We start from the raw sequence: 56,105 nt of genomic DNA on the forward strand, positions 1-56,105 counted from the left end.
CTTCTGGAGCCCATTGGAAATATTCCGCCAGCCGAAGCCGAGGAGCGATATTACGCCATGCTGGACGAACCAGCCATGGCCGCATAACTTAAACCAAACAGCCTCCGGCAGACCCGGTGCGGTTCATGACGAACCAGAAGGCGAAACGTTTCGAGGCGGGTGGTTTGGGCAAGCGCCGAGAGCGCACTGATGGCTGATGTGTTTTCCATATATCCAGAATAATGGATATTGTGTACTTGTCAATGATCTTGCTGACTGCGGTTTTGCCAGTTGAGCTTTGCCACTTGCAACGCCACGCCCAATCCTGGGGACGATTGAAAGGACGCCCATGGATTACTTACCTCACCCCGCACGCACCATGTTTATCACGGCAGCCGCATACGAACGCTCAGCTCAAGCGAAAGTAGCCATCGAGAAGAACATCGCCATTACCGATCCCGGGTTGGACCGCCAACGCGAAGCTATAGGTCAGTGGGTCGATTCTTTTGAGCAGTCGGGAGCAACCGACGACCAGATTGTAGACATGGAAGCTCGTGTGAGGGTTCTAAGGATGATCGCCGAGCCGGTATTGCACGGTGAGCAGTGTTCGATCTTCGACGTATCCGCGTTGATCCCGAAGTTGCCGAAGAACGACATCTCGGACTTTAGCCTGCGCAATCTGGCGCTGCCTGGTGATGAAACCATCTACATCCACTTTGGTCGCCAAGACGCGCTTTTCGTTGACCGGGCCCAGGACCTCTATTTTGAGGGCGCTTATGTTACGCAAGTTGACGATGAGATAGGTGACGACGAAGTCAGCACATTCCAGATAGCGCTCGTATTCAGCGATCCGGAATTCGGAGCACTGGCTTTCGACCGTCCAGTCGGTCAGACGCTTAAAAGGAACTCGGACTTCGTTCGGTTCGAGATCAAACATACCAACAGCATCCAACAAAGCTTTGCCAGCATGGCCCAAAACGGGTTGGTAGAAGAGAGCCAGATTTTAACTGCCCCGTTGAACGTCTATCGCGGAGCGTATGATCTTCTCGTTAGATCGATGATCTACCTCGGCGTTGAAGGGCAAGACTTAGAACTCGGCTTCTTCGAAGGGGCTCCGGACGACCAGGTGCAGCAGGCCTTCAAGGGCGATGAAAACGCCGAACAGTACCTTTTAGAAAACGGCTTTCCTGCGGTGCAGTTTTTCGGCCGAAACGTCGGACTGGTTCCGGACCTTTCGGAACCCGATTGGGGCGCTGAGCCAGTTGGCTTTCGGATTTAGGGGAATGTGTGCGTCAAGCCATAAAGCGGCCAGGGAAAGTTCTTAAGGGGCATCCGCCCCCTAAGAGGGTTTCTGGGGAAATTCGTTAGGGGCCGCACCAATTGGTGAAATCCGGGAAAATCAACCCAATTTCTAGGTAATGGTACCCCAAGCCGGGATCGAACCAGCACTCCTTTCGGAACCGCATTTTGAGTGCGGCGCGTCTACCAATTCCGCCATTGGGGCAACGGTGGTAATGCCACGGCGTCTATCATGCTCAAGGCCATGCGTGCAACCCCAAAGCTGACTTATCCTTTTGAATTGCGCGTGTTTGCGCGCGCGGTTTTCCGTCTTCGCCGGGCCGCCGATCCAAATGGTGCGGAGGGCTGCTGTGCCGGATCGCGACACCTGCAGTTGCGGCATTAGGGTAATATTAGGCACCTCTAATAAATTAGAATATACGCAATTACTAATTGAATTATGATGTCAGGGTGGAGTTTCCACGCGGGGCGGGAATGGCCAAACTCATAGGGAGGAAATTATGAGGGCTTTTTCTCGCAATTTGTTACTGTCTGCCTGTCTGATCCTGCCGATCAACGCCCATGCGCTGGATATCGGGATCGGTGGCGAGAATGGGGTTAACGCCAGTGTTGGCGACAATGGCAGCGGCGGGCTCGGGGTCGATGCCTCCGTTGGCGGCAGCAGTGGCGTTAACGCCAGTGCGGATGTCGGCGGCAGGAGCGGCGGCGGGCTGGGTGCGGATGTCAACGCATCGGTCGGCGGCAGCAATGGGGTTAATGCGGATGTCAATGCATCCGTCGGCGGTTCCAGCGGCGTCAATGCGGGTGTGAACGCTTCCGTTGGCGGTTCGGACGGCATCAATGCCAATGTCGGGGCCAATGTGGGCGGCTCGAGTGGTGTCGGTCTCGGCGTCGGCGTCGGTATCGGCGGCTCCGGTTCGACCGGAACGCCGGGAAATCCGGGCGGCAGCACCACCAATCCCGGCGGCTCGGGCACGGTGTCTCCCGGCGCGATGCGCAATGCCCTGCAAGCCTATAACGATATGTCGCGGACCGAGCAGATCAAGCTCGCCCGCCGTTGTGTCGATATTCTGGGCGGCGGATACGATGCGGCGCTGACGCAACTGTGCAAGATGATCCGGACGGCTTCGCGCTGAAGCAGGCTTTGTCCGTGTCGGAAATTTCGAAGGGCGCCGCTGGCGCCCTTCGGATCAATTGCCCTTGCGGCCGAAGGACAGAATCTTCTGCCGCAGGCTGCGAGCGAGGTTGCGGGTGTTGCGGTACATGTCCACCTGCGTGGAAACCTGCCGCACGTCCCGGTCGCTGTTCTGGGCAAGCCCGACGACCAGCGTGCCCATTTCCTGACGCTCCTGCCAGAAGCGGCTCATGATCGGATGATCGGGCACGGCGCAGCTGTCGCTGCGCAGAATATTGGCGTCATCCAGATGCCAGTCGGTGAGTTTCTGCACCAGCAGCTTGCCGGGAGAAAATTGCGCATAGCTCTCGTCGAAAGCGGTCTTCCACGTGTAGGCCTCGCCCGCCGTGATGAAGACGACCATGGAGGCGATGGCGCTGCCATTGAGATCGATGGTGTGGATACGCACCGCATCCGCTTCGGCCAGATTGGTGATCGCCTCGCGGGCGAAGGCGGCGCGATAACGGTCGTTGACCAGCGCGGTGCGTTTGCGGCCTTTCCAGCCGCTCGCCTCCAGCGCCAGAAACTCCTCCATGCGGTAACGCACGTCCGCTGGCTGCCGGGTAACGGTATAGGAGAGGGGCCCAAGTTTTTCGAGCTGACGCCACTGCCTGTTCATTTCGCGCAAATGGTGCGGCGCAAGGGCGTTTCGCAGATAGGCCTTGCCATCGAGAAGGCTTTCCAGCATCGGCCGGTAATAATTGCCCGTCGTCGTCACCGGCAGGTTGCGGCTGAGCGCGATGGCTTTGAACATGCGGGCAAACGGCCCTTCCAGCCGGACATCCGGCAGAACCAGAACATTCGGCAGACGCATGTTGCTATCGGAAAGCGCATCGAAAAGATTGTCGAGGGTTTCGGCAGCGCCTTCCGTGTCGACCAGCGGCGTGCCGAGCGGCCCGAATGGATTGGCCCAGACGCGAATGATGGAGGGACCGATGGAAAAGCCCGGCTTTTCCACGGTAAAGGGCATCAGGAAGCGCATGCGGCTTCTGGCGCCATTCTCATCGCGAATGAGGGCGAAGCGCACGGACTTGTCGTCGATGCGCGGCATGGCGGGCGCGAGAAGCCTTCCGGTGAAGAAGACATTCGCCTCCATGACGCGGTTGGACAGAAAGTCGAGTTCTTCCTGCATGTCATAACCGAGCTGACCCGGATAGATGCAGAATTCCCGGCCATCGCGGCCCACGCGTCGGCTGCTGTCGGCCACGGGACGGTCACGCTCCGCAGACGCCATCAGTGCCGCGATGCGCGGGTCCTGAAAATCCGGATTCTTTGGATCGCTGGACATGCTTATCGTTACACCGCCTTCCCAGTGTTTTGACCCGCCCGGGGATCGTTGAAGGCAAAAAGGACGATCCCGAGTGTGCGGCGAATGGCAATATGCAATAGCACAGCTTCTATGCCCATGGCTATCGCCACTGCTGCCGCGGCCCCTGCCAGACCATAGACCGGAATGAGCGCCATGTTGAGTGCAATGTTGCAACCGAAGATAATAATATAAAGGACGACGCACAATTTTTGTTTGCCGGCCATGTTCAGCAATGTTTCCCCCGGGCCGATCAGCGCTTTGGCGAGGAAACCGGCGAAAAGGAAGAACATCAGCTCATAGCCCTGAACGAAGCCGGGACCGAACAGCGACAGCAGGAACGGACCGGCCAGAAGCACCACGCTGCCGACGCCGAGCGACGGCCAGAAGGCCCAGCGCGCGGCCTGGCTGGCGAAACCGGCGAGCCCCTGCCTGTCATTGGCCGACATCAGGGCGGCCAGTCGCGGGGCGGCGGCCGCCTGCACCGAGAAAAACACGAATTGCATCAGCACGATGGTCTTTGCCGCGGCAAAATAGATGCCCACCTGATCCGGCGGCAGGTAAAGCCCGACAATCACCACATCGGAATTGGTCATCAAAAAACCGATGCCGTCGATCAGGAACATCGGGAAGGCGAACCTTATCCAGTGGCGGAAATGCACCCTGCGGGCCGTGCTGCGGAAATGCCGGTTGAGCCTGCGGTTCATGAAGGCGAAATGGAAAAGCGTGGTGACATAGGTGGCAAGAAGGGCCGTGAGCATTGCCGTAGTTGCGGTTTTTTCCGCACCGAGACCGATTGCCACCAGCATGAACAGCAGGATCAGCACCGGGCGAACGATATAGGTGGGGCTGAGTGCTGAGACTGCCCAGCCATTGGCGCGCGCGGTGCCGTTCAGCACATCGCCCAGCGCCACCATCGGCAGGGTGAAAAGCGCCAGTGAAACGGGAATGAGATAATAGGAGGCGATGCTTTCGCCGAAGAAATACAGGAAAACGAAACCGAAAATCGCAAGCGCGCTGGCCGAAAGCATGGCGAAGACACGCGCTGTCGAGGTCAGCCCCATGATCTTGTCATGGGCATCCTCCAGACGATAGCCGGGTAAAAAGCGAATGACGGTGGTGTGAAAACCGAGACAGGAAAGATTGCCGAACAGGATCACCAGAACCCAGACGAAAGCGAACAGGCCATATTCGAATTCACCCATCAGGCGGGCAAGGATGATCTGGGAAATGAAGGCGATACCGGCGCTGACGATACGCACCGCAAACGCAACCAGCGCCATGCGCTGCGCGCGGGAGACCTCATCTCCGCCGGAAAGAACGACGGCGACTTTCGCTACCAGCGGCGAAAGCGTCGCGCGCAGGCCTGCGGGTAAGGCTTTTTCCGCCGTGTTGAGGATAGCCATGATCCACACGCCATCATTTCCAGTTGAATAGGCAGGCCGATCATACGCGCTTCATCCTTAACGAAGGGTTTGGGACGCGCCGGCCTGTGTGCCAATATCGTCCGCCTTGCGTGGCTTGCGAATGCCGTTGAACAGGAAAAGGGCGAGCGGGCTGAGGCGTATCGCCTGATGCAGCAGATAGGCGACTGCCGTGGTGGCCGCGACGATGATGGTAAATTCCAGTATGGGCGGCAGCGCAATGAGGATGAACAGCGTTCCGAAGGCGTAGATCAGCGGATGGTGAAACAGGTAGATGGTGAAGGACGCATCCGTCATGCGTCTGGCAAGCCGGTTCGGCCTGTCGAAATAGCGGCAGGCGAGGTCTATCAACAGACGGCTTGCCGCCACCGCCGCAATTGCCGACACCAGCACCAGCAGGGCCGAATTCGAAAAGGGATATTGCAGGCGCAGGATCACCGCCGTCGCGATGGCGCCCGCCGCGATGACGCCGGTGAGAAGACCCGTCTGGCGAAAGCGGTGAAACAGGGCGCGGTCACGGTGCAGCAGCGCGCCGATGAGGAAGAATGGCAGGTAGCGCGCATAGGGGTCGGAAGCGCGTTCATAGAGAAGAAAAAGGCCGCTTCCGCTCTTTGCCGCAAGCAGGCCGGATCCGTAGATCATCAATTCCCACACAACGGGTACGAGGCAGAGTGCTGCGAAAAACAGGGTGGTATGCCGCTGCCGCAGGCTGCCGAACCAGTCTCTCACATAGGCCAGTGGCGGACGTTCCGCGAGAAACAGCAGGCCGGCAAGCAGGATCGAATAGAAGATGAGGGCCGGCAGGAACCATAGATGCATGATCCACTGTTCGCTCGGGCGCAGCAGGCCGGGCAGGCTCGCAAGCAGCCGGTCGGCCGGGATATCGCCTTTGGCGACGCCGGCCAGTTGCAGCAGGAAAAGCTGCAACGGCCCGAGCAGAAGAATGGCGACGATGAAGGGCACGCCGAGGCGCAGGAAACGCTGCCTCAGCCAGCGCATCTTGCCCTTCTTGCCGATGACCATGGTGGAGAAATAGCCGGCCACCAGAAAGAATGCCGGCATGCGGAAGGTGGAAAGCGCAGCACCTAGCGCGCTCAGAAGCGGGCTGGTGTCGAAATCCTTGATGTCCCATGGCAAAACATGGCTGTAGAGCAGGGAGGCGTGATAGGGAATGCCAAGCAGCATGAGAAGCGCCCTTAGCGGGTCCCAATAATGCTCGTAGTCAGATTTGCCCGGTTGCATTTTTCCCTCGCGCCGCAAGCGCGATCCCGTGTAATCAGCAATGACCAGCACGACTATTGGTGGAAAACGCTAATAAACCCTTCACGCCCCGGAGGGTGTGGGCGGAGCCTTTTTCCGGGGCAGGAGATCGAGGACCAGCGCACAGCCCAGAATGATGATCCCGGCGCCGAGGAGTTGGGGAAGTGAAAGCGGCTCATCCAGCACCAGCGCGCCGATGAGCACTGCCACGACGGTCACGGCAAATTCCACGCTGATCGTCCTCGTCGCACCGATGACCGAAACGAGACGGAAATAAGTGATGTAGGTGAGCCCGCTCATCACCACTGCCTGCACCAGAAGATATCCATAGTCGATGAGGCGGGGCGTTCCGGGCAGGGGCACGGCCAGAAGAAGCGGCAATGTCATCAGGCCGCCCGTCAGGAACGAGCCGATGGTGATCTCCCAGGAACCCACGCCCTTGAGATAACGGCTGGCATAATTGCTGCCATAGGCGGCGCAGATGCAGGCGGCAAGGGCGGCGGCACAGCCGATGATGAAGCCGGTCGTGACGGGCACAGCGGGGAAGCCGACAAGCAGCAAGATGCCGCCAAAGCCGATGACGAGACCCGCAAAGCCCTGTTTCGTCAGGCGTTCAAGTCCCCAGACCTGCGAGATGAGCATGGAAAAAAGCGGGATGGTGGCCACCAGAATGGCCGCCATGGCGGTGCCCACCAGCGGCGTCGCATAGGAAAGGCCGATCAACTGTCCCGCAACCGTTGTGGCGCCGACCACGGCAAAGGCACGCCAGCTGGCGGAAAATGCAAGCTTTCGGCGCGCCGCAATCGCGATCAGAAACAGGGTGATGGCGGTGACGAGAGAGCGGAGCGTGACCGCACCGATCCAGCCAAAGGCCTCGACGACATGCAAAAGCAGCAGGAAGGACATTCCCCACGCCAGTGCGAGAAAAACATAAGCGGCAAAGTCGCGAGGGGCCATGAAAGCGTTTTCCGGAAGACGATCAGGCTCCCATATTGGAAAGTGCCGATATCCGTCAACAGCGATCGAGGGGTGTAACGAAAATCGCCCGCAACCGAAGGTGCGGGCGATGTCGTTTGTCTGTCCGGAACTGCCTCAGGCCTGTTCGTAAACGCCGTGGCAGTGCTTGTATTTCTTGCCGGAGCCGCAGGGGCACATTTCGTTGCGGCCGATGCGACCCCAGGTGGCGGGGTTTTCCGGATCGCGATCCTCGGCCGGCACGAAGGCGGCGGGCGCGGCCTGCTGGCCCAGCGCCATTTCGTCTTCGCCCGTATTGGGGTCGAGATGATGCGCCGTCATTTCAGGCAGTTCCGGCTGCTGCGGTTCCTGCTGCACCAGTTCCACGCGCATCAGCTGGGCGGTAACGGCCTCGCGCAGATTGGCGAGCAGCGCCTGGAACAGTTCGAAGGCTTCCGCCTTGTATTCCTGCAGCGGGTCGCGCTGGGCATAACCGCGGAAACCGACGACCGAGCGGAGATGGTCGAGGTTGACGATATGTTCGCGCCACAGATGGTCGATCGTCTGGAGAATGACCGAGCGTTCCACATAGGTCATGATCTCGGGGCCGAAACGATCAGCGCGCTCGGCGGCGTATTTGTCGGCGGCCTCGGTGACGCGCTGGAGAATATCGTCCTCGGCGATGCCTTCTTCCTTGGCCCATTCCTCAACCGGCAGGTCGAGGTTGAGGAACTGGGCGATGCCGGCCTTCAGGCCTGCAATATCCCACTGTTCGGCATAGGCATTTTCCGGAATATGCTTGGTGACGAGCGTTTCGATCACTTCATGGCGCATATCGGCTGCGGTTTCGCCGATATTGTCGGCTTCCATCAGCTCGAGACGCTGTTCGAAGATCACCTTGCGCTGGTCGTTCAGCACGTCGTCATATTTCAGAAGGTTCTTGCGGGTCTCGAAGTTGCGGGCTTCGACCTTCTTCTGGGCGCGCTCCAGCGCCTTGTTGATCCACGGATGGACGATTGCCTCGCCTTCCTTCAGGCCGAGCTTCTGCAGCATCGAGTCCATGCGCTCGGAACCGAAGATGCGCATCAGGTCATCCTGAAGCGACAGGTAGAATTTCGAACGGCCCGGGTCGCCCTGACGGCCGGAACGGCCGCGCAGCTGGTTGTCGATGCGTCGGCTTTCGTGGCGTTCGGTGGCGATGACGTAAAGACCGCCGGCGGCAAGTGCCTTTTCCTTCAGCACCCTGATCTCGGCGCGGATGGCTTCTTCCTTCGCATCGAACTCGGGGCCAGGCTCCATGCCTTCCAGCTCGCGCTCAAGCCGCATGTCGACGTTGCCGCCGAGCTGGATGTCGGTACCGCGGCCAGCCATGTTGGTGGCGATGGTAACCGCACCCGGAACGCCGGCCTGCGAGACGATATAGGCTTCCTGCTCGTGGTAACGGGCGTTCAGGACCTGGAAATCGGAGAAACCGGACTGACGCAGGAGATGCGCCAGAAGCTCGGATTTTTCGATGGAGGTCGTGCCCACCAGAACCGGCTGGCCGCGTTCATGCGCCGCCTTGATCTCGGTGATGATCGCCTGGAACTTCTCCTCGCCGGTGCGATAAACCTCGTCGTCCTCGTCGATACGCTGGATCGGCAGGTTGGTCGGCACTTCGATGACGTCGAGGCCGTAGATATTGCCGAATTCTTCCGCTTCCGTTGCAGCCGTACCGGTCATACCGGCCAGCTTTTCGTACATGCGGAAATAATTCTGGAAGGTAACGGAGGAAAGCGTCTGGTTTTCCGGCTGGATCTGCACCTTTTCCTTGGCTTCGAGAGCCTGATGCTGACCTTCGGAATAACGGCGGCCCGGCATCATGCGGCCGGTGAATTCGTCGATGATGACGATTTCGTCGTTACGGACGATATAGTCCTTGTCGCGGGTGAAGAGCTTGTGGGCCTTCAGCGCATTGTTGATGTGGTGAACGATGGCGACGTTTTCGACGTCGTAAAGCGATTCGCCCTTCAGGAGGCCCGCCTGCCGCAGCAGGTTCTCGAGCTTTTCTGTGCCGTCTTCGGAGAAGTTGGCCGAGCGCTGCTTTTCATCGATTTCGTAATCTTCCGGCGTCAGCAGCGGAATGAAGGCGTCGATGGTGTTGTAAAGGTCGGAACGGTCGTCCAGCGGGCCGGAAATGATGAGCGGCGTGCGCGCCTCGTCGACCAGGATCGAGTCGACTTCGTCGACGATCGCGTAGTTGTGGCCGCGCTGAACCATCTGGGCGCGGTCGTATTTCATGTTGTCGCGCAGATAGTCGAAGCCGAGTTCGTTATTCGTGGCGTAGGTGATGTCGCAGGCATAGGCCTCGCGGCGCTGGTCGTCGTCCAGCCCGTGGACGATCACGCCGGTCGTCAGGCCGAGGAAGCCATAGAGCCTGCTCATCGTGGCCGCGTCGCGCTTGGCGAGATAGTCGTTGACGGTGACGACATGCACGCCCTTGCCGGCAAGGGCGTTGAGGTAGACCGCAAGGGTCGCCACCAGCGTCTTGCCTTCACCGGTCTTCATTTCGGCGATGGCGCCGCCATGCAGAATCATGCCGCCGGTCAGCTGCACGTCGAAGGGACGCATATGCAGAACGCGGCGCGACGCTTCACGGGCGACGGCGAAAGCCGGGATCAGCAGGTCGTCCAGCGTCTTGCCATCGGCAAGCTGCTGGCGGAACTCAGCGGTCTTGGCCGCCAGCGCCTCGTCGGAGAGCGCCTTGGTGGCTTCTTCCAGCGCATTGATGGCTGCGATCTTGCTTTTATAGGAGCGGACGCGGCGGTCATTTGCCGAACCGAACAACTTGCGGGCTATTCCGCCGAGACTGACCATCTTACTGGCCCTTTCTGAAATTCCGTTTTGCCGGGCGCTTTTCTCCGTCACGCCGATTTCAGCATAAATGACGGACTTCGCCCTTCAACGTATCTGGACGCGAGGTTGCGTGACAGATAAGAGGGGGGGCAAATGATGTCAACGGTTCTGCCCGTTACAGAATGGCCACAATCCGGTGTTTGGAAGTTTTTTCAGAGCCGGAAACCATGTCTGGAGCCGGCATTGTCCCCGAAAGGTTCAAAATGTTGCGCTATAATAAAATTGCGGCTGCGGTGATTGTGGCCACGCTCGGCCTCCAGCTTCCGGCTTTTGCACAGGAAGACAAGGTTGTCGCCAAGGTCGGCGATCTGGAAATCCACCAGTCCGAACTCGACCTCGCCATGAGCAACCTCGACCCGCAGCTCGCGCAGCTTCCCGATGAGCAGAAGAAGGTTGCAGCCCTTTCCGGCGCGATCGACGTCAAGCTTCTGGTGAAGAACGCCAGCGCCGAAGGTCTGGAAAAGACTGAAGATTTCAAGAAGCGCATGGAATTCATCCAGGACCGTGAGCTGCACAACGCCTATTTCCGCAAGCATGTGGTCGATGCCGTTACTGCTGACGAAGTAAAGGCCCGCTACGACAAGGAAGTCGCAGCCCTGCCGCAGGAAGAGGAAATCAAGGCCGCGCACATTCTCGTCGCCAGCGAGGACGAAGCCAAGGACATCATCAAGCAGCTTGATTCGGGCAAGGATTTCGCCGCGCTCGCCAAGGAAAAGTCGACCGATTCCAACAAGGATGACGGCGGCGATCTCGGCTGGTTCGGCAAGGGCCGCATGGTGCCGGAATTCGAAGAAGCCGCTTTCGGCCTCGAAAAAGGCGCTTACACCAAGGCTCCGGTGAAGACCCAGTTCGGCTTCCACGTCATCAAGCTCGAAGACAAGCGCATCGCGCCGCCGCCGGCTTTCGAGCAGGTCGAGCCGCAGGTTCGTCAGCTTGTCATGCGTGACAAGTACGTTGCCCTCATCGAGAAGGCAAAGGCCGACCAGAAGATCGAAATCATGGATGAGACGCTGAAGAAGGGCTACGACGAAGCCACGAAGGAACAGCAGGCTCAGCCGCAGCCGCAGCAGTAAGAATTACCCTTGTTATGGGGCGGCTTTAAAGGCCGCCCCGTTTCATCTCTGGCATTTCCATACTTCCCATTTCCAGAATTTCAGGCGCTTCCCATGTCCGTTGCCGTTTCCCCGCTCGCTCCGAAATCCTATCCCGACATGCCTGCGCTGCGCGGCGTTCGCATGGCGACGGCCGCCGCTGGCATCAAGTACAAGAACCGCACCGACGTTCTGCTGATGGTGTTCGACAAGCCGGCAAGCGTCGCCGGTGTCTTCACCAAATCGAAATGCCCTTCCGCCCCGGTCGACTTCTGCCGCGCCAATCTGGGCGGCGGCGTGGCGCGCGCCGTGGTGGTCAATTCCGGCAATGCCAACGCCTTTACCGGCGTCAAGGGCAAGGCCGCGACCGAACTGACGGCGAAATCCGCCGCTGCCGCTGTTGGCTGCTCCGAAAGCGAGGTGTTTCTGGCATCGACAGGCGTGATCGGTGAGCCGCTGGATGCCTCGAAATTTGCCGGCGTTCTCGGCGACATGAATGTCAGGGCGGAAGCGGATTTCTGGCAGGAAGCCGCCAAGGCGATCATGACGACCGATACCTATCCCAAGGTTTCGACCCGTACCGCCGAGATTGGCGGCGTGATCGTGACGATCAACGGCATTTCCAAGGGTGCTGGCATGATTGCGCCGGACATGGCGACGATGCTCTCTTTCGTGGTGACGGATGCGGATATCGAGCCCGCCGCCCTGCAGTCGCTGCTGTCTGCCGGTGTTGGCCCGACATTCAATTCTGTGACGGTCGATAGCGACACTTCCACCTCCGATACGTTGATGCTGTTTGCGACAGGTGCTGCCGCTGAAGACGGCCAGGTGAAGGTAACGAGCGCCGATGACGAGCGCCTTGCCGGCTTCCGCACCGCGCTGAACGATCTCCTGAAGGACCTCGCCTTGCAGGTGGTTCGTGACGGCGAAGGCGCGCGCAAGATGGTGGAAGTCACCGTAACAGGCGCGGAAAACGATGCCGCCGCCAAGAAGATTGCCCTCTCCATCGCCAATTCGCCGCTGGTGAAGACCGCGGTTGCGGGCGAAGACGCCAATTGGGGCCGCGTCGTCATGGCCGTTGGCAAGTCGGGCGAAATGGCCGACCGCGATCGGCTGGCCATCTGGTTCGGCGGCGTGCGCGTGGCCGTCAACGGCGAGCGTGACCCGGATTATTCGGAGGCGGAAACCAGCGCGGTGATGCGTCTCGAAGACATTCCGGTGAAGGTGGATATCGGTCTCGGTCAGGGAACGGCCACCGTCTGGACCTGCGACCTGACGAAAGAATATGTTGCGATCAACGGCGACTACCGGAGCTGACCGTTGGAGCCGAAGAGAATGCAGGACAACAAGGCCGTCAATCTGCCGCTGGTTCGCCGTCTGGAAGCCGTCAGCTTCCGGGCATGGCCTGCCTCGTCGGTGATTTATGACGGTAGCTGGCAAATCCGCCTGACGGGCTCGCACCCCTCCAAGCGCATCAACTGCGTGGTGCCGCTCGATCCGTCCGATTACGGAAACAGCGCGGTGCGGCTGGAAAAGGCGCGCAAGCGGTTCGAAGATTTCGGCCGACCGCTGGTAGTGCGCGAAACGACGCTGATGCCGCCGCAGCTGAGAGAATTTCTCTCGAATGACGATTGGTCCGTTTTCGAAGAGGTCACGGTCATGACGGCCGATCTCTCGGGAATGGAACTGCCCGAAACGCTGGTCAGTCTGCCGAGCCACGATATCGGCCGTTTTATCGAGGCGAGCATCAAGGTCAGCGATGGCGACCCGGCGCTCCGTCCGGCGATTGCGGAAATCGTCAGCTCCATCAAGCCGGCGCTCGGCCTCTTCATCAATGAGGAAGTGGAAGGCAATCCGCTCGCGACGGTGATCTGCGTGCAGGATAACGATCTCGCCGGCATTCTCTCGCTCGACGTTATAAAATCGCAGCGTAAAAAGGGTCTCGGCACGCAGATCCTGTCATCCGCGTTGCGCTGGGCCAGGATAAGCGGCGCAAAAACCGCCTGGCTGCAGGTGGTTTCCACCAATGCGCCGGCGATCGCCCTTTATCAAAAATTCGGCTTCTCCGAGGCTTATCGTTATCGTTACTGGCGCAAGGGAGCCGGTGAATGAGCGAGGCAGGCAAAAAAATCCTGCTGGTCGCCGCCTGCGCCCTTCTCGATCAGGATGGCCGCATTCTTTTGGCGCAGCGTCCGGAAGGCAAGTCGCTTGCGGGCCTGTGGGAATTTCCGGGCGGCAAGGTGGAGCATGGCGAGACGCCGGAGGAAACCCTTGTCCGTGAGCTGGACGAGGAGCTGGGCATCAAAACCAAGGTCGCCTGCCTCGCGCCGCTGACATTTGCCAGCCACACCTATGAGACCTTTCACCTCCTGATGCCGCTTTACGTGTGCCGCCGTTATGAGGGCATTGCGCATGGCCGGGAAGGGCAGGCGATCAAATGGGTGAAGCCGCAGGCCCTGCGCGATTACCCCATGCCGCCGGCCGATGAGCCGCTCATACCCTTCCTGCAGGATCTGCTATAAAATCGGGAAGCCCCCGAGGTCCTCGCGTATTATCCCGTCACAGCTTCGTGAAAATGCCCCGTTTGCAGCGCTTTGCCGTGCCAAAACGGGGCTGTGTTAAGAGATCGTTCAGCACCCTCTGGCAGATTGTTAAGCTAAAGAAGCGGTAAACTGCGCGAGACGAGGTTGGTCATGAACGAGGATTTCTGGAAGACGGTGGAAGGTCGTCACTTGTATTCCGACAAATCCCGTCGCACCGGCGTGCTCAATGTGGCGCTGCTTTTCGGCACGGCGGTTATCGCGCTCTCGCTCATCGTCACTCCCATGCTTGCCGGAAAATCCTCCACGCGGGTGGCGCAGTTTCCTGACAATTACGACATGATCAGCACGGGCTCCATCAAGAAGACCGATGTGGGCAAGACCTATTCGATCCGTCGCAGCATCACCCAGCCGATGCCGGAAATGCCCTGCGTGGTCACGGGTTATAGCAACGAGAGCGGTTGCTGATCGTTTACCATCAAAGGTAACGGATTCCTCACATCGCCGACCTAGGATAGAGCGCATTTCAACAGGGCGGATGCCGGTTATCGCAACGCACCGGATGGCGGATCGGGAATATCGTGTGCTGCATTTTTTAATCAATTTCTACAAAAACCAAGACGCTGCGACAGCGGTTGAATACGGGTTGATCGTGGGGCTGCTCTCCGCCGCCCTCATCGCCGGCGCATCCAATGTTAGCAGCAATATCAATGCCGTGTTTCAGTTCATTGCAGACATTTTTGCCCAGTTGATCCCGTAAGCTGACCGCTCAGGACAGCTTCACCTCGGTTGTCTTTAAGGCATCGGCAAGCCGCACCTTGGCGGAGCCGGGTTTCAGCGGTTTCTGCTGGCTTTCGTGCGGCGCCCAGCCCGATACATAGATGATGGAAAATGTCGCCCTTATCCGCCCGTCAGGATCGGAATATCGCTCGGCGTAAAGCTCCGCTGCGCGCAGGAAAAAGGCGCGGTTGAGCGGTTTTCTGCTGCGGCTTGCCAGCGGATTGGCCATGCCCATGGCGCGCAGGTCGCGCATCAGCGGGAAGATCGAATCGTAACGCACCGTGTAGCTTTCCGCATCGGTCACGGGGAGCGCAAAGCCGGCGCGCTGCAAAAGCGCGCCGACATCACGCACATCGGCGAAGGGAATGACGCGCGGGCTGGCGCCTCCGGTCAGCTCCGCCTCTGCGGTCAGCAGCACGTCGCGCAGTTCCTGCAGGGTGCCGCTGCCGGGGATGGCGCCGAGAAACAGGCCGTCCGGTCTCAATGCCCGCCGGATCTGGATCAGCGCGCCGGGCGTGTCGTTGGTCAGATGCAGGGCAAGCGGTGAAACGATGAGGTTGGCGGAGGCCTCTTCAAGCGGCAGATGCTCCATGGAAGCCGCCTCGGGAATATTCGCATCCGTCGCAAAACAGCTCTCGGTTTCGATACGGTGAATGCTATCCACCTTGCCGGTTTCCGCCAGCCGCCGGGCGGTGACGCCGGTGCCGCCGTGAAGTTCGATGGCGGTCTCGAACTGGCGCTCGACGATGGCAAGCCTGTCGGCCAGCTCTTCGGCCGCCATATCGAGAAGAAACAGGGCCTTGTCGTCGCGCCGGTTCCACGCCCGGCGACGGTTTTGTTCGATCAGGGCCTGGTCAAAGAGAATATCCATCGTCTTGCCTGCTCGGCCTCAAACGCCTTCGGGATCGGCGGGCCGTATCGTTGGTCTCATGCCGCTGGGGGCATCGTTTTCCCGGTGTCGGGAGGGAACTATCGCTCTCGCAAAGGCACCCGTTCGGCGGTAAAGTCAACCTCATGGGTGCTGGTGAAAGTCTGTTTTCAGGTTTGCTGTCGAAGTCTGCGGCCGTGCCGGCGGCGGCGGGAGACATGTGGCGTGCGGTCTTTCGTATGGTCTACCCGCCAACCTGCGCGGGCTGCACCCGCATGACCGGCGACGAGGGCGCCTTATGCGCGGATTGCTGGCGCGATGTGGCCTTTATCGATCGCCCTTTTTGCGAGGTTCTGGGCTTTCCCTTCGCGCGGGATCACGGAGACGGTTTCGTGAGCGCGCAGGCGATTGCCGAACCGCCGCCTTTTGACCGGCTGCGCGCCGTCGCGAGCCATGAGGGAATCGCCCGCAAGCTGGTGCACCGGCTGAAATATCAGGACCGGACCGATCTCGCCCGCCTGATGGCGCTGTGGATGCTGAGGGCAAGCGACGGAACGGTGGATGCCTGCGATTGCATCGTGCCCGTTCCATTGCATCGCAACCGTTTCCTGCGCCGCCGCTTCAATCAATCCGCCGAACTGGCGCGGCATCTGGCCAGGGCCTCCGGCAAGCCCTTGCTTGCCGGCACGCTGCTGCGCGTGAAGCCGACAGAGCGGCAGGTGGGACTTTCCGCGCTTGCCCGGCGGGACAATGTGCGCGGCGCTTTCGCGCTCGCGCCCGGCCGGGAAACCGATGTTCGTGGCAGGCGCGTGGTACTGGTGGACGACGTCTACACCACCGGCGCGACGGTGGGTGCGGCAAGCCGCGCCCTGCGCAGGGCCGGTGCCGCGGATGTGACGGTTTTGACCTTTGCAATGGCCATTTCCGGGCCTATATGAAACCTGAATGACATGAGTTTATCGTGCGTTTTACCGCACGTTTGCGAGGGCTTTGAAAACATGGCACCGGTGACGATCTATACGCGGGATTTTTGTGGTTATTGCGCGCGCGCCAAGGCGCTGCTGGACAGCAAGGGCGTGGATTATGCCGAATATAACGCCACGACGACACCGGAATACCGGCAGGAGATGATCGAAAAATCGGGCGGAACGACGTTCCCGCAAATCTTCATCAATGGCCAGCATGTGGGTGGTTGCGACGATCTGCACGCGCTGGAGCGCGCCGGTAAACTGGACGCGCTGCTGGCCGCCTGATCGGCCGCGATTCTCGCGGGTATGGAGGATGTGATGAGTTTCAAGGCTGCCGCCATTCAGATGCGCTCCGGCGTCGATCCGGCAAGAAACGCCGCCGATATGGAACGGCTGGTGCGTGCGGCCGCGGCCGAGGGCGCCGTTTATGTGCAGACCCCGGAAATGACGGGCGCGATCCAGAAGGACAGGCAGGCGCTGCGCGCGCAACTGCGTGATGACGATGGCGATATCATCGTTGCGACGGCCGCCCGTCTTGCCCGCGAACTCGGAATTCATGTCCATATCGGTTCCACGGCCATTGCCCGCCCGGATGGCAAGATCGCCAATCGCGGTTTTCTCTTCGCGCCGGATGGTTCGCGCATCTGCAGCTATGACAAGATCCACATGTTCGATGTCGATCTCGACAATGGTGAAAGCTGGCGTGAAAGCGCTGCCTATCAACCCGGCGAAGTGGCGCGCATCGCCGAACTTCCGCTGGGGAAATTCGGCTTCGCAATCTGCTATGACGTTCGTTTCCCGCAGCTTTTCCGCGCGGAAGCGCTGGCAGGTGCGGAGGTTCTGACCGTCCCGGCGGCTTTCACCCGACAGACGGGGGAGGCCCATTGGGAAATCCTGCTACGCGCCCGCGCCATCGAAAACGGCGCTTTCGTCATCGCCGCCGCGCAGGCCGGCGTGCATGAGGACGGGCGGGAGACCTTCGGCCACTCCATCATCGTCGACCCATGGGGCAAGGTTCTGGCCATTGCTGGGGGCGCCGGAGAGGAAATCATCTTCGCCGACATCGATACGTCACTCGTTGCGGCTGCGCGTGGAAAGATTCCCAATCTGCGCAATGCCCGCGAGTTCGGTCTGGACACGGTTATTCCCCTGAAACCTGCCGGAGGTGAAGCGGCGTGATCCGTTATGCGCTGGCCTGTGAAAAGGGCCATGAGTTCGAAGGCTGGTTTGCCGGCAGCGACGATTTCGACGATCAGTTGCAGCGCGGTTTCCTGTCCTGTCCGGTCTGCAATTCCGTGCAGGTCTCCAAGCTGTTGATGGCGCCTTCGGTTTCCACCGCCCGCAAGAAAGACGAACGCCAGACGCTCGCCATGGATACCGCCCGAAAAGAGGCCCTTGCGAAAATCCGCGAGGCCGTTGCCAATATCCGCGCCAATGCCGAAGATGTCGGCGATAAATTTCCCGAAGAAGCCCGCAAGATCCACTATGGCGAAGCGGATGAGCGCGGCATCATCGGCAATGCCTCGGCGCAGGACGCCAAAGCCCTGCTGGACGAGGGTATCGAGATCGCGCCGCTGCCCGTTTTGCCCGACGACGTCAACTGAATTTCTTTAGGACGACCTCACGCAAATAGCGCCCGTCGTTACCCCTGCGCCGGCCGCTTCGCCAGCATCATGTAGTTGACGTCCATATCCGGCGAAAGATTCCAGCGATCCTGCAGCACGTTGTAGAAGACGCCGGTGCGGTGGACGATATCCATGCCGCTCGCCACCAGCGGCCGCTCGAGTTCTTCCGGGCGAACGAGCTTTTCATATTGGTGCGTGCCGCGCGGCAGCCAGCGCAGCACGTTTTCGGCGGCAAAGATCGCCAGTGCCCGGGCTTTGAGCGTGCGGTTGATGGTTGCGGCGAACATCAGGCCGCCGGGGCGCACCATTTTCGCGCAGGTGGTGACGAAGAAATCGACATTGGCCACATGCTCGACCACCTCCATGTTGAGGATGACGTCGAAGGTTTCGCCGGCTTCCTGCAACTGCTCGGCGGTCACGGCGCGGTAGTCGACGCTGACCCCGCTTTCGCGGGCATGGGTGGAGGCTATGCCGATATTCTTTTCCGAGGGATCGGCGCCCACCACATCCGCGCCCATGCGTGCAACGGGTTCGGAGAGAAGGCCGCCGCCGCAGCCGATATCCAATATGCGCAGCCCTTCCAGCGGGCGGTGCGCCTTCGGGTCGCGGCCGAAATTCTCGCAGATACGGTTGCGGATATATTCGAGCCGCACCGGATTGAACTTGTGCAGCGGGCGGAACTTGCCGGTCGGGCTCCACCACTCCGCAGCCATCGCGGAGAAGCGATCCACTTCGCTCTGGTCGACGGTCGTCTGTGCGGTTTCGCTCATGGTTCTGCTCCATATTGCTGTTGCATTGAAGTCGGACGATTGCCCCCCGAAGTCAAGACCGGCGGTCCATTCGGGCGGCGATTTATCGGGCGCTCATTGCCGCAGGTGGAACTGATGGGGCGTCTCATTTGTTTCATGCTGCGTTCATGCAGAACCGCGTATTTTCCGATCGTGGCAGTATGCGGAACGCATACTCGTCCATCGAACATGGTGGATGCCGACAAGGGCAAAGCGGGCCTTTGCTTGAGGAGAAAGAAGTGAAGAAAAAACTGTTTGGCGCAATTGCGCTGGTGGCCATGCTCGCCGCGCCGGCACTTGCCGAAGCTGCGACGCGGGGTTTCGCCACCGCGAATGTGAATATGCGCTCCGGCCCGAGCACGGCCTATCCGGCCGTCGTGGTTATCCCGAATGGCGCGCCGCTCACCGTGCACGGCTGCTTGTCCGATACGCCGTGGTGCGATGTCTCGTTCGTGGGCGGCCGCGGCTGGGTGGCCGGGCGTTATATCGCCACGACCTACCGGCAAAACCGGGTCTATGTCGAACCGCGTTATTACCGCGATCTCGGCGTGCCGGTGATCACCTTCGAAGTCGGCCGTTATTGGGACCGCTATTATCGCGACCGCGACTTCTACCGCGAGCGCGACCGCTGGCGCCGTCCGCCGCCGTCCGGCGGTTACTGGAACGCCCCGCCTCCGAGTGCCGGCTGGGACCGCCCACGTCCGCGTGACGAGTGGCGTGACGGCCGCCGGGACGACTGGCGTGATGGTCGCCGCGACGAGTGGCGTGATCCCCGTCAGGGTGGCCCGAACGACGGCCGCTGGGAACGTCGCTACGGCGACTGGAATCAGGGTGACAGAAATCAGGACAGGCCGCGTCGCGACGACGACCGCCGCCGCTTCGAAGATGAAAGCCGGGATCGCAATCGCGATCGTCAGCCAAGTCAGAATGAGGGACGGCTTCCTGCCGAGCGTCGCCAGTGGGATGACCCGCGCCGGGCGCCTGCGTCGGAAAATCTCCGGGATGGCTGCCGGGTCGGCGATCCGGGTTGTGACCCACGCTAAACAGACAAAGCCCGGCGAGATTTCGTCGGGCTTTTTTCATTGGTGGCGTCAGCTTACCGACGCGAATCCCTATTTCGTCACAGCAGCCTTGCGGGCACGGGCCTTGGGTTTTGCCGGGGCTTCGGCATCCAGTGAGGCTTCTGCAGCAGCGGCCTTGGGAGCGGCCTTCTTGCGGGTTGCGGGTTTCGTCGCTTCCGATGTCTTCAGCAGCGAAAATTCATGCTTGGCCTGTTCCCAATGGTGCGCGTCGCGCCCATGGGGGTGGCCTTCCTTTTCCCAGAGTGTATATGCCCGTTTACTGATCCATTCGTGTTCCGAAACCTGCATGCTCGTCTCCCGTTGCTGTTTACAGCGCCTATGAGAAGGCGACATTCCGCTTGGTCCGGCACACGCTCGACAGGAATCAATGCCGGCATTTCCAGAACCCATTACATGCCATGATTTTCCGGGCGTCAAGCAAACATGCTGCATTGCGAAAGCGGATTTCCGGCATTTTCTCCCCGTTAAAGCGGTTTGAGCGAAAGACGTTCCCGCAGAACAAGATCAACGTTGCGTGATCGCGCCGGGGCCGCCAAGATGGCCGGATGAATGGGCAGCGGAGGAGGCGGTCTTGGAACAGAGAATGGAAGCGGATGCGCAGGTCATCGTCGAAAAACGGGGAGGGGCAGGCATCATTCGCCTCAACCGCCCGAAGGCCATCAACAGCCTGACCTTGCCAATGGTGCGCGACCTGTTTCAGGCGCTTCAGCGTTTCGAAGAGGATGCCGGTGTTTCCTGTGTGGTTCTTACAGGGGAAGGCGACAGGGGGCTTTGCGCCGGGGGCGATGTCCGCATCATTCACGATCTCGGCAAGGCGGGCGACCCGCAGGTGCTTGATTTCTGGCGGGAAGAATTTCCGCTCAACTATCGCATCGCCCGCTTCGGCAAACCCTATATCGCCCTGATGGACGGCATCGTCATGGGCGGCGGTGTCGGCATTTCAGCCCATGGCAGCCACCGCATCGTCACGGAGCGCACAAAACTCGCCATGCCGGAAACCGGCATCGGTTATTTCCCGGATGTCGGCGGTTCCTGGCTTTTGCCACGGGCGCCGGGCGAATGCGGCACCTGGCTGGGGTTGACGGGCAATGCCGTTACCGCTGCCGATGCCATCTATGCCGGTTTTGCCGACTATCTCGTTCCTTCGGACCGTCTCGACGGGTTGGTCCAAGACGTGTCGCAAGCGGCGGATACAGCCAGCATCGAAACGGTAATCACGGCGCGCGCCGTCGAGGCCGGTGAAGGCGTTTTATCCATAAATCGGGATATCATCGACGCGACATTCCGTTTCGACACGGTCGAGGAGATTGTCGCCGCGCTTTCGGCGCGCCAGGATGCGTTTTCGCGCGAAACTCTCGAGGTCCTGCAAAAACGTTCCCCCACCAGTCTGAAACTGACCCTGAAGCTGCTGCGTCTCGGCCGGGAAAGCGCGAGCCTCATCGAATGCCTGGAGCGGGAATATGCCGCCGGTACGGAAATATTGCGCCAGCATGATTTTTACGAAGGCGTGCGTGCGGCGCTGGTCGACAAGGACCGCAATCCCCGCTGGCAACCGGCACGGCTGGAGGAGGTGAGGGAGGAGGACATTGCGCCTTATCTTGCCGCGCATTCCGGCAATCTGTTTCCAGATCATCGTCTTTAGGTCGGCGCAAAAGAAATCCGGCTTCTTGCCGTATATGAAATCATCGCCTGTGGAGCGGACATTCTTTGGGCGAAATTTCCAATCCGCGCGCCCGGAAAGCATGGCTGTTTCTCGCGGGCGTTGGCGCCGCCCGCTATGTTGAGCACCATTCGAATTGCCGGGGGTATTCATGAAACGTCTTCTCATTATCGGTACTGCCATTGCCGCTCTTTTTGCAGGTGCGGCGCAGGCGCAGTCTCCGACCACCATTCTCAACGCATCCTACGATGTCGCCCGCGAAGTTTTTGCGGCCGAGAACGAGGCGTTCATCAAGCTGCATCCGGGTGTCACCGTCGATCAGTCGCATGCCGGCACCTCCAAGCAGGCGCGCGCCATCGTCGAGGGTCTGGAAGCCGATGTCGTCACCTTCAATCAGGTCACCGATGTCGATTTTCTGGTGAAGCAGGGCTTCGTTTCCGCCGACTGGAAGAAGGATTTTGCGAACGACGCATCGCCCTTCTACTCCTTCCCGTCGTTCCTCGTGCGCGCTGGCAATCCCAAGGGTATCAAGGACTGGGACGATCTTGCCCGCGACGATGTTAAGATCGTTTTCCCCAATCCGAAGACCTCGGGTAACGCCCGTTACACCTATCTCGCCGCCACTGCTTACGCCAAGGAGAAGTTCAACGGCGACGACGCGAAGGTTCAGGCATTCGTCAAGAAAATCTTCGACAATACGCCGGTGTTCGACACTGGAGGCCGCGCCGCCACCACCACCTTCGTTGAGCGTGAAATCGGCGACGTGCTGATCACCTTCGAAGCCGAGACCCGCGGCATCGCCAAGCAATATGGCGCAGACAAGGTGGAGGGCGTCGTGCCCTCCGTCAGCCTGCTGGCCGAATTCCCGGTCGCCGTGGTGGACAAGGTCGTCGACAAGCGCGGCTCGCGCGATCTGGCGAAGAGCTACCTCGATTTCCTCTATACCGAGGAAGGCCAGCGCATCGCCGCCGAATTCGGCCACCGTGTCCACAATGAAAAGGTCGTCGGCGAATTCAAGGACAAGTTCCCGGCGATTCGCCTCGTCAACGTCGATGATGTCTTCGGCGGCTGGGACAAAATCCAGAAAGAGCATTTTGCATCCGGCGCGACGCTTGATACGCTTTACGGCAGCCGTTAATCACAGCGATACGCAACAGGTAAAAGACCCGGCGGGAAACCGCCGGGTCGCTTTTTGATGAATGGGGGGCGGGGTTTGAAGCGGAATATTCTGCCGGGGCTGAAATTGTCCCTTGGCGTTACCCTGACTTACGTTGCCATCATCGTGCTTCTGCCGCTCTCGGCGCTGGTGTTCAAGGCGGCAAGCCTCGGCCCTGCCGAATATTGGTCGATCATCTCCTCGCCGCGCGCCGTGGCCAGTTATCGTGTTACCGTGCTCTGCGCGCTCGCCGCCACGCTGTTCAACGTCATCTTCGGGCTGGCGCTCGCCTGGGTGCTGACGCGTTACCGCTTTCCCGGCTGGCGCATTGTCGACGCTATTGTCGATCTGCCTTTTGCGCTTCCGACCGCCGTTGCCGGCATTGCGCTGACGACGCTGTTCGCAGGTAATGGCTGGTTCGGCTCGGTGCTTTCGCAATTCGGCGTCAAGGTGGCCTACACGCCGCTTGGCATCATGGTGGCGATGGCCTTTACCAGCCTGCCCTTCATCGTGCGTACCGTGCAGCCGGTGCTGGAAGACCTCGATCCGGCGCTTGAGGAAGCGGCGCAATCGCTCGGCGGTTCCGATCTCGAAATTTTCCGCAAGATCATCCTGCCGCTGTTGACGCCGGCGTTGCTCGCCGGTCTGTCGCTCTCCTTCGCCCGCAGCCTCGGCGAATTCGGGGCGATCATCTTCATCGCCGGCAATCAGCCGTTTTCGACGGAAATCACGGCGCTGCTGATCTTCATCCGGCTGGAGGAATATGACTATCAGGCCGCCGCCGCCATCGCCTCCGTGCTGCTCATCACCGCCTTCGTGATGCTGGCGGTGACCAATTATCTGCAGGCGCGTGCGCTTCGTTATACGGTGAGGGGCTGAGAGATGAGCACCGTTTCTTCACATCGCAAACCGCCACGCGTGGGTGACGCGCCTTTCGTTCGCCGCAGCCTGATTTCTTTTGTGCTGGTCATCGGCGCCCTGTTGGTCCTGGCGCCGCTTATCATCATCGGCGTCGAGGCGTTTTCGCAGGGCTGGAAGGCCTATACGGCCACCATCACCCATCCCGATACCCGCCACGCCATCATGCTGACGGTGCTGACGGCGCTGATCGCCGTGCCGGTCAATACGGCCTTCGGTGTTGCGGCCGCATGGTCGATCACCAAGTTCGATTTCCCCGGCCGGCGTTTCCTGCTGGTGCTGATCGAGATACCCTTCTCCATCTCGCCCATCGTCGCGGGTGTCGCCTATCTTTTCGTTTATGGGCTGCAGGGGCTGTTCGGCCCGTTCCTCGATGCACATGACATCAAGATACTTTTTGCGCTGCCCGGCATCGTCATCGCCTCGATGTTCGTCACCGCACCTTTCGTGGCGCGCGAACTTATCCCGCTGATGCAGGCGCAGGGCCGCGATCTGGAGGAGGCGGCGACCTCGCTTGGCGCATCCGGCTGGCGCACTTTCTTTTCGGTCACCTTGCCGAACATCAAATGGGCGCTGCTTTACGGCGTCGTGCTGTGCAACGCCCGCGTGATGGGTGAATTCGGTGCGGTATCGGTCGTATCGGGCAATATTCGCGGCCAGACCAATACGCTGCCGCTGCATATCGAGCTGCTTTACCACGATTACCAGACGGCCGGCGCCTTCGCCTCGGCCTCCATCCTCGCCTTGCTCGCCGTCGTCACCATCATCGCCAAGGTGGCGCTGGAACGGCGCGGCGCGGGGCGCGGGGCCAAGAAGACCAACGGCGATGCCGCCATCGCCACGGAGACCTGATTCCCATGAAAATCCGCCTCGAAAATGTGGTGAAGACCTTCGATACCTTCCGCGCCGTGCGCGATGTTTCGCTGGATATCGAAAGCGGCGAACTTCTGGCGCTGCTCGGTCCCTCAGGTTCCGGCAAGACCACGATTTTGCGCATGGTTGCCGGTCTCGAATATAGCGATGGCGGCCGTATCTTTTTCGGCGACGAGGACGCGACAAATATTCCGGTGCGGGACCGCGGCGTCGGTTTCGTATTCCAGCACTACGCGCTCTTTCCGCATATGACCCTGCATCAAAACATCGCTTTCGGCATGAAGGTTTCGAAAGTGAAGCGGGACAAGGCGGCGATCGATGCCCGCGTCGAGGAGCTTCTGCGGCTGGTAAAGCTCGATGGCCTGGGCGACCGTTTCCCGGCGCAGATTTCCGGCGGCCAGCGGCAGCGCGTGGCGCTGGCGCGTGCGCTTTCGGTCGATCCGAAGGTGCTTCTGCTCGATGAGCCCTTCGGGGCGCTGGACGCCAATGTGCGCCGCGACCTGCGCCGCTGGCTGCGCGAGATCCACGATTCGCTCGGCATCACCACGATTTTCGTGACGCATGACCAGGAAGAAGCGCTCGATCTTGCCGACCGTGTGGTCATCCTCAATCAGGGCGAGATCGTGCAGCAGGGCACGCCGAAGGAGGTCTGCCGCCAGCCGAACAGCGCCTTCGTCATGCGCTTTCTGGGCGATGCCAACCGGGTGTCCGGCGTGGCGCGCGGCGGCAAGGTCTATGTCGGCGATAACGAGCTGCCTTTCTCCTACGCGCAAGGCGATGGCGCGGTGGACATCTATGCCCGCCCCGGCGATCTGGAGTGGGAAGATCTGCATGAGGGCATTCCGGCCTCTGTGGCGCGGGTTCTCGACCGCGCGGGCGAGCGGCGGGTGATCGCCAGCACCGATGGCGGCGACCTTCTGGAATTCGACGTGCCGCCGGAAAACGACGTCGCCGCCGGTGACCGCGGTTCCGTCATCATCCGCCGGGCGAAGATTTTCCCGGCGGTGTAAGGCGCTATCAGCCCAGAAGCTCGAAGGCGCTTTCTGCCACAAGCTTGCCGTTGATCGTCAGGTCGACCCTGTGGATGCCGGGATAGTGCTTGCGGGTCGTGAAATCTCGGATGGCGCGGCTGATCGACAGCGCGCATGTCTCGCCGGGCTGAAGTTCGATCTCTTTCCACTTGAAGACTTTCGCGGAGGCGTCGCCGCTCTTCTTCACGTAGTGCACGGCGTAGTCGATCACCAGTTTCTGCGGCCGTTTCGCCGTCGAGGTGAAAGAGGCTGCAATCCGCACCGGATTGCCGAGCGCAACCTTGTCCGGCGTAACCTGAAACGCCGCAAGGGAAATTTCCGCTTCCTCATGCGCGCCGAGATGGGCAAGTGCTGCGGCATCGCCCTTCTTGATCAATGTGCGCAGGGCCTGCCGCGTGATCCAGCGTGTATGCGGATTGTCCTTCGGCCATGTATCGATCAGCGCCAGCACGAAAGCGGGATTGTCCTTGGTGATGTCGTTCAGATGGTTGGCGACGGATTTGCGTACATAAAGCGCCTCGTCGGCTTTCATCGTGTCGAGGATTGCGGTGACCGGCGAGGGATCGTCGATCAGGGGTTTGAGCTGGAACGACCATGGCAGGCGGGGCCGGCAGCCTTCGCTCGCCAGCCGCCGCACATGTTCATTCGCGTGCCGTGACCATGTTTCCATCACGGCAAGGGTTCGGGCCATATCCTTTTGCAGGAAATGCCGGATGGCGAATTCCGAGGAGCCGAAGCGGGTGAAATAATGCAGCGCTTCCATGGAAAGATCGAAATCATCAAGGCCGTAAAGCGCCACATATTCCGGCAGCGAAATGGAGGCGAAACCGTTGCCGATGCCCGGCGCCGCGGCGGTCAGGATTTCGATGTTGCGGGCATAGTCGCCGGGAAGCGTCGCATGCAGGCTCGTCGCCACCTGCCGCATGCGCTGCATGATGCCCAGCGCTTCAAGGTTTTTGGTTGCGAGCGCCATGAAGGCGGAAACGTCAAATGGCGGATGAACGGCCCTGGTCTCATCGGCGATATGCCGCAGTTTCTCGCGGTTGAAGATTTCCTTCAGTGCCGGTGCCGCCGCGTCGCTCATATCGCCCTCAAAGTTCACTTTTTGTTCTTTTAGGGGATGATGCAGACGAAAGCAAGCAGGACCGGAGCACCGAAAAAACGCTGTGGCCGATTTTGCCTGTTCTCAGATCAATAAGGCCTCTCTTCCGTTATGCCAGACTGGATCCGGCATCCAGCCGACGCGCGTCTGCGCGGCGAATAGAGTCTTTTCAGCCCAAGGACTTGGGCTGGCTGGACCCCGGCTCGAGGCCGGGGTGACGAAGGTGCGGATGCTCCGGGTTCGCCAAAAAAGCGTCAGCTCATCTGGCTGACGAATTTGGTCTCCAGATAGGCCTGAACCGCTTCCGAGCCGCCTTCCGTGCCATAACCGGAATCCTTGATGCCGCCGAAGGGGACTTCCGGAAGCGCAAGGCCGTTATGGTTGATGGTCAGCATGCCGGCCTCGACCTGATGGCTAAGGGCATGCGCGGTCTTGACCGAACCGGTGAAGGCGTAAGAGGCAAGGCCGAAGGGGAGACGGTTCGCTTCGGTGACAGCGTCATCGAAGGTCGAGAAGCGGTTAATGATCGCGACCGGGCCGAAAGGCTCGTCGTTCATGATCTTTGCTGCTGTCGGCACATTGGCGAGAACCGTCGGCTCGAAGAAATTGCCCTTGTTGCCGATGCGGCGGCCGCCGGTCTTCAATTCTGCGCCATGGGAAACGGCGTCGTTGATAAGGCCTTCCAGCGCCGGAATGCGGCGCTCATTGGCGAGCGGCCCCATGATGACGCCGTCTTCCAGCCCGTTGCCGACCTTGATGGCCTTCGTCGCTTCTACGAAACCTTCAAGGAAGCGATCAGCCACGCCGTCCTGCACGAGGAAGCGGGTGGGGGCGACGCAGACCTGGCCGGCATTGCGGAACTTGGCAAGCGAGGTGACTTCGATCGCCTTGTCGATATCGGCGTCGTTAAAGATCATCACCGGCGCATGGCCGCCGAGCTCCATCGTGGCGCGCTTCATGTGCTTGCCGGCGAGTGCGGCCAGATGCTTGCCTATGGGGGTGGAGCCGGTGAAGGAAATCTTGCGGATGACCGGATGCGGGATCAGATATTCCGAAATCTCGGATGGAACACCGTAAACGAGGCCGATAACGCCCGCCGGCACGCCGGCATCCACGAAGGCGCGGATCAGTTCGGCCGGCGATGCGGGTGTTTCCTCCGGCGCCTTGACGATGATGGAGCAGCCGGTGGCAAGCGCTGCGGAAAGCTTGCGGACAATCTGGTTGATCGGGAAGTTCCACGGCGTAAACGCCGCGACGGGGCCGACCGGCAGCTTGATGGCAAGCTGCGAAACGCCGGTTGCGCGCGCCGGGATGACCTGGCCATAAGTGCGGCGTGCTTCTTCCGCGAACCAGTCGATGGTGTCGGCGGCGCCCATGACCTCGGTGCCCGATTGCGCCAGCGGCTTGCCCTGCTCGCGGGTCATGATGTAGGCGATCTTGTCCTTGCGCTCGCGCAGGAGATCGGCCGCCCTGCGCATGATCTTCGAGCGCTCGAAGGGCGAGGTGTCGCGCCACACCCTGAAACCGCGCTCGGCGGCGGCAAGCGCCAGATCGAGGTCTTCCTTCTCGGCATGCGCAATCGCGCCGATGATCTCGTCGGTTGCCGGATCGGACACGGCGATCGTCTTGCCGGAAACGGCGTCTCGCCATTCGCCATCAATGAGAAGTTTGATGTCGGGATAGGTGTGCATAGGGGCTACCTTCATAATGCGGCCGATACGGCGAAATGCCGTCCGGCCCGGAGACGTGAACAGAATTTTCCTGGCCGGACGATGTCCGGCATCGCGGCTTTCGCTGCGCGGAACATGTGTCTGGATATTTCCGACGGGGGCTTCTGGAATTGCCGGAAACGGAAACGACAGCCTTTATATTAAGGTCCGGGCGGTATGTTTCAACCGTGCGCTCCGGCAATCGCCATGATTTTTCCGTGACGCAGAATTTGTCATTCGTCATTTCAATCCGGCACGCGGACTGGGCGGTGCGTATCCGGCTGCCCCAGGCGAATCAGATGAAGCTTCGCGATGACGGAAAGGCTCTCGCCACAATTCGGCCTTTGTCGCACCTGACGAATTATCGGGAGGGGTCTCCGGAGCTTGTCGCTTGTGTCAAAATGGGACGCGTGACCTGAAAAAATACAATAAGACGGAAAACTTATCCAAACGGTTTACTCAAAACCTAGAGAAAATACGGATAAAATCTCAGTGAGGATATAACATCCATTCCTGATATATATTGCTAGCGTCGGTTCCCTTAACCTTCAAAGGTTGGCGAAAACCCTCGACCTGAACGTTATCGATGGAGAAAAAGTATGAGTTTCGCCCGGGTACTTCTCAGTGCGTTCTTGTCGCTCGCGTGGCTTTCCTGTGCCGAAGCCGGCGAAATTGCCAAACCGCAAGGAAAACCGATATTAACCATATCCGGAAACATCGCCAATACGAATGGCGAGGGCACCGCGGTTTTTGATCGTGACATGCTGGAAGCGCTCGGCATGGTGGCGGTGGAGACGACGACGCCCTGGCATGATGGCCGCGTCCGTTTCGATGGTGTTTCGCTGGCAAAATTGATGGATGTCGTCGGCGCAAAGGGCACCAGCGTCACGGCGGTCGCTCTCAACGATTATGTCAGCACGATACCGATTGAAGATTTTAAGAAATTTAACGTTATTCTGGCGATCAAGCTGGATGGCAACTACATGACAGTTCGCGAAAAAGGCCCGTTGTTCGTCATCTATCCCTATGACAGCGATCCGGAGCTGCAGAAGCAGACGTATTATTCGCGGTCCGCATGGCAAGTTGCCAAACTGATAGTGGAATAAAGGTGCCGTTTGCGAAAACTTGTGGCGGTGATCATCTGTTGCTTCGTCCTGGCAACGGGCTATATCGCTTTCGTCATTGCCGAGCGGCAGACCGCTCTGCAGAAATTTGCCCGCTACAATGATTCCTGGGCCGTCAGCCAGACCGTAGCCGAATATCTGCGCCTCCAGAACAAACTGGCCGTGTTTGCGCTCAATCCCGGCAAGATCGACCGGGATGAGCTGCAACTGCGTCTGGACATCATGCTGAGCCGCCTTGAGCTTTTGAAGCAGGGCAATCTCGGGGCCTTCATCAATGAAAAACAGCAGTGGCGGGATCTCGTAACCCGCCTCGATGCCGTTCTGGCCCGTCTGGAGCAGCAGGTGAACAACCTCAATCCGGCCGAGGTCCCGGATCTGCTGGCGACGATGAGCGCGCTCGATGCGCCGATGACGACGCTCGCCTCGTCTTCCGTCGCTTATGACGTCAATCTGATCGATACGGCCCATGAGGATGTGCGCAAGCTGCATATCGTTTATACCGCGCTGGCGGGCGGCCTCATCCTGTGCGGTATCGCGCTTGTCATATTGCTGCTTCGCCAGAACGATCTTCTGAACCGTGCGCAGAAAAGCATGCGCGGCCTGACGGACGATCTGCGCGCCGCGACGCTGGAATTGCAGGCGAAGAATGTCCGACTCGAACACGACGCCTATCACGACGCGCTGACGGGACTGCCGAACCGCGCGCTGTTTCGGCAGGAATTGATCGAGAGGTTGCGCCGATCCTTCGGCGGGACGGGAACGACAGCCATCCTCCTGCTCGATCTCGACGGGTTCAAGGACGTCAACGATACGCTCGGCCATGATGCCGGCGATGCGCTGCTTCAGGCCGTGGCGCAGCGCCTGTCGGCCATCGGCGGCGATTATGACATGGTCTGCCGCCTGGGTGGCGACGAATTCGCGGTCGTCTCGGACGATCTGAACGAGGATGCCGCCCGCCGTCTTGCCACCAAGCTCATCGACCAGATCAGCCGCACCTACCAGTTGGGTGAACAGGAGGTCAAAATCGGCACCTGCATCGGCATCGCCATATCGCATGGTGCAGTGGATGCGGATGAATTGTTCAAGCGCGCGGATCTGGCGCTTTACGAGGCGAAAGCCATCGGCCCCGGCCGCGCGAGCGTTTTCAAGGTCCGCATGCAGAAGCAGCTCACCGAGAAGAAATCCTTCGAGGCCGACCTGCAGACCGCGTTGCAGAACGACGAGATGGAAGTCTATTACCAGCCGCAGGTCGCGACGCAGACCCGCAAGCTCTGCGGCTTCGAGGCGCTGCTGCGCTGGAAACATCCGGTGCGCGGCGATGTGCCGCCCAGCGTGTTCATTCCCGTTGCGGAAAGAACGGGCCTCATCCATTCGCTCGGAAAATGGGTAATGGAAACCGCCTGCCGCGAGGCGATGGGCTGGGACGAGGACATGAAGGTGGCGGTCAATCTGTCACCGGTTCAGTTCCACAGCACCAGCCTCATCCAGAACGTTATGGGCGCGCTTGAGAAAAGCGGGCTGGAACCCAGCCGGCTCGAGCTTGAAATCACCGAATCGATCCTTCTCAACAAGAGCGACCAGACGATCAACACGCTGTCGCGCCTGAAGGCCGTCGGCATCAAGATCGCCATGGACGATTTCGGGACAGGTTATTCATCGCTCGCCAATCTGCGCGGTGTGCCCTTCGACAAGATCAAGATCGACCGCTCGTTCCTGCGCGATATCACCAGCGACCGCGACGCGCTGGCGATCGTTGAATTCGTGGTCGGCGTCGGCCGCAGTCTGCGGATGACGACGATTGCGGAAGGTATCGAGACGGAAGAGCAATATGAATGCGTCAGGCGTCTGGGCTGCGATCAGGTTCAGGGATATCTGATCAGCAGACCGTTGCCGGCCAAGGAGCTTGTGGCCTGGAGCTCTGTCTGAGACGCGCCTGTTTTGGCGGCGGCCGTATCTTGAATTTTTACCACGTCATAGTGTTGCTTGCGAAAACCGATACCGGTTACGGCAACGATGCTGTAGAGCATTCCCGGTCGATATGGGATCATTGCGACGAAGCGGCCGGGTTTTGCGAAAAGGCTTGAGACATGGAAATACTGGACGTGCATGGAGTTGCCCTTCCTCTCTCTTCCGATGAGGTGTCGCCGGTCATCTGGCAGGCGCTGACCGACGGCAGCTATGAGGCGAAAGAGGCCCGCAGCGTCCTGAAAGCCATCAAGCCCGGCGATCGCGTGCTGGAGCTGGGCTCCGGTATCGGCATCATCACCTCGATCATCGCAGGCATCGAGGATGTTTCCGTCTGGGCTTTCGAGGCCAACCCTTCCACCGCGGCGCTGGCAGAGCGGGTGATTAAGGCCAATTGCCGGGGCAATGTCGTGTTTTCGCAGGGGCTTCTCACCGCCGACGAGCCGAGTTCCTATCCTTTTTATGTCCGCAGGGATCTCTGGATGTCGTCCATGGACGAAAACCAGGGGCCCTATGAAAAACGCATCGAAATTTCCTCCGCCAATATCGATGAATTTATCGCCAGCCGGGGCATAACCGCGCTCGTGATGGATATCGAGGGTGCGGAACGCGATCTGCTCGGCAGGGCCGATCTGACCGGCGTGGAGCGGATATTCGTGGAGCTGCATGACCATCTTTACGGTCTCGCCGGCGTTCGCGATATCATGCGGGCGCTGACCGCCAAGGGATATGCCTATGATCCGCGCGGTTCACGCGGGCCCTGTGTCCTGTTCTCGAAGGACGAGAGCCCAAGGGAATACGATCCCGAGGTGGACTGAGGCCAGCGGCGCGCCGAATTCACGGAACCGTCCGCCCGTCATCTCCGTTCTCACACTTGCATGAGGGCGCGGAGCGGGTCGACGCGTGTGCCGGGATTGGTATGCGGGTCGAGAAGATAATTTCATAAACAGCAATTCATTCCAAATTATTGTTGCAATTGTTGCAACCGTTATCCTGCGTCATCATCCCTCCATCAAACCGGCGCACAACAGGCTGCGCCGGAGATGCCAACGCAACCGAAGGAGAAACGATCATGGGCTTTGTTAAGACGACAGACGGAACCGAAATCTTCTACAAGGACTGGGGCCCGAAGGATGCCCAGCCGATCATGTTCCACCATGGCTGGCCGCTCTCGTCCGATGACTGGGATGCGCAGATGCTGTTCTTCGTTTCCAAGGGTTTTCGCGTCGTCGCCCATGACCGCCGTGGCCATGGTCGTTCCGCCCAGGTTGCCGACGGTCACGACATGGATCACTACGCCGCCGACGCCTTTGCCGTCGTCGAAGCTCTCGACCTGAAGAATGCCGTCCATATCGGCCATTCCACCGGCGGTGGCGAAGTCGCCCGTTATGTCGCAAAACATGGCGAACCCGCCGGCCGTGTCGCCAAGGCGGTTCTCGTTTCCGCCGTGCCGCCGCTGATGCTCAAGACCGCGGCCAATCCGGAAGGCCTGCCGATGGAGGTTTTTGACGGCTTCCGCTCGTCGCTCGCCGCAAACCGTGCGCAGTTCTTCCGCGATGTGCCGGCCGGTCCCTTCTACGGCTTCAACCGCGACGGCGCGACCGTTCATGAAGGCGTTATCCAGAACTGGTGGCGTCAGGGCATGATGGGCGGCGCAAAGGCCCATTACGACGGCATCAAGGCTTTCTCGGAAACCGATCAGACCGAGGACCTGAAGAATATCAGCGCACCGACGCTGGTGCTGCATGGTGAAGACGACCAGATCGTGCCGATTGCCGACTCCGCCCTGAAATCGGTGAAGCTGTTGAAAAACGGCACGCTGAAGACCTATCCCGGCTTCTCACACGGCATGTTGACCGTGAATGCCGATGTGCTGAACGCCGATCTTCTGGCCTTCATCAAGGGCTGATCCTTCTGCAAAACCACAATGCGGCCGATCATTCGGCCGCATTTTGCGTTTCGCATCAGGCCATGTGGCCTCGCCAGGCATTGCGGTAAGAAGCGAGACCGGGAATGTCGTGCGGCGTGAAATGGCGCTCGCGACCGGGAAGCGGCTTGATGCCGGTGAGCAGGGCCGCACCGGCGCTGGTGCCCGTGGATCCTTCTACCGCCGTTACTTCGGTCTCCGCAAAGCCGGCCAGCGCCTTCAGATAAAGGGTGTTGCTGGCGAAGGGGCCTTCCACAAGGATCGGACCTTTCCGCCCGATGAGCGAAAGGCTGCATTCCGTCATCATCGCCAGATAAAGCGACGTCACGGCATGCCGTTCCGCGGCCGTGGCATTTTCATCGCCAATCCAGCGCGCCGCCCTGTCCGGAAAGGGGCCGGAGCCGCTAACGACGCTCGGCAGCAGCATCATGCCGCTGGCAACCACGCTGCCGAGAGCCGTTTCTATCGCTTCGTCTTCCGCTGTCCCGAATTGCTGCGCCAGCATTTCATACTCCCTGCCGCCCATGAAGCGCGACGAGGGAACGGGACGGCCGAAAGCATCGACATTCAGGAGTGTGTCACGGGTGGGATCGAGTGCGCCCGTCGCGCCGCCGATGGCGAAATTCACCACCCAGGTGCCGGTGGAGACGACCGAAAAATCACCGTCCCGGCGCAGAAGATGCGGCAGGAGGGATGCGTTGGAATCGTGGATGCCACAATAGACCGGCATATGCGGTGAAAGACCGGTTTCCAGCGCCAGCGACGGGCGGATTGTTCCCAGCACATCGAAAGCGGAGCGGACCGGCGCCATCAAATGTTCGATATCGAGACGCGCGACGAGCGAGGAGAAACTTTTTCGCCGTGGGTTCCAGAGATCGGTATGGCAGCCGAGCGAGGTCGTTTCCGTGGCCGGAATGCCCGTCAGCCGTCCCGCCCAATATTGCGCATAGGTGACGATGCTGCGCACTCTGGAGAAATCGTCTGGAAAGGCCGTTTTCTGGAAATGGATTTGCGCGCCAAGGTTCAGCCCGACGGGAAGCTGTGGTGAGCCGGTCTCGGCAAAATCGGGCCTGATGCCGCGATAGGCTGCCTCAATGGCTGCGGGATAGCCGTGTTCGTAATCGAGCACCGGCATAGCGAGATCGCCATTTCCATTGAGAAGTGCTGCCGAAGCGCCATGGGTGGTGATGGAAATCGCATCGAAACCGGGCTTCTGGCCGAAACGCTGAAGCGCGGAGAGAATGAAGCGCCAGAGCATTTCCACATCGTAATGCGGATAAATTCCGTCGCGAAGGACGGGGTTCGCCTGCTTCTCAGCGGCAATCTCCTCGCCGCTGCCGGTGTCGATGACGACGACCTTGGCATTGGTCTTGCCGATATCGATGACCGCGACGCGGCCCGGTCTGATACTCTCGCTCATGGCAGATGGAACACCGTCACCAGATCTTTTGCGACCGGCGAATGATCGGGATTGCTCTCCATGATGTCGGCCATATGCGCCCACCACTTCTTCATCACGGGGTGGTCGGGCAGCGCCGCCATGCCGTGGTTCTTGGGGCGCGTCAGCAAGCCGAACAGGATGTTGGTTTCCGGGTCGAGATGGATGGAGTAATCGCTCACACCCGCCTCGCGCAGCAGCGCCACCAGTTCCGGCCATATCTCGTCATGGCGCTTTTTATATTCGGCCTCTTTTCCGGCAAAGAGTTTCATCTTGAAGGCGTGTTTTTCAAGTTCAGGCATGGCTTAACTTCTCATGGCCCGAAGGCGGCGGACGACGATGGGGATGGCGATGGTGACGATCAAAAGCAGGCCGACGAAGATCGACATGACGATACCAGGCACGTTCAGCAGCCCAAGACCAAAGGTGACAAGGCCCATGACGAAGGCGGCGATGACGACGCCGGCAATGGTGCCCGAGCCACCGAGAATGGAAACGCCGCCCAGCACCACCATGGTCACCACCTCAAGCTCCCAGCCCTGAGCGATCGACGGGCGGGTGGAGCCGAGGCGCGAGGTGAGGCAGACGGCGGCAATGCCGCTCATGAGGCCGGTGAGAAGGAAGAGGATGAACTTCACCCGCTCGACGGGAATGCCGGAGAAACGGGCGGCGAAGGGATTGGTGCCGATGACATAGACCTGCCGGCCGAAATTGGTGGCGTGCAGCAGAATGGCGAAGAGGACGGCCATGACGATGAACAGCACGAATTCGAAGGATATGACGGAGATCACGTAACCCTGGCCGAAATAGGCGAAGTCGGCCGGATATTTGCCATAGGCCTGATCGCCCAGCACCATATAGGAGATGCCGCGAAACAGGCTCATCGTGCCGATGGTGACGACGATGGACGGCAGTTTCAGCCCGGCGACCAGAAAGCCGTTGAAAGCCCCGCATAAAAGCCCGGTGCCGATGCCGATGGCGACGAGGCCGGGCGTGCCGACGCCCATCTGCACCGCCGCACCCATGGCGGTGGAGGCAAGCGCGATGATGGCGGCGACGGATAGATCGATTTCACCGGCAATGATCAGCAGCGCCATGGCAAAGGCGATGATTGCCTTTTCGGTGAAATTGAAGGTTGCGTCGGAGAGGTTCCAGGCATTGAGGAAATAGGGCGAGGCGAGCGAATTGGCGATGAAGATCAGGATCGCAACGCCAAGCAGCAGCACTTCCCAGCTGGCCATGACACGGCGCAGCGGCGTACCGAGCTTGTCCGGGATGATGCGGGGGGGCTGTGTCGGTTGCGAGGTCATGCTGCGGCCTCCTTGGCCTGATCGGCTGCGGCCCGGTCGCGCAGGATGATGCGGCCTTGTCGAGCTTCGGCGCGGGCGTTGAAGACGACGGCAAGCACGATCACCACGCCTGATATCGCCATCTGCGCGAAGGGCGAGATGCCGATGACCGGGAGCGCGTTCTTGATGACACCGAGGAACAGCGCGCCAAGCACGGCGCCGGCCACTGAGCCGATGCCGCCGGCAATCGAGATGCCGCCAATCACATTGGCCGCCACGCTGTCCAGTTCGAAACCGGCGGCGATATCGACATAGGCAACGGCATAACGCGAGACCCAGAGATAGCTGGCGAGACCGGCCAGAGCGCCTGACAGCACGAAGGCGAAGAAGCGCGTGCGGCCGACATCGATGCCCGCATAAACGGCTGCACTCGGATTACCGCCCGATGCATAGGCCGAACGGCCGAAGGAGGTGCGGCTGAGCACCAGCCAGGCCCCGGCGATGATGAGGATCGCCACCCATGAAAGAACCGGCATGCCGAGGATCACGGTGCGCGGTACATTGAGGAAGGTCGGCGAAAGCTGATGCGCATTCACCCAGCCGCCGCCCGACAGCACGAAGGCCATGCCGCGATAGATGGTGAGCGTGCCGAGCGTGACGACGATGGGCGGAATGCCGAGCCACCAGACCAGTACGCCGTTGAGCGAGCCGAGAAACGCACCGATGCCGACCGCCATGACGATGAGAAGCGGCAGGGGAATGCCGGGAAAGGCGGCATTGGTCATGGCCACGGCCATGCCGGTAAAGGCGAGATTGGCGGCAACCGAAAGATCGATGGATTTGGTGAGAATGACCGCCATCTGGCCAAGCGCCAGAATGATGAGGATGGAGGTATCGTTGAAGATATTGACCAGATTGGCCGGCCGGCTGAAACCGGGCGCGCGCAGCGCAAAACCGGCGATCATGATGACGATGATGCCCGCCAGCAGCCATTCGCGATTTTTGAGGAAACGTTGCATGGTTTTGCCCCTCTCAGGCATTGCCGGTGGCGGCGCGCACCAGCTTTTCCGGAGAAAAATCGGCGCGTTCGAACAGGCCAGCCATCAGGCCTTCGCGCATGACGATGGCACGGTCGGACATGCCGAGGATTTCGGGAAGTTCGGATGAAATCATGATGATGGAAAGCCCCTCGGCCGCAAGCTCGCTGATGAAGCCATGCACGGCGGCCTTGGAGCCGATATCGATGCCCTTGGTCGGCTCGTCGAGAATGATGACCTTGGGCTGGGTGGCGAGCCACTTGCCGATCACCACCTTCTGCTGGTTGCCACCCGAAAGCGTGCCAACAGGCACTGAGAGTGCGGCGGCGCGAAGGTCCAGTCGCACGGCATATTTGCGCGCCAGCGCGAATTCATTGGCGGCGGCGAGAAACCCCTTACGCGATGTGCGCGTGAGAGAGGGCAGCGACATGTTCTGATAGATCGGCATTTCGAGCGCGAGCCCATGGCGGCCGCGCTCTTCCGGCACATAAACGATGCCGGCGCGGATCGCGTCTTCCGGCGAACGAATGGTGAGCGGCTGGCCGTTCAGTGTCACCTCACCAGAGGCCGGCCGGGTGATGCCGAACAGCGACTGGCAAAGTTCGGAGCGACCGGCGCCGATCAGCCCATAAAGGCCGAGAATCTCGCCTTTGCGCAGCTCAAGCGAAATATCGCGGAATTCCGTCTGGTGCGAATAATCGCGAATCGACAAAACCGTTGGCCCCAGCGTGACGGCTTGCTTGGGGAAGGCGTTCGTCACGTCGCGACCGACCATCAGGCGCACGATCTCATCCTGTGGCGTGGTGGCGAGTGTGCCGGCTCCGACCATTTTCCCGTCGCGGAACACGGCGTAATTCTCGGCGATTTCATAGACTTCATCGAACTTGTGGCTGATGAAGAGGATCGCCTTGCCCTGCCGCTTGAGGTTCTCGACGATGCGGAAGAGATCATCGATCTCCTTGCGGGAAAGCGCAGCCGTCGGTTCGTCCATGATGACGATGCGCGCCTCGACTGACAACGCACGGGCGATGGCTACCAGATGGCGCTGCGCGATCGAAAGATCTTTCAACCGGATGGTAGGATCGATGGTGCTTTCGAGCTGTTCCAGCAGAATTCTTGCGCGCTCATTGATGGTTTTCCAGTCGATGAGGCCGAAACGGCCTTTGGGCGCATGGCCGAGGAAGATGTTTTCGCCGACCGAAAGTTCGTCGAACAGCACGGTTTCCTGATGAATGGCGGTGACGCCGGCATCGATGGCATCCTGTGCGCCGTGAAAGGTAACGGCCTTGCCATCGAGAAGGATTTCGCCTTCGTTCGGGCGGTAGATGCCGGTGAGGATTTTGACGAGCGTGGATTTGCCCGCGCCGTTCTCGCCGATCAGCGCGGTGACCTTGCCGGGATAAAGTGCGATATCGACGCCATCCAGCGCCTTCACGCCGGGGAATATCTGGCTGATGCCGCGCATTTCGAGAATGGGCGTAGCGCTGGAAGTCGCTGGGATGTCTATGGTTTGGGTTTCAGCACGCATCATTCCGTCTTACCGGTCAGTTTTGAGTGGAGCGGCGAGGGGCACCCCCCTCTGTCCTGCCGGGCATCTCCCCCTCAAGGGGGGAGATCGGCAAGCGGATAGCACCCTGCTTTATGGATCGAGCGGGTGCGGCATATCGATCTCCCCCCTTGAGGGGGAGATGCCCGGCAGGGCAGAGGGGGGGTGCCCTCCACGCACTGCCGTCACTTCTCAGATCAGAAAATCTTCGAGAACTGATCGATATTCTTCGCGTCGTAGATGAACGGATCAGCCATCGCCGCTTCGCTGTTTTCGCCAACCTTGATCTTGCCCATGCGGCCGGCTTCGATTTCCGAGCCCGGCTTGCCGTCGGCTTCGCCCTTCACAAGGCGATAGGCGATCTGGGTGGCGGAGTAACCGAGGTCAATCGGGTTCCAGATGGCGAATTCCTTGGTGGCGCCTGATTTGATGGCGCCGGCCATCTCCGACGGCAGGCCAAGGCCGGTCACGAAGACCTGACCGATCTTGCCGGCATCCTTCACGGCCTGCGAGGCGGCGAGAACGCCAACCGTCGTCGGCGCTACGATGACCTTCACATTCGGCTGCGAGGAGAGCAGACCCTGCGCTTCGCGGTAGCTCTTGTCGGCAAGGTCGTCACCGTAAACCGTGGTGACAAGGTTGAGGCCGGGGAAGTCCTTCAGCTGCTTCTTCATCTCATCGATCCAGATATTCTGGTTCGTGGAGGTGGTGGTGGCCGAAAGGATGGCGAAGTCACCCTTGCCGCCTTCCAGATGCGATGCGGCGAGCTGCAGGCACATCTTGCCGATCAGCGCGTTGGAAGAAGGATTGAGCTGGAGAATGCGGCCCTCGGGCGCCACGCCGGAATCCCAGGAAATGACCTTGATGCCGCGCTGTGCCGCCTTTTTCAGTGCGGGAACAACCGCGTCGGGGTCGTTGGCGGAAATGGCGATGGCATCAACGCCCTGCGCGATCAGCGAATTGATGACTTCGATCTGGCCTTCCGCCGTGGTGCTGGTCGGACCGGTATAGATGATCTCGACGCCGCCGAGATCCTTTGCGGCCTCCTGCGCGCCCTTGTTGGCGGCTTCGAAAAAGCCGTTACCGAGTGACTTGACCACCAGCGCTATCTTGACGTCTGCGGCCTCAGCAACGCTGCCAAGCCCCGCGACGGAGAGCGCCGCGCTGAGTGCCAGAACGCTGGTCAATGTTCTGCGTGTAAGTTTCATGTCCCTTTTCCTCCCGTTTTGAACCTTGTTTTTCCCTCCAGCGCTCCTCAAGCGACTGAAGAAGAATTCTCCTCATCCGGCGGACCGGCGGTTTTTCCCGCTGCGACTGCACCGGCGATCAGCAATTCGACGCCGGCATCTTCCACCATCCTTGCCGCTTCGTCCGAAATCCCGTCATCGGTGATGATGGTCGTAACGTTTTCGAGCGGACATAAAATCAGGCTGGATCGTTTTCTGAATTTCGAGGAATCGACCATCACGATCAGTTCTTCCGCCTGCCGCATCAGCTTCTGTTCGCTCTGGATGACCAAAGCGTCGGATTCCATGATGCCAAGCGCGCCCACACCCTGCGCGCCGAGAAAAATCCGTCGCGCATAAAAATTGCGGATCGCGTCGTTCTCGAAAGGCGACAGGATAAGGCTCTGGTCGCGATAGATCGCGCCGCCCGGCACGCTGACACTGCATTTGGAATGCTTGACCAGATGCTCGGCAATCGCGAAGGAATTGGTCATCACCTGCAGGCGGCGCGCCGCCATGTAATGCACCATCTGGAATGTCGTCGTGCCGCCATTCAGGATGATTGCGTCCCCATCATTGCAGAGATCGACCGCCTTGCGCGCAATTGCGCGTTTCTTGTCGATATTGACCGATTCGGACACGCGGAAGGGACGTGCGGCAAGATTGCCGAGCTGCGGCGGATGCACCGCTTCCGCCCCGCCGCGCACGCGCCGCAACTTGCCCTGAACGTGCAAAGACGCAATATCCCGGCGGATTGTCGCTTCCGACGCATCCGTGAGTTCAGCAATATCCTGCACCGTCACGACTGCTTTTTCCTGTGTGGCGCTCAAGATGATGCGATGGCGTTCGCGTTCGTGCATGGGGTCCTCCTGACCGTGATTATTCGCAATCTCTTTACGTTGTCAATCAAGAACGATCAAATTAATCAATATCGCGCTGCAACATGAAAATTTATGATCGTTTTTGATTGACATTGTGCTTTTGGATGCGCGATACCTGCCATTAAAGGAGGCGGGCCGATATCGGCTCCGCGAATGCAGACAGATATTGGGAGGAAGACATGACGGGAACATCCCGCCTTCTCGAAAGCCGTTGGGACGACGCTTACGCCAGGACGCTCGATGAGCCCGGCAAGCTGCTTTATCGCTCCAATCTGCTGGGTGCGGACAAGCGCATCACCAATTACGGCGGCGGCAACACCTCTGCAAAGGTGTTGGAAACCGATCCGCTGACGGGCGAGAAGGTCCGCGTCATGTGGGTCAAAGGCTCCGGTGGTGATGTCGGCACCATCAAGCTCGATGGTTTTGCGACGCTTTATCTCGATAAGCTGGAAGCGCTGAAGGGCATTTATAAGGGTGTTACAGACGAGGACCGCATGGTCGGTTTCCTGCCGCATTGCACCTTCAACCTCAACCCGCGCGCGGCTTCCATCGATACGCCGCTGCACGGTTTCGTGCCTTATGATCATGTCGATCACATGCATCCGGATGCGATTATTGCGATTGCCGCCTCCAAAAACTCGAAAGAACTCACGCAGCAGATCTTCGGCGATGACATCGGCTGGCTGCCCTGGCGTCGTCCCGGTTTTCAGCTCGGTCTCGATCTCGAAGCTTTCGTCAAGGCAAATCCTAAGGCCAAGGGCGTCGTGCTGGAAAGTCACGGCCTGTTCACCTGGGATAATGACGCCAAGGCGTGTTACGAGCTGACGCTCGCTATTATCAACAAGGCCATCGAATGGTTTGCGGCCAAGACCGAAGGCAAGACGATTTTCGGCGGCGCGGTGGCGAAGAGCCTGCCCCTTGCCGAACGCCGCGCCATCGCCGCCCGGTTGATGCCGGAAATCCGTGGCCGCATCGGCCGTGAGGAACGCAAGCTCGGCCATTTCGACGATCAGGACGCGGTTCTCGAATTCGTCAACTCGAAAGACCTGAAGCCGCTTGGGAACCTCGGCACATCCTGCCCGGATCACTTCCTGCGCACGAAAATCCGCCCGCTCATCCTCGATCTCGATACGGCGAATCCGGATGTGGACGCGCTGACGGCGGGTCTCGACAAGGCGCTTGAAGCTTACCGCGCCGATTATACCCGCTACTACGAAGCCTGCCGCCACGACAATTCGCCGAAGATGCGCGATCCGAACCCGGTGATTTTCCTGATCCCCGGCGTTGGCATGTTGTCCTTCGCCAAGGACAAGGCGACGGCGCGCATTGCCGGCGAATTTTACGTCAACGCCATCAACGTCATGCGTGGTGCTTCCACCGTGTCCGAATATCAGGGTCTTCCCGAACAGGAGGCCTTCGATATCGAATATTGGCTGCTGGAAGAGGCAAAGCTTCAGCGGATGCCGAAGCCGAAGAGCCTTGCCGGCCGCGTGGCATTTGTCACCGGCGGTGCTGGCGGTATCGGCCGGGCAACGGCGGAAAGGCTGGCGGGCGAGGGCGCCTGCGTTGTGCTGGCCGATATCGACGAGGCGGCGCTGGAGGCTGCCAAGGGCGATCTCGTCAAGCGTTACAGCGCTGACGCGGTGCGCAGCGTGAAGCTGGATGTGACGAAAGAGGATGCCGTCATTTCAGCATTCGCGGAAGCGAGCGTGGAATTCGGCGGCGTGGATATTCTCGTTTCCAATGCCGGTATCGCTTCTTCCGCGCCGGTGGAAGATACGACGCTTGCCATGTGGAACAAGAATATCGACATTCTCGCCACCGGCTATTTCCTCGTTTCGCGGGAAGCGTTCCGGCTGCTGCGGCGTCAGAATCTTGGCGGCAATGTGGTGTTCGTTGCATCCAAAAATGGCCTAGCTTCCTCGCCCAATGCGTCCGCCTATTGCACGGCGAAAGCTGCGGAAATTCATCTCGCCCGTTGCCTTGCGCTTGAAGGGGCGGAAGCGGGTATCCGCGTCAACACCGTCAATCCCGATGCCGTGCTGCGCGGTTCGAAAATCTGGAACGGCGAGTGGCGCGAGCAGCGTGCCGCTTCATCCAAAATCGAGGTGACCGATCTGGAGGAGCACTACCGCAAGCGCTCGATGTTAAAGTTGAACGTCTTCCCGGAAGATATCGCCGAGGCGATTTACTTCCTGGCCTCCGACGCTTCCGCCAAGTCCACCGGCAACATCATCAATGTTGATGCCGGCAATGCGCAGAGTTTCACGCGATAAGGCGTTTGGCCCGTTCTTATTTCCGTCATTCCGGCCTTGAGCCGGAATCCAGCCAGCCCAAGTCCTTGGGCTGAAGGAACTTATCCCGCCGCGCAGACGCGCGTCGACTGGATACCGGCTCAAGGCCGGTATGACGGAGATGAGGTCGATAAGCTAAGCATGCACTGGACCGATTCCCGGGAGGAAAAGATGACCGAGACGAAAATCGCCGCCGATGTGATCGCGGCTGAAAACGAAAAGCGCGCCGGCGCACAGAAAGACGACTATCAGGCGCTGGGCAACCAGCTTGCGCGCCGTAACATCGATATCGATGCCGTTACGGCCAAAGTGGCAGAGTTTTTCGTCGCCGTGCCGTCCTGGGGCGTCGGCACTGGTGGAACCCGTTTTGCCCGCTTTCCGGGCACAGGGGAGCCGCGCGGCATTTTCGACAAGCTGGATGATTGCGCCGTCATCAACCAGCTGACGCGCGCTACACCAAACGTCTCCCTGCATATTCCGTGGGACAAGGAAGACCCGAAGCGGCTGAAGGCCCATGCCGATGCGCTGGGTCTCGGCTTCGACGCCATGAACTCCAACACGTTTTCGGATGCGCCCGGTCAGAGCCATTCCTACAAATACGGCTCCCTCAGCCACACCGATGCCGCCACGCGCCGTCAGGCCGTCGAGCACAACATCGAATGTATCGAGATCGGCAATGCCATCGGCTCAAAAGCGCTGACGGTGTGGGTGGGCGACGGCTCGAACTTCCCCGGCCAGAGCAGTTTCACCAGAAGTTTCGAGCGCTATCTTGCCGGCATGGCCGATATCTACAAGGCGCTGCCGGATGACTGGCGCATTTTCTCCGAACACAAGATGTACGAGCCGGCCTTCTATTCCACCGTCGTGCAGGACTGGGGTACCAATTACCTCATCGCCAATACGCTCGGCGAAAAGGCCTTCTGCCTCGTCGACCTCGGCCACCATGCGCCGAACACCAATATCGAAATGATCGTCGCCCGGCTCATCCAGTTCGGCAAGCTCGGCGGTTTCCACTTCAACGACAGCAAATATGGCGATGACGATCTGGATGCCGGTTCAATAGAACCTTATCGCCTGTTCCTCGTCTTCAACGAGCTGGTGGATGCGGAATATCGCGGCGTGAAGGGTTTCCATCCCGCCCATATGATCGACCAGTCGCACAATGTGACGGATCCGATAGAAAGCCTGATCTCCAGCGCCAATGAAATCCGCCGCGCCTATGCGCAGGCATTGCTGGTGGATCGCGCGGCTCTCGACGGTTACCAGCAGGACAATGATGCGCTGATGGCTTCCGATATGCTGAAGCGGGCCTATCGCACCGATGTCGAACCGATTCTTGCGCAGGCCCGGCAATTGGCGGGCGGCGCTATCGATCCGGTGGCGACTTATCGTGCGAGCGGCTATCGCAAGCAGGTGGCGGCGAAGCGCCCGGCTTCGGTTGGCGGCAGCGGCGGCATTGTATAGGGGCGTTGTTTTTGGGGGGACGTCCCCCACACCCGTCACCCCGGACTTGATCCGGGGTCCAGTGCGATCAAGTCATTGATCGCGCAAGAGTCTTTCACGGCGCAGACGCGCCGTGGCTGGATGCCGGATCGAGTCCGGCATGACGGAAATAGTGTCACTTCCCCGAAGGCGATTGCCGGCGCACTTGAAATGTATGTTCCGGCCCGGGAAACGCCCCCGAGCGAACTTCATCGGCATAGGCTGCCGCTGCTTCGGAGACCGTTGGGCCAAGATCGGCGAACCGCTTGACGAATTTTGGTTTGAAATCGGTGAAGAGGCCGAGCATGTCGTCGGAAACGAGCACCTGCCCGTCGCAGGCCGGCGATGCGCCGATGCCAACCGTGGGCGCGGCGAGTTTTTCGGTCAGTTCGCGGGCGAGCGGCTCGACGGTGCCTTCCACGACAATGGCGAAGGCGCCGGCCTGATCCACCGCAATCGCGTCGCGCCAGATTTTTTGCGTTTCCGCATCCGAATGTCCAAGCGAGCGGAAGCCGCCGGCGGTGTGAACCAGCTGCGGCATGAGCCCGACATGGCCGAACACCGGAATGCCGCGCGCCACCAGAAAAGCGATAGTCTCCGCCATTTCCTCGCCGCCTTCCAGCTTCACGCCGTCACAGCCGGTTTCCTGCATCAGCCGCACGGCATTGCGGAACGCCTGTTCCTTGGATTCCTGATAGGTTCCGAAGGGAAGATCGACGATGACGCAGGCATGTTCCACGCCGCGCATCACGGCGCGGCCATGGGCGATCATCATATCCAGCGTGACGCCGACCGTGGTATCCATGCCGTAAAGCACCATGCCGAGGGAATCGCCGACCAGGAGCAGATCGCAATGCGGATCGAGCAGGCGGGCAATCGGCGTGGTATAGGCGGTCAGGCAGACGATGCGCGCCTCGCCTTTCATCTGCCGGATGGAGGCCGTCGTCAGCCGCTTGTGTTTTCCATGGGCGCTCATTCGGCCGCCTCCCGTTGATTGATCCTGTCGCGCCCGATGACGCGGTTGTCGAGGAGCCGCGTGCTGCCGAGCCTGACGAACAGCGCCACCAGCACCGGTCCCGCCTGCAATGAAGCAACGGGGGCGAGCGTATCTGGATCGCGCACCGCAACGACTTCCGGTGAGGCCAGCGGCTCGGCGGCGATGAATTTTTCTATCGCGGCTTCGAATGCGGCGGGGTCGTCGAAGCCCTCGCCATAAAGCCGTTCTGCCTCATCAAGTGCCTGCGGCACGATCACGGCGGCGGCACGTTCCGCCTGGCTCAAATAAACGTTACGCGAGGAACAGGCGAGCCCATCCGCCTCACGCACCGTGGCGACGGGAACGACCCTGACCGGCTGGGCGAGGTCCTCGACCATGCGGCGTATCAGCGTTACCTGCTGATAATCCTTCTCTCCGAAATAGGCGGCATCCGGCTGGACGAGATTAAAAAGCTTGGTCACGACGGTCGCAACACCGGCGAAATGCCCCGGCCGCACCGCGCCTTCCAGCTGGCTTCCCAGTTCGGGCACATCCACCACGGTCTGCATCGGGCGCGGATACATCTCGGAGACTTCTGGTGCGAAAAGAATGTCGATGCCCGCCTCTTCCAGCAATGCGCTGTCGCGGGCGAGATCGCGGGGGTAACGGGCCAGATCCTCATTCGCACCGAATTGCAGCGGGTTGACGAAGATCGAAACCACCGTCACGTCGTTTTCCGCCTTGGATTGGGCAACAAGCGTCAGATGGCCGATATGGAGAAAGCCCATGGTCGGCACGAAGCCGATGGTTTTGCCCGCACGGCGAAAGGCGGCGGTGGCATCCCGCAATTCGGCGACGGTTTTTACAAGCTGCATGGGTCTCCTCCGGCTTCCCCAATCGCTGCCCGGCGAAAGGTGCTGGATAGAACTCGATTTGCCGAACGGGGTCAACGGACGCATCGGGATTATATCGATTAACCCTATGACGACTTTCGAGAAAACCGGTGCTCGGACAGATGGCGGCGATCACCCCACCCAGAGCGGTTTTCTTTTTTCGGCAAAGGCCAATCGCCCCTCCCGCGCCTCGTTGCTGCCGCTGATCGTGGCGATGACGCTTTCGGCAAAGGCGAGCCGGTCGCCTGCGGGCATATCGCGCATCTTCAGCAACGCCGCTTTTCCGGCCGCGATGGCGCCCGGCGCATTCTGCCGCAACCGGGCGAGAACATCCTCCACCATGACATCGAGTTCGTCCGACGGGACAGCCCGGTTGACGAGGCCAAGGCGCTCCGCATCAGCGGCGTTTATCGCCGCGCCGAGATAGGCCATTTCCTGAAGCTGGCTCATTGGTATCTTCGCCATAAGCTTTGCCGCCACCATGGCCGGGAAAAGCCCGACACGGACTTCCGGCAGGCCGAATTCGGCATGGTCGGCGGCATAGGCGAGATCGCAGGCGGCGATGAGGCCAAGCCCGCCGGCCAGAACCCGGCCGTTGATGCGGGCGATGACGGGCCTGTCGCAGCCCTCGATGGCACGCATCACATCTGCAATAGGGTTGGTTCCATCCCGCGAGAGGAACATGCCGCCGGCGCTTTCTTTCAGATCGGCCCCGGAGCAGAAGCTGCGGTCTCCCGCGGCCGTTATCACCACGGCGCGCAGGCCGCCATCACCGGATGCCGTGCGGATGGCCGTCGTCAGCGCGTCCGTCATCGCGGCATTCAGGGCATTGTGTACTTCCGGCCGGTTGAGCGTCAGCCAGAGAACGTCCTTGCGCCTTTCGCTCAGCAGTTCATCCGCCATGCGCGTCACCCTCCTGTCTTGCCGCAAGCAGCGCCTTGCCGGCGCGGGCCGCATTCGGTCTGCCGAGATGCCGGCTGATCCAGTCTCCGGTTCTCGCCACCGCCATCAGGTCGACATCGGTTTTAATGCCAAGCCCCTGCAGCAGATAAACGACATCTTCAGTGGCGACGTTGCCGCTGGCGCCCGGCGCAAAGGGGCAGCCGCCCAGCCCGGCCACCGAACTGTCGAAGACAGAGATACCTTCATCCAGCGAGGCCAGAACATTGGCGACGCCCTGCCCATAGGTATCGTGGAAATGCATGGCGAGTTTTTCACGCGGGATGCGGGCAGACACTCGCTTGATGAGATTGCGAATCTGGTCCGCCGTGCCGACGCCGATCGTATCGCCGAGCGAAATTTCGTAACAGCCGAGTGCGATGAGCGCTTCGGCCATCGCCGCCAGCTCATCGGGCGCAACCGCGCCGTCATAGGGGCAGCCGGCTATGCAGGAGACATAACCGCGCACAAGGATGTTCCGGCCAGCCGCCGCTGATGCGACATCGCGCAGGCGCTCGAGGCTTTCGGCGCGCGAGCAGCCGATATTGTGCTGGCTGAAACCTTCGGATGCGGAGACGAAAACGGCGATTTCCGTCACGCCGGCTTCAAGGGCGGCCTCGAAACCTTTCATATTGGGGACGAGCGCCGGATAGGCGGTGCCGGGTCGCCTCTCGAGGCCCTGGAACACCTCTTTCGAACCCGCCATTTGCGGCACTTTTTTGGGTGAGACGAAAGCGCCCGCTTCCACCGCCGCCAATCCGGCTGCGGTCAGCCGTTCGATCAGCTCGATCTTGATGGCGGCTGGAACCTCGGCGCTTTCGTTCTGCAAGCCATCACGCGCGCCCACTTCGACAATTTTGACGGTTCGGGGCCAACTCATATCAGCCGTCCTCCGGCTCGAAATCCACCAGCACCGCACCGGCCACGACCATATCGCCCTCAATGCAATTGATGGCCGTGACGGTGCCTTTCGCGGGCGCACGGATCGTGTGCTCCATTTTCATCGCCTCCATCACCACAAGCGCCTCGCCGGCTTCAACCGCGGCACCGTTGCTGCTCAGCAAGGCGCGGATGACGCCGGGCATGGGTGCTTCCAGACCGCCGGTATGGGTAGCGGAATCCGCGATATCGACGGGATCCGGCTGGCTGACGCGATAATGCTCGCCATCCAGAAAAAGCGCGTAATGGCCATCCTCTGCAAAGAAATGGCCCTGCCTTTTCCTGCCTGCTGCGGTCGCTCGGAATTTGCCATCGTCCGAGAGGCCGCCATGGGCGCTGATCGCGCGTCCGTCGATCTCCAGCGAAAAACTATCCGCCTCATGCGTGACGCCGACGCCAAGCGGCTGGTTGTCAAACACGAAATAAAGCGTTTCCCGCGCCGGCGCGTTGAGGCGGAAGGCGGCCGTCGTGTTCCACGGGCTATGGGGATCGGCCTGTGAACCCGGCTTTCCGTTTTTTTGCCGCGCAAGCAGCAGGCCAAGCGCGGCCATGGCTACCTCGTTCCTGTCCGTTGCTGCCGGGGCAAACAGCGCCGCCTCGTTACGGGCGATGAAGCCGGTATCGAGATCGGCGTTCGCGAAGGCCGCCAGTCCCGCAAGCCGCGTCAGAAAGGCGGCATTGCTGGTGACGCCGCAGATCGCCAGATTTTCGAGCGCCAACCGCAGACGTCGCACCGCCGATGGGCGATCCCGGTCCCAGACGATCAGCTTGGCGATCATCGGATCGTAATGCACGGTGATGGCGTCGCCGGCGCGTATGCCGCTGTCGATCCTGACGTGAAGGCCCTGATCGGGAAAAACCAGATGGCTGATGGTGCCGATCGACGGCAGGAAATCATGCGCCGGGTCTTCGGCATAAATCCGCGCCTCGATGGCGTGGCCGTTTATGCTGAGACCGGTCCAGTCTTCCGGCAGGGGCTCTCCGTTGGCGACGCGGATCTGCCATTCGACCAGGTCGAGACCGGTAATATATTCCGTCACCGGATGTTCGACCTGAAGCCTCGTATTCATTTCCATGAAATAGAAGTCGCCGGAAGGGTCGAGCAGAAACTCCACGGTTCCCGCGCCGCGATAATCTATGGCGCGGGCGGCGGCGACCGCCGCTTCATACATGCGCTGGCGAAGCGCATCGGGCAGACCGGGGGCAGGGGCTTCCTCTATGACCTTCTGGTGCCGGCGCTGGATCGAGCAGTCGCGCTCGAAAAGCGAAACACACTTGCCGTGGCCATCGGCAAAGACCTGCACTTCCACATGGCGCGGCCGTTCAAGGTATTTTTCGATCAGCATGCGGTCATTGCCGAAGGCGGCTAGCGCTTCGCGTTTTGCACCCGCAAGCTCCGCTGCGAAGTCGCGCTTTTGCCGGACGATACGCATGCCCTTGCCGCCGCCGCCGGCTGAGGCCTTGAGCAGCACCGGATAACCGATCGTGTCCGCCTCGCTTGCCAGTCGTTTCTCCGATTGTTCGTCACCGTGATAACCGGGAACAACCGGAACACCGGCCTCTGCCATCAGCGCCTTCGCCTCGCTTTTCCCACCCATGGCGCGGATTGCCGCTGCCGATGGGCCAATAAAAACGAGATCGGCGGCGGCGCAGGCTTCGGCGAAACCGGCATTTTCTGAGAGAAAACCGTAACCCGGATGAATGGCTTGCGCGCCGCAGGCTTTTGCGGCGGCGATGATTTTTTCGCCGTCGAGATAGGAGGCTCGCGCGGGTGCTGCGCCGATGGTTATGGCCTCGTCGGCCAGCGCCACATGCATGGCGTCACGGTCTGCATCCGAATACACGGCAACGGTGCGGATACCCATCTTGGCGGCGGTGCGAATGATGCGGCAGGCGATTTCGCCCCTGTTGGCGATCAGTATTTTCGAGAACATGGTCGCCTCACATCCTGAATATGCCGAAACGGGTGGGTTCAATCGGTGCGTTAAGCGCGGCCGACAGTCCGAGGCCAAGTACGAGGCGGGTATCCTTCGGATCGATGATGCCGTCGTCCCACAGCCTTGCACTGGCATAATAGGGATGGCCTTCCCGTTCGTATTTTTCCCGGATTGGCTGCTTGAACGCCTCTTCGCCTTCCTTCGACCAGTGGCGGCCATCGGCCTCGATGCCGTCGCGGCGGATTTGCGCCAGAACGGACGCCGCCTGTTCGCCACCCATCACCGAAATGCGGGCATTCGGCCACATCCACAGGAAGCGTGGCGAATAGGCCCGGCCGCACATGCCATAATTGCCGGCCCCGAAGGAGCCGCCGATGATGACGGTGAATTTCGGCACTTTGGCTGAAGCGACCGCAGTCACGAGCTTCGCGCCATCCTTGGCGATGCCCCCCGCCTCATAGGCCTTGCCGACCATGAAGCCGGTGATGTTCTGGAGAAAGACCAGCGGAATGCCGCGCTGGCAGCAGAGTTCGATGAAATGCGCGCCCTTCAGCGCCGATTCCGAAAAAAGGATACCGTTATTGGCGATGATGCCAACGGGATAGCCATGGATATGGGCGAAACCGCAGACCAGCGTCGTGCCATAAAGCGCCTTGAACTCGTCGAATTCCGAACCATCCACCAGTCGGGCAATGATCTCGCGCACCTCGAAGGGTTTTCGCGTGTCGGCAGGAACGATGCCGTAAAGCTCTTCAGCCGGATAAAGTGGCTCTGCGGGTTCGCGGATATCCAGCTCCACCTGTTTGCGGCGGTTGAGGGTGGAGACGATCCGCCGGGTCAGCGCCAGCGCATGGCGGTCGTCATGGGCATAATGATCGGTGACGCCGGATTGGCGGGAATGCACATCCGCGCCGCCGAGGTCCTCCGCACTTACCACCTCGCCGGTCGCCGCTTTCACCAGCGGCGGGCCGCCGAGAAAGATCGTGCCCTGATTTTTGACGATGACGGACTGGTCGCTCATGGCAGGCACATAGGCCCCGCCCGCCGTGCAACTGCCCATCACCACGGCGATCTGAGCGATGCCCTGCGCCGACATATTGGCCTGATTGTAGAAGATGCGGCCGAAATGATCGCGGTCGGGAAACACCTCGTCCTGATTGGGCAGGTTCGCGCCGCCGGAATCCACGAGGTAAATGCAGGGCAGGCGGTTCTCAGTGGCGATTTCCTGCGCGCGCAGATGTTTCTTCACTGTCAGCGGATAATAGGTGCCGCCTTTTACCGTCGCGTCATTGGCAACGATCACACATTCGCGGCCCGAGACCCGGCCGATGCCGGTGACGATGCCAGCGGCGGGAACCGGTTCTTCATAGACCTCGTAAGCTGCGAATTGCGACAATTCCAGAAACGGGCTGCCGGGATCGAGAAGGGCTTCGATGCGATCGCGCGCCAGCAATTTGCCGCGGGAAAGATGCCGTTCGCGGGCCTTTTCGCCGCCGCCTCTGGAGATTTTTTCGACGTGTCGGCGCAGGTCATCGACCAGGCCCGACATGAAATCGACGTTGGCAGCGAAGGTGGGGTCGCGGCTTAGACTGGATGCAAGCTTCATCGCGTTCTCACCCGTTACCCTTGACCAGTTCGCGGCCGATTAGCATCCGGCGAATTTCGCTGGTGCCCGCGCCGATCTCGTAAAGCTTGGCATCTCGCAGCAGCCGTCCGGCCGGGCTTTCATTGACATAGCCGGAACCGCCGAGAAGCTGGATCGCATCCAGCGCCACCTGTGTCGCCCGCTCGGCGGCGAAAAGGATCGCGCCGGCCGCGTCCTGCCTTGTGATGCGGCCATTGTCGCAGGCCCGCGCCACGGCATAGACATAGGCACGGGATGCGTTCATGGATGAATAGATATCGGCGAGCTTGCCCTGCACCAGCTGGAATTCGCCGATGGGTTTGCCGAATTGTTTGCGCTCGCGAGCATAGGGCAGTACCAGATCGATGGCTGCCTGCATGATACCGACGGGGCCGGCGGCCAGCACGGCGCGCTCGTAATCCAGCCCGCTCATCAGCACCGTCACGCCGTCATTGAGGCGGCCGAGAATGTTCTCTTCCGGCACCTCGCAATCCTCGAACACCAGTTCTGATGTGGGTGAGCCGCGCATGCCGAGCTTGTCGAGTTTCTGGGCCGGGCGAAACCCCTTGAAGCCCTTTTCGATCAGGAAGGCGGTGATGCCGCGCGGGCCGGCGGACATATCCGTCTTGGCGTAGACCACCAGCGTATCGGCCTCGTGGCCATTGGTGATCCACATTTTTGCGCCGTTCAGCACATAGCGATCACCCCTGCGTTCCGCCTTCAGCCGCATGGACACGACATCCGATCCGGCCTCCGTCTCGCTCATGGCGAGCGAACCGACGTGCTCGCCCGAGACCAGCTTCGGCAGATATCTTCGCTTCTGCTCATCGGTTCCCCAGCGGTGGATCTGGTTGATGCAGAGGTTGGAATGAGCGCCATAGGACAGGCCGATGGAAGCCGAAGCCCGGCTTATTTCCTCCATCGCCACGCAATGGGCGAGATAGCCCATGTCGGCACCGCCGAACTCTTCCGAAACGGTGATGCCGTGCAGGCCGAGCTCACCCATCTCCGGCCAGAGCTTGCGCGGAAAACGGTCGTCCCTGTCGATCTCGGCCGCCAGCGGAGCGATTTTATCATCTGCGAATGCGCTTGCGCTGTCGCGCAATGCTGCGATTTCCGTGCCGAGATCGGCATCGAAAATGGCGGCGAGGTTCAAACTCATCGCGTCTCCTCCTCCGGACGGCAGGCCGTCCCTCTTTTCAGCAGCCGGCACCTCCTCCGCGCCGGCAGCCCTTATTTACGGCGTGTCACCCCCGGTGAAGGCGGCGGAACGGCGCACGAATGTTTTGATGGCGAAATTGGACTGGATGCGCGACACACCGGGAACCGTGGTCAGGAAATCCAGTAGCTCCTGATAATGCGGCAAATCCCGCACCATGGCGTGGATCAGATAGTCCGAACTGCCACTGGTCTGGTAACCGCCCACCACTTCCGGAATGGAAGCGACATGGTGTTCGAAGGTCGTCAGCGCTTCCTTGATCTGCCGCTCCAGCGTGACGGAGATGAAAACGCCCATATTGCCGAGCAGCCGGTTCTCATCGAACACGGCGGTATAGCCACGAATGATGCCTTCCTCTTCCAGCTTGCGCACGCGGCGCAGCGTCGGCGTGAAGGAAAGACCGATTCGCGCCGCCAGATCGCGCCAGCTCACCCGCCCGTCATCGCCGAGCACATGCAGAATCTTGCGGTCGAAACTGTCGAGCTCAATCATGGATCATTTGCTCTATGATATGACTAATTGTTGGATCAAAGATATCGTCAATCAAAAAACTGTCAATCAAAATAGCTTTGAAATGAATTCGAGTTGGTGATAGCGTTCATGTCAGTCGAGGTCTGGAGGAGATCGCGATGATGGCCGTTTTCTCAAGCGAGGAAATGGCCAAGGGAGGTGAATTTGGCTGTGTATGACCCTGTCGTGATCGTCGGGGCCGCCCGTACTGCTATGGGTGGGTTCCAGGGCGAATTCAAATCGGTGGCTGCGCCCGATCTTGGGGCGGCGGCGATCCGTGCGGCCGTCGAACGGGCCGCTGTTCCGGTTTCTGATATTAACGATGTGCTGATGGGCTGTGTGCTTACGGCCGGGCAGGGGCAGGCGCCCGCCAGACAGGCGGCCATCGCCGCCGGCATTCCCAATTCGATTGGCGCAACGACCATCAACAAGATGTGCGGCTCGGGCATGAAGGCGATCATGCTGGGGCATGACCAGATTGCGGCGGGAAGCTCTTCCATCGTGCTGGCGGGCGGCATGGAAAGCATGAGCAATGCGCCCTACCTGCTGGATCGCGCCCGAAATGGCTATCGTCTCGGCCACGGCAAGGTCATCGATCATATGTTTCTCGACGGTCTCGAGGATGCTTATGACAAGGGCCGGCTGATGGGCACTTTCGCGGAAGATTGCGCTGAAACCTATCAATTTACCCGCGCCATGCAGGATGACTATGCGCTTGCCTCGCTGGAGCGGGCGCGTCGCGCCATAGCGGAGGGAGCTTTTGAAGCGGAAATCACGCCTGTCGGCGATGTTACCGTGGACGAGCAGCCGGGCAAGGCAAGGCCGGAGAAAATCCCGCAGCTGAAGCCCGCCTTTCGCGATGGCGGAACGGTGACGGCGGCCAATTCCAGTTCTATCTCCGATGGTGCGGCCGCTCTCGTTCTCATGCGTCGCTCCGAAGCGGAAAGGCGGGGTCTTTCACCACTGGCGACCATCATCGGTCAGGCCTCCCATGCGGATGCCCCTGCCGGATATCCAACGGCTCCCATCGGCGCGATGAAAAAACTGTTCGATAAAACCGGCTGGACGGCGAGGGATGTCAATCTCTTCGAAATCAACGAGGCCTTTGCCGTGGTGGCGATGGCGGCAATGCGCGATCTCGATCTGCCGCATGAGAAGGTGAATGTGCATGGCGGGGCGTGCGCGCTCGGCCATCCGATCGGCGCTTCCGGCGCGAGGATTGTTGTCACCCTGCTGGCCGCCCTGCAGCGTCACGGGCTGAAGCGCGGCGTGGCCGCAGTCTGCATTGGCGGCGGTGAAGCAACCGCGCTCGGCATTGAGCGGCATTAAGGGGAGGCGGCGATGATCCTGAACGAAGCCCAGCAGCAGATCAGGGACATGGCCCGCGATTTCGCCCGCGAGCGGCTGGCCCCAGGGGCTGCTTCGCGTGATCGGGAAAGCCGGTTCCCGAAAGACGAACTGAAGGAAATGGGAGACCTCGGTTTCCTCGGCATGCTGGTTTCGGAGGATTATGGCGGGTCGGAAACCGGTGCCGTCGCTTATGCTTTGGCGCTGGAGGAAATTGCTGCCGGTGACGGGGCCTGTTCCACCATCATGAGCGTGCATAATTCGGTCGGCTGCGTGCCGATCCTGAAATTCGGCACGGAAGAACAGAAACAGCGTTTCCTGCCGAAACTCGCTTCAGGCGAATGGATCGGCGGTTTTGCGCTGACCGAACCGCAGGCCGGTTCAGATGCTTCCAACCTGAAGACCCGCGCCCGGCGTGATGGCGACCGCTATATTCTTGATGGTGCAAAACAGTTCATAACGTCAGGCAAGAATGGTGATGTCGTCATCGTCTTTGCCGTCACCGATGCGGCGGCGGGCAAGAAGGGCATCACCGCCTTCATCGTGCCGACGGCCACGCCGGGTTACGAGGTCATAAGGGTCGAGGAAAAGCTCGGCCTGCATTCGTCCGATACCTGCCAGATCGCCTTCACCGAGATGGCGGTCCCGGCCGAATTGCGGCTGGGCGAAGAGGGGCAGGGTTATCGCATCGCGCTTTCCAATCTGGAGGGTGGCCGCATCGGCATCGCTGCACAGGCGGTCGGCATGGCGCAGGCGGCCTTCGAGGCGGCACGGGATTATGCCCGCGAGCGCAAGGCCTTCGGGCAGGCAATCGTGGAGCATCAGGCGGTGGCGTTTCGCCTCGCGGATATGGCGACGCGGATTACGGCGGCGCGGCAGCTAGTGCTGCATGCGGCGGCGCTGAAGGAGGCGGGAGAGCCCTGTCTTTCGGAGGCCTCGATGGCCAAGCTCTTCGCCTCCGAAATGGCCGAACGCGTCTGCTCGGACGCCATCCAGATTCACGGCGGTTACGGCTACATGGCGGATTATC

51 protein-coding genes, 1 tRNA gene and 1 pseudogene (1 of these 53 running past the window's edge) are annotated in these 56,105 nt (G+C 60.4%); 26 read left to right on the forward strand and 27 right to left on the reverse strand.

The annotated features are described in order from the left end of the window. Positions 1-116: 116 nt before the first annotated feature. Positions 117-209 (reverse strand): annotated as a pseudogene (locus tag ACIK7D_RS11950) (transcriptional regulator); the annotation flags it as partial. 119 nt (positions 210-328) lie between these two features. Here ACIK7D_RS11950 and ACIK7D_RS11955 point away from each other — a divergent pair. Continuing rightward, positions 329-1,258: a hypothetical protein gene (locus ACIK7D_RS11955; RefSeq protein ID WP_149741683.1), complete on the forward strand. Its 930-nt coding sequence runs from the start codon at positions 329-331 to the stop codon at positions 1,256-1,258. Positions 1,259-1,398: 140 nt separating this feature from the next. Here ACIK7D_RS11955 and ACIK7D_RS11960 read toward each other — a convergent pair. Continuing rightward, positions 1,399-1,483: transfer RNA gene (locus ACIK7D_RS11960), tRNA-Leu, on the reverse strand. A 295-nt stretch (positions 1,484-1,778) separates the two neighbouring features. Here ACIK7D_RS11960 and uppQ point away from each other — a divergent pair. Next, a complete protein-coding gene (gene uppQ / locus ACIK7D_RS11965) occupies positions 1,779-2,414 on the forward strand; it encodes a polysaccharide biosynthesis GNAT family N-acetyltransferase UppQ (RefSeq protein ID WP_080819305.1) in 636 nt (211 codons plus the stop codon). Positions 2,415-2,468: 54 nt separating this feature from the next. On the opposite strand, the gene ACIK7D_RS11970 is transcribed toward uppQ, so the two are convergent. From ACIK7D_RS11970 to secA, 5 genes are all read right to left on the reverse strand, one after another. Then, positions 2,469-3,740 carry a GNAT family N-acetyltransferase gene (locus ACIK7D_RS11970; protein ID WP_080819304.1) on the reverse strand — a complete coding sequence of 424 codons (1,272 nt, stop codon included), beginning with the start codon at positions 3,738-3,740 and terminating at the stop codon, positions 2,469-2,471. An 8-nt stretch (positions 3,741-3,748) separates the two neighbouring features. Continuing rightward, complete coding sequence (gene uppV, locus ACIK7D_RS11975; protein WP_262531330.1) at positions 3,749-5,164, reverse strand: Wzx-type polysaccharide biosynthesis protein UppV; 1,416 nt, start codon at positions 5,162-5,164, stop codon at positions 3,749-3,751. A 57-nt stretch (positions 5,165-5,221) separates the two neighbouring features. After that, the gene (mdoC, locus tag ACIK7D_RS11980) at positions 5,222-6,424 is read right to left on the reverse strand and encodes a glucans biosynthesis protein MdoC (protein ID WP_400156396.1); all 1,203 of its coding nucleotides are present in this window, start codon (positions 6,422-6,424) and stop codon (positions 5,222-5,224) included. Between the two features lie 81 nt (positions 6,425-6,505). Continuing rightward, complete coding sequence (locus tag ACIK7D_RS11985) at positions 6,506-7,399, reverse strand: DMT family transporter (RefSeq protein WP_137453795.1); 894 nt, start codon at positions 7,397-7,399, stop codon at positions 6,506-6,508. Positions 7,400-7,534: 135 nt separating this feature from the next. Next, positions 7,535-10,252: a preprotein translocase subunit SecA gene (gene secA, locus ACIK7D_RS11990; protein ID WP_400156397.1), complete on the reverse strand. Its 2,718-nt coding sequence runs from the start codon at positions 10,250-10,252 to the stop codon at positions 7,535-7,537. Positions 10,253-10,494: 242 nt separating this feature from the next. Between secA and ACIK7D_RS11995 the strand changes: the two genes are divergently transcribed. From ACIK7D_RS11995 to ACIK7D_RS12020, 6 genes are all read left to right on the forward strand, one after another. Then, positions 10,495-11,364: a peptidylprolyl isomerase gene (locus ACIK7D_RS11995; protein WP_080858141.1), complete on the forward strand. Its 870-nt coding sequence runs from the start codon at positions 10,495-10,497 to the stop codon at positions 11,362-11,364. A gap of 93 nt (positions 11,365-11,457) precedes the next feature. Further along, positions 11,458-12,699 carry a bifunctional glutamate N-acetyltransferase/amino-acid acetyltransferase ArgJ gene (argJ, locus tag ACIK7D_RS12000; RefSeq protein ID WP_080819299.1) on the forward strand — a complete coding sequence of 414 codons (1,242 nt, stop codon included), beginning with the start codon at positions 11,458-11,460 and terminating at the stop codon, positions 12,697-12,699. 18 nt (positions 12,700-12,717) lie between these two features. Next, positions 12,718-13,494, forward strand: a complete 777-nt coding sequence (locus ACIK7D_RS12005) for a GNAT family N-acetyltransferase (protein WP_400156398.1) — start codon at positions 12,718-12,720, stop codon at positions 13,492-13,494. After that, complete coding sequence (gene mutT, locus ACIK7D_RS12010; RefSeq protein WP_003522547.1) at positions 13,491-13,904, forward strand: 8-oxo-dGTP diphosphatase MutT; 414 nt, start codon at positions 13,491-13,493, stop codon at positions 13,902-13,904. Before ACIK7D_RS12005 ends, mutT begins: the two co-directional genes overlap by 4 nt. Before the next feature lie 171 nt (positions 13,905-14,075). Beyond that, a complete protein-coding gene (locus tag ACIK7D_RS12015) occupies positions 14,076-14,390 on the forward strand; it encodes a hypothetical protein (protein WP_003522548.1) in 315 nt (104 codons plus the stop codon). A 70-nt stretch (positions 14,391-14,460) separates the two neighbouring features. After that, a complete protein-coding gene (locus tag ACIK7D_RS12020; RefSeq protein WP_400156399.1) occupies positions 14,461-14,682 on the forward strand; it encodes a Flp family type IVb pilin in 222 nt (73 codons plus the stop codon). Positions 14,683-14,691: 9 nt separating this feature from the next. Here ACIK7D_RS12020 and ACIK7D_RS12025 read toward each other — a convergent pair whose 3' ends face one another. After that, the gene (locus ACIK7D_RS12025; protein ID WP_400156400.1) at positions 14,692-15,573 is read right to left on the reverse strand and encodes a methyltransferase domain-containing protein; all 882 of its coding nucleotides are present in this window, start codon (positions 15,571-15,573) and stop codon (positions 14,692-14,694) included. A gap of 143 nt (positions 15,574-15,716) precedes the next feature. Here ACIK7D_RS12025 and ACIK7D_RS12030 point away from each other — a divergent pair, with 143 nt between their 5' ends. Genes ACIK7D_RS12030 through ACIK7D_RS12045 form a run of 4 tightly spaced genes read left to right on the forward strand, consistent with a single transcriptional unit; the run spans position 15,717 to position 18,142 of the window. After that, positions 15,717-16,508 carry a ComF family protein gene (locus ACIK7D_RS12030; protein ID WP_400156401.1) on the forward strand — a complete coding sequence of 264 codons (792 nt, stop codon included), beginning with the start codon at positions 15,717-15,719 and terminating at the stop codon, positions 16,506-16,508. A 60-nt stretch (positions 16,509-16,568) separates the two neighbouring features. Then, positions 16,569-16,823 (forward strand): glutaredoxin 3, encoded by a 255-nt coding sequence (gene grxC, locus ACIK7D_RS12035; RefSeq protein ID WP_003522552.1) that lies wholly within the window; start codon positions 16,569-16,571, stop codon positions 16,821-16,823. Between the two features lie 33 nt (positions 16,824-16,856). Continuing rightward, the gene (locus ACIK7D_RS12040; protein ID WP_400156402.1) at positions 16,857-17,717 is read left to right on the forward strand and encodes a carbon-nitrogen hydrolase family protein; all 861 of its coding nucleotides are present in this window, start codon (positions 16,857-16,859) and stop codon (positions 17,715-17,717) included. Beyond that, positions 17,714-18,142, forward strand: a complete 429-nt coding sequence (locus tag ACIK7D_RS12045) for a DUF1178 family protein (protein ID WP_003522554.1) — start codon at positions 17,714-17,716, stop codon at positions 18,140-18,142. The genes ACIK7D_RS12040 and ACIK7D_RS12045 overlap by 4 nt, the downstream gene beginning before the upstream one ends. Before the next feature lie 38 nt (positions 18,143-18,180). Here the strand turns inward: ACIK7D_RS12045 and ubiG are convergent, their stop codons facing one another. Next, positions 18,181-18,933: a bifunctional 2-polyprenyl-6-hydroxyphenol methylase/3-demethylubiquinol 3-O-methyltransferase UbiG gene (ubiG, locus tag ACIK7D_RS12050; RefSeq protein WP_269313399.1), complete on the reverse strand. Its 753-nt coding sequence runs from the start codon at positions 18,931-18,933 to the stop codon at positions 18,181-18,183. 257 nt (positions 18,934-19,190) lie between these two features. Between ubiG and ACIK7D_RS12055 the strand changes: the two genes are divergently transcribed. Continuing rightward, positions 19,191-19,994 carry an SH3 domain-containing protein gene (locus tag ACIK7D_RS12055; protein ID WP_400156403.1) on the forward strand — a complete coding sequence of 268 codons (804 nt, stop codon included), beginning with the start codon at positions 19,191-19,193 and terminating at the stop codon, positions 19,992-19,994. Positions 19,995-20,063: 69 nt separating this feature from the next. Here ACIK7D_RS12055 and ACIK7D_RS12060 read toward each other — a convergent pair whose 3' ends face one another. Then, on the reverse strand, positions 20,064-20,321 hold the full coding sequence (locus ACIK7D_RS12060; protein WP_400156404.1) for a DUF2934 domain-containing protein: 258 nt from the start codon (positions 20,319-20,321) through the stop codon (positions 20,064-20,066). A 295-nt stretch (positions 20,322-20,616) separates the two neighbouring features. Here ACIK7D_RS12060 and ACIK7D_RS12065 point away from each other — a divergent pair, with 295 nt between their 5' ends. The 5 genes from ACIK7D_RS12065 (at position 20,617) to ACIK7D_RS12085 (ending at position 25,650) form a co-directional block, all read left to right on the forward strand. After that, the gene (locus tag ACIK7D_RS12065; RefSeq protein ID WP_400156680.1) at positions 20,617-21,675 is read left to right on the forward strand and encodes an enoyl-CoA hydratase/isomerase family protein; all 1,059 of its coding nucleotides are present in this window, start codon (positions 20,617-20,619) and stop codon (positions 21,673-21,675) included. Positions 21,676-21,844: 169 nt separating this feature from the next. After that, complete coding sequence (gene cysP / locus ACIK7D_RS12070; RefSeq protein WP_035264351.1) at positions 21,845-22,831, forward strand: thiosulfate ABC transporter substrate-binding protein CysP; 987 nt, start codon at positions 21,845-21,847, stop codon at positions 22,829-22,831. A gap of 57 nt (positions 22,832-22,888) precedes the next feature. Next, positions 22,889-23,728 carry a sulfate ABC transporter permease subunit CysT gene (gene cysT / locus ACIK7D_RS12075; RefSeq protein WP_400156405.1) on the forward strand — a complete coding sequence of 280 codons (840 nt, stop codon included), beginning with the start codon at positions 22,889-22,891 and terminating at the stop codon, positions 23,726-23,728. A gap of 3 nt (positions 23,729-23,731) precedes the next feature. Then, complete coding sequence (gene cysW, locus ACIK7D_RS12080) at positions 23,732-24,619, forward strand: sulfate ABC transporter permease subunit CysW (protein ID WP_400156406.1); 888 nt, start codon at positions 23,732-23,734, stop codon at positions 24,617-24,619. 5 nt (positions 24,620-24,624) lie between these two features. Beyond that, a complete protein-coding gene (locus tag ACIK7D_RS12085) occupies positions 24,625-25,650 on the forward strand; it encodes a sulfate/molybdate ABC transporter ATP-binding protein (RefSeq protein ID WP_080819287.1) in 1,026 nt (341 codons plus the stop codon). 7 nt (positions 25,651-25,657) lie between these two features. On the opposite strand, the gene ACIK7D_RS12090 is transcribed toward ACIK7D_RS12085, so the two are convergent. Together ACIK7D_RS12090 and ACIK7D_RS12095 are read right to left on the reverse strand one after the other, a co-directional pair. Beyond that, on the reverse strand, positions 25,658-26,755 hold the full coding sequence (locus tag ACIK7D_RS12090; protein ID WP_400156407.1) for a DNA alkylation repair protein: 1,098 nt from the start codon (positions 26,753-26,755) through the stop codon (positions 25,658-25,660). Positions 26,756-27,027: 272 nt separating this feature from the next. Further along, the gene (locus ACIK7D_RS12095; protein WP_137453810.1) at positions 27,028-28,464 is read right to left on the reverse strand and encodes an NAD-dependent succinate-semialdehyde dehydrogenase; all 1,437 of its coding nucleotides are present in this window, start codon (positions 28,462-28,464) and stop codon (positions 27,028-27,030) included. Positions 28,465-29,081: 617 nt separating this feature from the next. Between ACIK7D_RS12095 and ACIK7D_RS12100 the strand changes: the two genes are divergently transcribed. From ACIK7D_RS12100 to ACIK7D_RS12115, 4 genes are all read left to right on the forward strand, one after another. Next, a complete protein-coding gene (locus ACIK7D_RS12100; protein WP_400156408.1) occupies positions 29,082-29,588 on the forward strand; it encodes an oxidoreductase in 507 nt (168 codons plus the stop codon). A gap of 9 nt (positions 29,589-29,597) precedes the next feature. Further along, positions 29,598-31,532: a bifunctional diguanylate cyclase/phosphodiesterase gene (locus tag ACIK7D_RS12105; protein WP_137004863.1), complete on the forward strand. Its 1,935-nt coding sequence runs from the start codon at positions 29,598-29,600 to the stop codon at positions 31,530-31,532. 161 nt (positions 31,533-31,693) lie between these two features. Further along, positions 31,694-32,389, forward strand: a complete 696-nt coding sequence (locus ACIK7D_RS12110) for an FkbM family methyltransferase (RefSeq protein ID WP_080819284.1) — start codon at positions 31,694-31,696, stop codon at positions 32,387-32,389. 254 nt (positions 32,390-32,643) lie between these two features. Further along, complete coding sequence (locus ACIK7D_RS12115) at positions 32,644-33,480, forward strand: alpha/beta fold hydrolase (RefSeq protein ID WP_400156409.1); 837 nt, start codon at positions 32,644-32,646, stop codon at positions 33,478-33,480. 55 nt (positions 33,481-33,535) lie between these two features. On the opposite strand, the gene ACIK7D_RS12120 is transcribed toward ACIK7D_RS12115, so the two are convergent. The 7 genes from ACIK7D_RS12120 to ACIK7D_RS12150 form a co-directional block, all read right to left on the reverse strand. Beyond that, complete coding sequence (locus tag ACIK7D_RS12120; protein WP_400156410.1) at positions 33,536-34,918, reverse strand: FGGY-family carbohydrate kinase; 1,383 nt, start codon at positions 34,916-34,918, stop codon at positions 33,536-33,538. Beyond that, positions 34,915-35,238 carry an L-rhamnose mutarotase gene (gene rhaM / locus ACIK7D_RS12125; RefSeq protein WP_262531298.1) on the reverse strand — a complete coding sequence of 108 codons (324 nt, stop codon included), beginning with the start codon at positions 35,236-35,238 and terminating at the stop codon, positions 34,915-34,917. Before rhaM ends, ACIK7D_RS12120 begins: the two co-directional genes overlap by 4 nt. A 3-nt stretch (positions 35,239-35,241) precedes the next feature. After that, positions 35,242-36,246, reverse strand: a complete 1,005-nt coding sequence (locus ACIK7D_RS12130) for an ABC transporter permease (protein WP_400156411.1) — start codon at positions 36,244-36,246, stop codon at positions 35,242-35,244. Next, positions 36,243-37,244, reverse strand: a complete 1,002-nt coding sequence (locus ACIK7D_RS12135; protein ID WP_400156412.1) for an ABC transporter permease — start codon at positions 37,242-37,244, stop codon at positions 36,243-36,245. Before ACIK7D_RS12135 ends, ACIK7D_RS12130 begins: the two co-directional genes overlap by 4 nt. Before the next feature lie 13 nt (positions 37,245-37,257). After that, on the reverse strand, positions 37,258-38,793 hold the full coding sequence (locus ACIK7D_RS12140; protein ID WP_400156413.1) for a sugar ABC transporter ATP-binding protein: 1,536 nt from the start codon (positions 38,791-38,793) through the stop codon (positions 37,258-37,260). 212 nt (positions 38,794-39,005) lie between these two features. Beyond that, positions 39,006-40,016, reverse strand: coding sequence for a rhamnose ABC transporter substrate-binding protein (gene rhaS, locus ACIK7D_RS12145; protein WP_080819280.1), 1,011 nt, complete (start codon positions 40,014-40,016; stop codon positions 39,006-39,008). A gap of 47 nt (positions 40,017-40,063) precedes the next feature. After that, positions 40,064-40,894, reverse strand: coding sequence for a DeoR/GlpR family DNA-binding transcription regulator (locus ACIK7D_RS12150; RefSeq protein WP_065118076.1), 831 nt, complete (start codon positions 40,892-40,894; stop codon positions 40,064-40,066). A gap of 200 nt (positions 40,895-41,094) precedes the next feature. Between ACIK7D_RS12150 and ACIK7D_RS12155 the strand changes: the two genes are divergently transcribed. Further along, the gene (locus ACIK7D_RS12155; RefSeq protein WP_400156414.1) at positions 41,095-43,191 is read left to right on the forward strand and encodes a bifunctional rhamnulose-1-phosphate aldolase/short-chain dehydrogenase; all 2,097 of its coding nucleotides are present in this window, start codon (positions 41,095-41,097) and stop codon (positions 43,189-43,191) included. A gap of 189 nt (positions 43,192-43,380) precedes the next feature. Next, entirely contained in the window at positions 43,381-44,673 is a 1,293-nt protein-coding gene (gene rhaI / locus ACIK7D_RS12160; protein ID WP_400156415.1) for an L-rhamnose catabolism isomerase, read from the forward strand. Positions 44,674-44,827: 154 nt separating this feature from the next. Here rhaI and panB read toward each other — a convergent pair whose 3' ends face one another. From panB to ACIK7D_RS12200, 8 genes are all read right to left on the reverse strand, one after another. Beyond that, positions 44,828-45,667 (reverse strand): 3-methyl-2-oxobutanoate hydroxymethyltransferase, encoded by an 840-nt coding sequence (gene panB, locus ACIK7D_RS12165; protein ID WP_065657128.1) that lies wholly within the window; start codon positions 45,665-45,667, stop codon positions 44,828-44,830. Then, positions 45,664-46,542: a pantoate--beta-alanine ligase gene (gene panC / locus ACIK7D_RS12170; RefSeq protein ID WP_269313406.1), complete on the reverse strand. Its 879-nt coding sequence runs from the start codon at positions 46,540-46,542 to the stop codon at positions 45,664-45,666. Before panC ends, panB begins: the two co-directional genes overlap by 4 nt. Positions 46,543-46,692: 150 nt before the next feature. Continuing rightward, entirely contained in the window at positions 46,693-47,463 is a 771-nt protein-coding gene (locus tag ACIK7D_RS12175) for an enoyl-CoA hydratase-related protein (RefSeq protein ID WP_400156416.1), read from the reverse strand. Further along, positions 47,453-48,379 carry a hydroxymethylglutaryl-CoA lyase gene (locus ACIK7D_RS12180; RefSeq protein WP_400156417.1) on the reverse strand — a complete coding sequence of 309 codons (927 nt, stop codon included), beginning with the start codon at positions 48,377-48,379 and terminating at the stop codon, positions 47,453-47,455. Before ACIK7D_RS12180 ends, ACIK7D_RS12175 begins: the two co-directional genes overlap by 11 nt. Position 48,380: 1 nt before the next feature. After that, positions 48,381-50,372, reverse strand: a complete 1,992-nt coding sequence (locus ACIK7D_RS12185; protein WP_400156418.1) for an acetyl-CoA carboxylase biotin carboxylase subunit — start codon at positions 50,370-50,372, stop codon at positions 48,381-48,383. A 7-nt stretch (positions 50,373-50,379) separates the two neighbouring features. Further along, positions 50,380-51,981, reverse strand: a complete 1,602-nt coding sequence (locus tag ACIK7D_RS12190) for a carboxyl transferase domain-containing protein (RefSeq protein WP_400156419.1) — start codon at positions 51,979-51,981, stop codon at positions 50,380-50,382. A 7-nt stretch (positions 51,982-51,988) separates the two neighbouring features. Then, on the reverse strand, positions 51,989-53,161 hold the full coding sequence (locus tag ACIK7D_RS12195) for an isovaleryl-CoA dehydrogenase (RefSeq protein ID WP_400156420.1): 1,173 nt from the start codon (positions 53,159-53,161) through the stop codon (positions 51,989-51,991). Between the two features lie 75 nt (positions 53,162-53,236). Then, positions 53,237-53,710: an Lrp/AsnC family transcriptional regulator gene (locus ACIK7D_RS12200; RefSeq protein ID WP_003524741.1), complete on the reverse strand. Its 474-nt coding sequence runs from the start codon at positions 53,708-53,710 to the stop codon at positions 53,237-53,239. A gap of 183 nt (positions 53,711-53,893) precedes the next feature. Here ACIK7D_RS12200 and ACIK7D_RS12205 point away from each other — a divergent pair, with 183 nt between their 5' ends. Together ACIK7D_RS12205 and ACIK7D_RS12210 are read left to right on the forward strand one after the other, a co-directional pair. Then, positions 53,894-55,057, forward strand: coding sequence for an acetyl-CoA C-acyltransferase (locus ACIK7D_RS12205; protein ID WP_400156421.1), 1,164 nt, complete (start codon positions 53,894-53,896; stop codon positions 55,055-55,057). A gap of 12 nt (positions 55,058-55,069) precedes the next feature. Then, positions 55,070-56,105 carry the 5' portion of an acyl-CoA dehydrogenase family protein gene (locus ACIK7D_RS12210; protein ID WP_400156422.1) on the forward strand. It continues 92 nt past the right edge of the window, so 1,036 of the gene's 1,128 nt are visible here — the first part of the coding sequence; the start codon lies at positions 55,070-55,072; its stop codon lies beyond the right edge, outside the window.

The sequence above is a fragment of the Agrobacterium sp. P15N1-A genome (genome assembly GCF_044626815.1).
Lineage (GTDB): Bacteria > Pseudomonadota > Alphaproteobacteria > Rhizobiales > Rhizobiaceae > Agrobacterium > Agrobacterium leguminum.

What these genes read in the sequence shown, in the direction of transcription:
- ACIK7D_RS11955 (WP_149741683.1), top strand. Translation starts at nt 329, where the DNA reads ATGGATTACTTACCTCACCCCGCACGCACCATGTTTATCACGGCAGCC.
- uppQ (WP_080819305.1), top strand. Translation starts at nt 1,779, where the DNA reads ATGAGGGCTTTTTCTCGCAATTTGTTACTGTCTGCCTGTCTGATCCTG.
- ACIK7D_RS11970 (WP_080819304.1), bottom strand. Translation starts at nt 3,740, where the DNA reads ATGTCCAGCGATCCAAAGAATCCGGATTTTCAGGACCCGCGCATCGCG.
- uppV (WP_262531330.1), bottom strand. Translation starts at nt 5,164, where the DNA reads ATGGCTATCCTCAACACGGCGGAAAAAGCCTTACCCGCAGGCCTGCGC.
- mdoC (WP_400156396.1), bottom strand. Translation starts at nt 6,424, where the DNA reads ATGCAACCGGGCAAATCTGACTACGAGCATTATTGGGACCCGCTAAGG.
- ACIK7D_RS11985 (WP_137453795.1), bottom strand. Translation starts at nt 7,399, where the DNA reads ATGGCCCCTCGCGACTTTGCCGCTTATGTTTTTCTCGCACTGGCGTGG.
- secA (WP_400156397.1), bottom strand. Translation starts at nt 10,252, where the DNA reads ATGGTCAGTCTCGGCGGAATAGCCCGCAAGTTGTTCGGTTCGGCAAAT.
- ACIK7D_RS11995 (WP_080858141.1), top strand. Translation starts at nt 10,495, where the DNA reads ATGTTGCGCTATAATAAAATTGCGGCTGCGGTGATTGTGGCCACGCTC.
- argJ (WP_080819299.1), top strand. Translation starts at nt 11,458, where the DNA reads ATGTCCGTTGCCGTTTCCCCGCTCGCTCCGAAATCCTATCCCGACATG.
- ACIK7D_RS12005 (WP_400156398.1), top strand. Translation starts at nt 12,718, where the DNA reads ATGCAGGACAACAAGGCCGTCAATCTGCCGCTGGTTCGCCGTCTGGAA.
- mutT (WP_003522547.1), top strand. Translation starts at nt 13,491, where the DNA reads ATGAGCGAGGCAGGCAAAAAAATCCTGCTGGTCGCCGCCTGCGCCCTT.
- ACIK7D_RS12015 (WP_003522548.1), top strand. Translation starts at nt 14,076, where the DNA reads ATGAACGAGGATTTCTGGAAGACGGTGGAAGGTCGTCACTTGTATTCC.
- ACIK7D_RS12020 (WP_400156399.1), top strand. Translation starts at nt 14,461, where the DNA reads ATGCCGGTTATCGCAACGCACCGGATGGCGGATCGGGAATATCGTGTG.
- ACIK7D_RS12025 (WP_400156400.1), bottom strand. Translation starts at nt 15,573, where the DNA reads ATGGATATTCTCTTTGACCAGGCCCTGATCGAACAAAACCGTCGCCGG.
- ACIK7D_RS12030 (WP_400156401.1), top strand. Translation starts at nt 15,717, where the DNA reads ATGGGTGCTGGTGAAAGTCTGTTTTCAGGTTTGCTGTCGAAGTCTGCG.
- grxC (WP_003522552.1), top strand. Translation starts at nt 16,569, where the DNA reads ATGGCACCGGTGACGATCTATACGCGGGATTTTTGTGGTTATTGCGCG.
- ACIK7D_RS12040 (WP_400156402.1), top strand. Translation starts at nt 16,857, where the DNA reads ATGAGTTTCAAGGCTGCCGCCATTCAGATGCGCTCCGGCGTCGATCCG.
- ubiG (WP_269313399.1), bottom strand. Translation starts at nt 18,933, where the DNA reads ATGAGCGAAACCGCACAGACGACCGTCGACCAGAGCGAAGTGGATCGC.
- ACIK7D_RS12060 (WP_400156404.1), bottom strand. Translation starts at nt 20,321, where the DNA reads ATGCAGGTTTCGGAACACGAATGGATCAGTAAACGGGCATATACACTC.
- ACIK7D_RS12065 (WP_400156680.1), top strand. Translation starts at nt 20,617, where the DNA reads ATGGAAGCGGATGCGCAGGTCATCGTCGAAAAACGGGGAGGGGCAGGC.
- cysP (WP_035264351.1), top strand. Translation starts at nt 21,845, where the DNA reads ATGAAACGTCTTCTCATTATCGGTACTGCCATTGCCGCTCTTTTTGCA.
- cysT (WP_400156405.1), top strand. Translation starts at nt 22,889, where the DNA reads ATGAATGGGGGGCGGGGTTTGAAGCGGAATATTCTGCCGGGGCTGAAA.
- cysW (WP_400156406.1), top strand. Translation starts at nt 23,732, where the DNA reads ATGAGCACCGTTTCTTCACATCGCAAACCGCCACGCGTGGGTGACGCG.
- ACIK7D_RS12085 (WP_080819287.1), top strand. Translation starts at nt 24,625, where the DNA reads ATGAAAATCCGCCTCGAAAATGTGGTGAAGACCTTCGATACCTTCCGC.
- ACIK7D_RS12090 (WP_400156407.1), bottom strand. Translation starts at nt 26,755, where the DNA reads ATGAGCGACGCGGCGGCACCGGCACTGAAGGAAATCTTCAACCGCGAG.
- ACIK7D_RS12095 (WP_137453810.1), bottom strand. Translation starts at nt 28,464, where the DNA reads ATGCACACCTATCCCGACATCAAACTTCTCATTGATGGCGAATGGCGA.
- ACIK7D_RS12100 (WP_400156408.1), top strand. Translation starts at nt 29,082, where the DNA reads ATGAGTTTCGCCCGGGTACTTCTCAGTGCGTTCTTGTCGCTCGCGTGG.
- ACIK7D_RS12110 (WP_080819284.1), top strand. Translation starts at nt 31,694, where the DNA reads ATGGAAATACTGGACGTGCATGGAGTTGCCCTTCCTCTCTCTTCCGAT.
- ACIK7D_RS12115 (WP_400156409.1), top strand. Translation starts at nt 32,644, where the DNA reads ATGGGCTTTGTTAAGACGACAGACGGAACCGAAATCTTCTACAAGGAC.
- ACIK7D_RS12120 (WP_400156410.1), bottom strand. Translation starts at nt 34,918, where the DNA reads ATGAGCGAGAGTATCAGACCGGGCCGCGTCGCGGTCATCGATATCGGC.
- rhaM (WP_262531298.1), bottom strand. Translation starts at nt 35,238, where the DNA reads ATGCCTGAACTTGAAAAACACGCCTTCAAGATGAAACTCTTTGCCGGA.
- ACIK7D_RS12130 (WP_400156411.1), bottom strand. Translation starts at nt 36,246, where the DNA reads ATGACCTCGCAACCGACACAGCCCCCCCGCATCATCCCGGACAAGCTC.
- ACIK7D_RS12135 (WP_400156412.1), bottom strand. Translation starts at nt 37,244, where the DNA reads ATGCAACGTTTCCTCAAAAATCGCGAATGGCTGCTGGCGGGCATCATC.
- ACIK7D_RS12140 (WP_400156413.1), bottom strand. Translation starts at nt 38,793, where the DNA reads ATGATGCGTGCTGAAACCCAAACCATAGACATCCCAGCGACTTCCAGC.
- rhaS (WP_080819280.1), bottom strand. Translation starts at nt 40,016, where the DNA reads ATGAAACTTACACGCAGAACATTGACCAGCGTTCTGGCACTCAGCGCG.
- ACIK7D_RS12150 (WP_065118076.1), bottom strand. Translation starts at nt 40,894, where the DNA reads ATGCACGAACGCGAACGCCATCGCATCATCTTGAGCGCCACACAGGAA.
- ACIK7D_RS12155 (WP_400156414.1), top strand. Translation starts at nt 41,095, where the DNA reads ATGACGGGAACATCCCGCCTTCTCGAAAGCCGTTGGGACGACGCTTAC.
- rhaI (WP_400156415.1), top strand. Translation starts at nt 43,381, where the DNA reads ATGACCGAGACGAAAATCGCCGCCGATGTGATCGCGGCTGAAAACGAA.
- panB (WP_065657128.1), bottom strand. Translation starts at nt 45,667, where the DNA reads ATGAGCGCCCATGGAAAACACAAGCGGCTGACGACGGCCTCCATCCGG.
- panC (WP_269313406.1), bottom strand. Translation starts at nt 46,542, where the DNA reads ATGCAGCTTGTAAAAACCGTCGCCGAATTGCGGGATGCCACCGCCGCC.
- ACIK7D_RS12175 (WP_400156416.1), bottom strand. Translation starts at nt 47,463, where the DNA reads ATGGCGGATGAACTGCTGAGCGAAAGGCGCAAGGACGTTCTCTGGCTG.
- ACIK7D_RS12180 (WP_400156417.1), bottom strand. Translation starts at nt 48,379, where the DNA reads ATGAGTTGGCCCCGAACCGTCAAAATTGTCGAAGTGGGCGCGCGTGAT.
- ACIK7D_RS12185 (WP_400156418.1), bottom strand. Translation starts at nt 50,372, where the DNA reads ATGTTCTCGAAAATACTGATCGCCAACAGGGGCGAAATCGCCTGCCGC.
- ACIK7D_RS12190 (WP_400156419.1), bottom strand. Translation starts at nt 51,981, where the DNA reads ATGAAGCTTGCATCCAGTCTAAGCCGCGACCCCACCTTCGCTGCCAAC.
- ACIK7D_RS12195 (WP_400156420.1), bottom strand. Translation starts at nt 53,161, where the DNA reads ATGAGTTTGAACCTCGCCGCCATTTTCGATGCCGATCTCGGCACGGAA.
- ACIK7D_RS12200 (WP_003524741.1), bottom strand. Translation starts at nt 53,710, where the DNA reads ATGATTGAGCTCGACAGTTTCGACCGCAAGATTCTGCATGTGCTCGGC.